The organism is Citrobacter sp. VF227 (assembly GCF_052950715.1).
This window is the reverse complement of record NZ_JBRFVF010000009.1, coordinates 57,672-115,342: the sequence shown is the minus strand read 5'-3', so window position 1 is coordinate 115,342 and position 57,671 is coordinate 57,672. Positions and strand designations below refer to the sequence as shown.

The window sequence follows — 57,671 nt, the reverse complement described above, 5'->3', positions numbered from 1 at the left end:
CAGCGGCTATGTGGCACTGGAAACCGTCCCGGAAGAGCTGGGATTTGCGGTGAACGTCGGCGAATTGCTGATGACTGAATGCGAAATGGTCAACGGTTTTGTCGCGCCGGAAAACGATTCCCCCCATTTTACCCGCGGCTACGGACTGGTGTTCGGCATGAGCGAGCGCAAAGCGATGGCGATGGCGTTGGTGGACCGCGCTCTACAGGCAGCCGATTACGATGAGACGGTCACGGGACCGGCGCAGGACGAAGAGTTCGTGCTGGCGCATGCGGATAACGTCGAGGCGGCGGGTTTTGTATCGCACCTCAAACTTCCCCATTACGTCGATTTCCAGGCCGAGCTGGAACTGCTCAAACGCCTGCAACAGGAGTCTACCCGTGACCACTAACCTCTCCGGCTATAACTTTGCGTATCTTGATGAGCAGACCAAGCGCATGATCCGCCGTGCAATTCTGAAAGCGGTGGCGATCCCCGGTTACCAGGTACCGTTCGGCGGTCGCGAAATGCCGATGCCTTACGGCTGGGGAACGGGCGGTATTCAGCTCACAGCCAGCGTGATTGGCGAACCAGACGTGCTGAAGGTGATTGACCAGGGCGCGGATGACACCACCAACGCCGTGTCGATTCGCAACTTCTTCAAACGCGTAACCGGGGTCAATACCACCGAGCGTACGGAAGACGCGACGCTGATCCAGACCCGCCATCGCATCCCGGAAACGCCGCTGGTGGAAGATCAAATCATTATCTTCCAGGTACCGATCCCCGAACCGCTGCGCTTTATCGAACCGCGCGAAACGGAAACCCGCACCATGCACGCGTTGGAAGAGTACGGCATCATGCAGGTGAAACTGTATGAAGATATTGCCCGCTTCGGTCATATCGCCACCACTTACGCCTATCCGGTGAAGGTCAATGACCGCTACGTCATGGACCCGTCGCCCATCCCGAAATTCGACAACCCGAAGATGGACATGATGCCGGCCCTGCAACTGTTTGGCGCAGGCCGCGAAAAGCGCATCTATGCCGTACCACCTTACACCCGCGTGGAAAGCCTCGATTTCGACGATCACCCGTTTACCGTACAGCGCTGGGATGAGCCCTGTGCCATTTGTGGCTCAACCCACAGCTATCTCGATGAAGTGGTGCTCGATGACACCGGCAAACGCATGTTTGTCTGCTCCGACACTGACTACTGCCGCCAACAGAGCGAGGCCCTCAGCAAATGACGCAACCGCTGCTTTCAGTCAACAACCTGACTCATCTCTACGCGCCGGGCAAAGGCTTCAGCGATGTCTCTTTTGACCTGTGGCCTGGCGAAGTGCTGGGTATCGTCGGCGAGTCCGGCTCGGGCAAAACCACACTGCTGAAATCGATCTCTTCACGGCTGACGCCACAGAGCGGTGAGATTTTGTATCAGAACCGCTCGCTGTACGGCATGAACGAGGCCGATCGTCGCCGTCTGCTGCGCACCGAATGGGGCGTGGTGCACCAGCATCCGCTGGATGGTCTGCGCCGTCAGGTCTCCGCCGGTGGCAACATCGGCGAGCGCCTGATGGCCACCGGCGCGCGTCACTATGGCGACATCCGCGCCACCGCACAGCGCTGGCTGGAGGAGGTGGAGATCCCCGCCTCGCGTATCGACGACCTGCCAACCACCTTTTCCGGTGGCATGCAGCAACGCCTGCAGATCGCCCGCAACCTCGTCACCCATCCCAAACTGGTATTTATGGACGAGCCCACCGGAGGGCTGGACGTTTCCGTACAAGCCAAGCTGCTGGACCTGCTGCGCGGCCTGGTGGTGGAACTGGATCTGGCGGTGGTGATTGTCACCCACGATCTGGGCGTGGCGCGTCTGCTGGCAGACCGTTTGCTGGTGATGAAACAGGGTCAGGTGGTGGAAAGTGGGTTAACCGACCGCGTGCTCGACGACCCGCACCATCCGTACACCCAGTTGCTGGTGTCGTCCGTACTGCAGAACTAAGAGGCTCAAATGATTCGCGTTGAAAACGTCAGTAAAACTTTTGTCCTGCATCAGCAAAACGGCGTACGTCTGCCGGTGCTACAAAACGCCACGCTGGAAGTAAAAAATGGCGAATGCGTAGTGCTGCACGGTCATTCCGGCAGCGGTAAATCTACGCTGCTGCGCTCGCTGTACGCCAACTACCTGCCGGATGAAGGACACATCCACATTCGTCACAGCGATGAATGGGTCGATCTGGTTCAGGCCCCGGCGCGCAAAGTGCTGGAAGTTCGCCGTTCAACCATCGGCTGGGTAAGCCAGTTTCTGCGCGTGATCCCAAGGATTTCCGCGCTGGATGTGGTGATGCAACCGCTGCTGGATCTGGGTGTACCTCGTGAGGCGTGCACCGCCAAAGCGGCCAATCTTCTTACCCGCCTGAACGTACCAGAACGGCTGTGGCATCTCGCACCGTCGACCTTTTCCGGTGGCGAACAGCAGCGCGTCAACATCGCCCGCGGGTTTATCGTCGATTACCCGATTCTGCTGCTCGATGAGCCTACAGCCTCGCTGGACGCCAAAAACAGCGCCGCCGTTGTCGCATTGATTGAAGAAGCGAAAGCGCGCGGCGCGGCAATTGTCGGCATATTTCACGATCAAACCGTGCGCGATCGCGTAGCAGATCGCCTGCACCTGATGGGAACAACAGCATGATTATCAATAATGTAAAGCTGGTGCTGGAAGATGACGTGGTGCAAGGATCGCTGGAAATTGAGGGCGGAATTATCCGCGCCTTTACTGAGAGTCAGAGCCGTTTACCAGAGGCGCTGGACGGCGAAGGCGGCTGGCTGCTGCCAGGACTTATCGAGCTGCATACCGACAATCTCGACAAGTTTTTCACCCCGCGCCCGAAGGTAGACTGGCCAGCCCACTCGGCGATGAGCAGCCACGACGCACTGATGGTCGCCAGCGGCATTACCACCGTGCTGGACGCGGTGGCGATTGGCGATGTGCGCGACGGCGGTGACCGCCTCGAAAATCTGGAGAAAATGATTAATGCAGTTGAAGAGACGCAAAAGCGCGGGGTTAATCGCGCAGAGCACCGTCTGCATCTGCGCTGCGAACTGCCGCATCACACTACCCTGCCGCTGTTTGAAAAGCTGGTCGGTCGTGAGCCGGTGACGCTGGTTTCATTGATGGATCACTCGCCGGGCCAGCGCCAGTTCGCTAACCGCGAAAAATATCGTGAGTATTATCAGGGGAAATATTCGCTCACCGACGAGCAGATGGCCCGCTATGAAGAAGAACAGTTGGCCCTCGCCGCACGCTGGTCGCAGCCCAACCGTACGGCCATTGCGCAGATGTGTCGCGAACGCCAGATTGCGCTGGCGAGCCATGACGACGCAACCTGCGATCATGTGCTGGAATCGCATCAACTTGGCAGCGTGATCGCCGAATTTCCTACCACATTTGCTGCTGCAGAGGCCTCGCGCCATCATGGCATGAACGTGCTGATGGGCGCGCCAAACATCGTGCGCGGTGGTTCTCACTCCGGCAACGTGGCGGCGCATAAACTGGCTGAACTGGGCTTGCTGGATATTCTCTCCTCCGACTACTATCCCGCCAGCCTTCTCGATGCGGCGTTTCGCGTGGCGAACGATGAGGCCAACCGTTTTACGCTGCAACAGGCCATTCGTCTGGTGACCCACAATCCGGCGCGGGCATTAAATCTCGACGATCGCGGCGTTATTGCCGAAGGGAAACGCGCGGATCTGGTGCTGGCGCATCGCAAAGGCGGCAACATCCATATCGACCACGTCTGGCGTCAGGGCAAAAGGGTATTCTGACTATGGCTAAACTGATCTGGCTGATGGGGCCGTCCGGCTCCGGTAAGGACAGTCTGCTGGCGGAACTCCGCCTACAGGAACCTGCACAACTGCTGGTGGCGCATCGCTACATCACCCGCGCCGCCAACGCAGGAAATGAAAATCATATTGCGCTGAGCGAACCAGAGTTTTTTACCCGCGCCGGGCAGAACCTGCTGGCGCTGAGCTGGCATGCCAACGGCTTCTACTACGGCGTAGGCGTGGAGATAGACCTCTGGCTGCACGCCGGGTTTGATGTGGTGGTCAACGGCTCACGTGCGCATCTGCCCCAAGCGCAAAGTCGCTATGGCGCTTCTTTACTCCCCATTTGCTTACAGGTTTCTCCGGCAATTCTCCGCCAGCGCCTGCAGGCACGTGGGCGGGAGAGCGAAACGGAAATCGCCGCCCGCCTTGAACGCGCGGCGCGCTATGCGCCGTATGACTGCCACGTCCTGAACAACGATGGTAGTTTGCTACAGTCTGTCGCTACACTACTCACACTGATGGGACGCAAGGAGAAGAAACATGTCTGTCTGTGAATTACGCCGCGCCACGCTCTACGATACCGATGCAGTTTACGCACTTGTCTGTGAGTTGAAGCAGGGTCAATTCGACCTGCAGGCTTTTAGCGCTGGTTACGCCGCTAATCTGCAGGATCCCAATATGCACTACCAGCTGGCGCTGCTTGACGGACAGGTCGTGGGGTTGATCGGCCTGCACCTGCAGTTTCATCTGCACCACGCCAACTGGATTGGCGAGATCCAGGAGCTGGTGGTGATGCCGCAGGCGCGAGGGCTAAGCGTTGGCAGCCAGTTACTGGCCTGGGCCGAAGCCACCGCGCGCGAAGCGGGCGCGGAAATAACCGAACTTTCCACCAGCACCCAACGCCTTGACGCGCACCGTTTTTATCAGCGCGAAGGCTATACCATGAGCCATTTTCGCTTCACCAAACCGTTGTAGGGGGAGCCATGAGTCTGACCATTACGCTGACGGGAACGGGCGGCGCGCAGCTGGTGCCGGCATTTGGCTGTGACTGCGCGGCCTGCCAACGAGCACGCTTACAGGCGCAATATCGTCGACGCCCTTGTAGCGGGGTGGTCAAATTCAACAATGCGGTGACGCTGCTGGATGCAGGGATCCCGCATCTGATGGACGACTGGTCAGCGGGCAGCTTCCAGCAGTTTCTGCTCACCCATTATCATATGGACCACGTGCAGGGGCTGTTTCCGCTGCGCTGGGGCGTAGGGGCGACCATCCCGGTATACGGCCCGCCGGATGAGCAGGGTTGCGACGATCTGTTTAAGCATTCCGGCCTCCTCGATTTTGGCCATACCGTTGCGCCGTTTGAGGTGTTCGACCTGCAAGGATTACAGGTAACGCCGCTGCCGCTCAATCATTCAAAGCTGACGTTTGGCTATCTGCTGGAGACCGCACACAGCCGCGTGGCATGGCTCACTGATACCGCCGGACTGCCCGACAAAACGCTGAGGTTTCTTCATAACAATCAGCCACAGGTGATTATCATCGATTGCAGTCACGCTCCGCGTAGCGAGCCACCGCGCAATCACTGTGATTTAAATACCGTTATCGCGTTGAACGACGTTATCCGCTGTCCACGGGTGATCCTGACGCATATCAGCCATCAGTTCGACCTGTGGATGATGGATAACCCGCTCCCCACAGGGTTTGAGGCCGGTTATGACGGAATGGAAATTATGCTGGAGTAGAGAGATTGCAATGCATACATGCACTGTACTCAAGTGCATGTATTAACATAAAATGGCGAGATGTTGAGCTGACAGCTAAATCCCTTACAGGGGATAAAATATTCTTACATTTAGATAGTTACAGTTAACGATCGTAATCTTCTTCCATTCTGCGTTCTTCGTCTTCTAACTGACGCCGTTCTTGATCAAGCTGGCGCTGACGGTCATCCAGTTGGCGACGCCGGTCTTCAAACTGACGTCGCCGGTCATCATACTGCCTGCGCCGATCGTCACTCATCTGGCGTTCCCAACCATTGTCGCGGGCGTCGTCGTAATCCCGCCCGTTATCGGGTTTGTATGCGTCGTTTATCGCCTGCTGAATATTGCCGATGGCATCATCGATAATATCGGCCTGCGCCGAAACGGTGGTAATCATTAGCAGACTGAAAAGAAAGAATGTCAGGGAGCGTTGCATAAAACCCGCCTCATCAAGAAACTCACCCCACGGTAATCAAAGCGTATTCGCGCGGGTAGCGGAGGAATCTCAATTACGTGCGAGTCGCAGCGCCTGCGCCAGCTCTCCTCGGGTAAAAGGTTTACGCAGTAGCGCCACGTCAGGCAGCGCCGGGTTATGCGCCGGGCGTAAATCCTGACCGCTAATCAGCAGAATTGTTAGCTGAGGGTAGTGCTTCAGCGCATAGTTGACTACATCCACACCGCTTAACCCTCCAGGCAGCATTACGTCGCTGATAAAAATATCAATCTCGGATGAAGCCGCCAGCATATGCAGCGCCTGCTCGCCGTTGGCGGCTTCCAGCGTTAGATACCCCAGCAGATGCAACTGCTCACACAGCGTCTGGCGCACGTCGGCCTCATCTTCGAGCACCAGTACCAGCTTTTCACCGCAGTTCGCCGCATGTTCCGCTATCGGCTCTGCCTGAATCTGTACCGGCACAACGGCGCGGGGAAGCTGTAACCGGACCGTGGTTCCCTGCCCCGGCGCGCTCTCAATTTCCACCCGACCACCAGACTGGCGCACAAAACCGTAGACCATCGACAGGCCTAATCCGCTGCCGCTGCCGGTCTGTTTGGTGGTGAAAAACGGCTCGAAGACCTGAGCTTTCACCTCCTGTGACATCCCGCTTCCCTGATCGGCAACCTCCAGCATCACCATATCCTGCTTACGTCCGTCGCTGCGCGTGACCCGTTGATTCCAGGTACGGATTTTTATCGTACCCACCTGCCCGTCCATGGCATCACGGGCGTTCATCACCAGGTTGATAATGGCATTTTCCAGTTGGCTAACGTCAATCCAGGCGGGCCAGGCCGGAGACTGGGCCTCAATTTCCAGCGTCAGCATGGAGGGGAGCGAATGGCGCATCAGTTCGCCGAGATTTTCCAGCAAGGTTTTCAGCTCAACGGCATGCGGATGCAACGACTGTTTGCGCGAAAAGGCCAGCAGCCGCTGGGTCAGCAGCGCCCCGCGCTCGGCGGCTTTCAGCGCCCGATTGACCCGTGGCGCGTCGGGAGAATCCGGGTCCACCAAATCCAGGCTGCCAATAATGACCGCCAACAGGTTATTAAAATCATGGGCTAATCCGCCCGTCAGTTGCCCCACCGCCTTCAGTTTCTGACTGTGCAACAGCGCTTCCTCCAGCCCCTGACGCTCGGTGCGGTCGATTTCCATCTGCGTGGTTTTTTCTTTCAGCAGCCGGGTAGTGTGTTCGAGCGACGCCGTATTGCGGGCAAAGACGCTAAAGGCGCGCGCCAGTTCGCCCAGCTCATCGCGCCGTTGCAGGGCCGGGACGCTGACGTCTGATTCCCCATGCGCCAGCCGGGTCATCGCCCGCGAAATAGCCGTCAGGTTAGAACCGAGATTGCGGTAGATATACCACCCGGCAAAACCGGTGATCACCACCGCCAGCAGCGCAAATGCCAAAATAAATAACGCGCCGGATTGCAGTTCCTGATGACTTTGCGCCACCCGCCGTTCGGAGATAGTCGCCACCTGCGAGACATACTGGTTGATATCGCTGTTGAGAATCGCCACCAGCGCTTTGATGTGGAACATATACCAGCTGATCGCCAGATCGCTCTGCTCCAGCGCGGACGAAAGCGGCCCCAGCTTATGCAGCTCCAGGTTGAAATCGCTGAGGATGTTGGTAATCAGAAGATTGCTGGTTTGCAGAGGCAGCGTGGGCATCACTTCGTCCAGTTGTTTGATCACCGAACGCGGCGTGGGGGTTTCAATGGCAGCCACAATTAAGCGGTCTATTTGTCCCAGCTGTACGTCATCCTGCGTGCCGATAAGCTTTTGCAGGTGACGTAAATAACTTTGATTCTGATACAGCGAACTGAGCAGCGCGTTACGTTCAAAGTGCCGCTGCTGTCCGCGCTGCAACATACCTTCCACGCTGCTTTGTAACTCCTGGCTGCGTTGGATAATTCGCTCGACCAGCACCGGCTCTTGCTGAGCCAGCGGCGCGGTGGCCAATTGTTCCAGCGACTGCTTCAGCGCCCGCTGCATCTCCTGCAGCCGCTCCGCTTCACCTTTGTATTCCAGCGCGCCGACCACTTGCGACAGTCGCACTGCCGCCGTCGCCACGTTTGCCGTATCGCGGGCCAGGTTCATGCTGCCGGTCATGTCGTCAACGGTTTGCTGCTGCACCTGTTCCTGGATCTGGCTGGCATGCTGAAACCCCAGCACCGCCACGCCGCTCACCATCAGCGTGACCGCCACCACCAGCAGATTAAAGAACAGCAATCGTCCACGCGCACTGGCGAAAAAGTGACGTCCCGGTTGCGGCATATCACGCTCCGTGAAGAAAAATCGCAATATGACAAATATGAACGGCTTCTGACATTTTGCATTTACATTCCTGTGATGGACTGCTGATATCGGCCACCCCACAGGAGATCCGCCATGAGCAGGACACCGGTTCTGGAGATGCGCAACATTGCCAAAGCGTTTGGCAAATTTTATGCGCTAAAAGGGGTCGATTTAACGGTTTGGCCCGGTGAGATTCATGCCCTGATGGGTGAGAACGGCGCAGGGAAAAGCACCCTGATGAAGATCCTCGCGGGCGCCTATACTGCCACCAGCGGGGAGATCCTGATTGACGGTCAGCCGTTCCACATTCGTGGGCCAAAAGATGCGCTTAGCGCAGGCATCACGCTGATTTACCAGGAGATGCAGCTCGCGCCAAACCTGACGGTGGCGGAAAATATCTTTCTTGGTAGCGAACTGTCGCGCGGCGGTCTGGTCCAGCGTAAAGAGATGGTGATACAGTCGCAGAAAGTCATCGACCGACTCGGCGCCCAGTTTAAGGCCAGCGATCGCGTGATGACGTTGACCATCGCCGAACAGCAGCAGGTAGAAATCGCTCGCGCCCTGCACCGTAACAGCCGCATTCTGGTGATGGATGAACCCACCGCCGCCCTCTCCTCACGTGAAACCCACCGCCTGTTTGAACTGATTATGCGCCTGCGCGATGAGGGGATGGCGATTATCTACATCAGCCACCGCATGGCGGAAGTGTACGAGCTCTCCGATCGCGTCAGCGTCCTGCGCGACGGGCAATACGTCGGCAGCCTGACCCGCGACAAACTCAACGCCTCGGAACTGGTGCGCATGATGGTAGGCCGTCCGTTAAGCGATCTGTTCAACAAAGAGCGCGATATTCCTTTAGGTAAAGCGCGCCTCAACGTCCACCACCTGACCGACGGCAATAAAGTCCAGCCGTGCAGCTTACTGGTACGCTCCGGGGAGATTGTCGGCCTTGCGGGTTTAGTCGGCGCCGGGCGTTCTGAACTGGCACAGTTGATTTTTGGCGTGCGTAAAGCCATCGGCGGCATGATTGAAGTGGACGGTGAACCGGTAGTGATCCACTCCCCGCGCGAGGCGATTGACCACGGCATCGGTTTTCTGACGGAAAACCGCAAAGAACAGGGACTCTTTCTGGAGCTGGCAGCGGCAGAGAACATCACCATGGCGACGCTGGAGCGCGACGCCACCTGGGGCATGCTCGATCGCAAAAAGGCGCAGGCAATTTCTGATGACGCCATCAAATTGCTCAATATTCGCGTCCCGCATGCGCAGGTCCGTGCGGGCGGGCTATCCGGCGGCAACCAGCAAAAGCTGTTGATTTCGCGCTGGGTCGCGATCGGCCCACGCATTTTGATCCTCGATGAACCGACGCGCGGTGTGGACGTCGGTGCCAAAAGCGAGATCTACCGGATCATGAATGATATGGCGCGCAAAGGCGTGGCGATCCTGATGATCTCCAGCGAACTGCCGGAAGTGGTCGGGATGAGCGATCGCGTGTATGTGATGCGTGAAGGCAGCATTGCCGGCGAGCTGAACGGACAAAGTATTACCCAGGAAAATATTATGACGCTGGCAACCGGCGTGAACGACTCCCATCATCAGGCGGTGTCCCATGAATAATCCAACCACTCCCCAGCAGGTGGCGAAATCCGCCTCCGCGAAAAAAATGCTGATGAGCGATCTGATGCAAACGGTCGGTATCTTGCCGATTCTTATCCTGATTGTGGCGGTATTTGGCTTTATCGCGCCAAACTTTTTTACCGAAAGCAACCTGCTGAATATTACCCGCCAGGCGTCGATCAACATCGTGCTGGCCGCTGGCATGACCTTCATTATTTTAACCGGTGGCATTGATCTTTCGGTTGGCTCCATTCTCGGCACTACCGCAGTCGCGGCGATGGTAGTTTCGCTGATCCCGGAATTTGCCATGCTGTCAGTCCCTGCTGCGCTGCTGCTCGGCATGCTGCTGGGGTTGTTTAACGGGGCGCTGGTCGCTTTTGCTGGCCTGCCGCCGTTTATCGTCACGCTTGGAACCTATACCGCGCTGCGCGGTGCGGCCTACCTGCTGGCCGACGGCACGACGGTGATTAACTCCAACATCAGCTTTGAGTGGATCGGCAACAACTATCTTGGTCCGGTTCCATGGCTGGTAGTGATTGCGCTGGCGGTGGTGGTGGTGTGCTGGTTCATTCTTAGGCGCACCACACTCGGCGTTCATATCTATGCGGTTGGCGGCAATATGCAGGCCGCGCGCCTAACCGGGATTAAAGTGTGGCTGGTGCTGATGTTCGTCTACGGCATGAGCGGTTTGCTCTCGGGTCTTGGCGGGGTGATGAGCGCCTCGCGGCTGTACAGCGCCAACGGCAACTTAGGCATGGGCTACGAACTGGACGCCATCGCCGCGGTGATCCTCGGCGGCACCAGCTTTGTTGGCGGGATCGGCACCATCACTGGCACGCTGGTGGGGGCGCTGATTATCGCCACGCTGAATAACGGCATGACGCTGATGGGCGTCTCCTATTTCTGGCAATTGGTGATCAAAGGGGCGGTGATCATCATAGCGGTGCTGATCGACAAATACCGTACCCGACACCATCAAAGTGCATAACAACAACATCTTACTTCGAGGAATACAGCATGAGATTGAAGCCCTTAGTCACCGCGCTCTGTGCTGGCGCACTGCTTGCTAGCGCTCCGTTTGTACAGGCAAAAGAACTGAAATCCATCGGTGTTACGGTGGGCGATCTGGCCAACCCGTTCTTCGTGCAGATAACCAAAGGCGCGGAGCTGGAAGCACGCAAACTGGCCGGTGATAACGTTAAAGTGACGCTGGTTTCCAGCGGCTACGATCTGGGCCAGCAGGTGTCGCAAATCGACAACTTTATTGCCGCCAAAGTCGACATGATTATCCTGAACGCCGCCGACTCCAAAGGCATCGGCCCGGCGGTAAAACGCGCGAAAGACGCCGGGATTGTGGTGGTCGCCGTTGACGTGGCGGCGGAAGGCGCAGACGCCACCATCACCTCCGATAACACCCAGGCGGGAGAAATGGCCTGTAAATATATTACCGACCGTCTGAAAGGCAAAGGCAACGTGGTCATTATCAACGGGCCACCGGTATCTGCCGTCCAGAACCGTGTGGAAGGCTGCCAGACCGAGTTTAAACGCCACCCTGACATCAAGGTGCTGTCATATAACCAAAACGCCAAAGGCAGTCGCGAAGGCGGGCTGGAGATCATGACCGCGTTGCTGGCGGCGAATCCGAAGATCGACGGCGTATTCGCCATTAACGATCCCACGGCGATCGGTGCCGATCTGGCGGCAAAGCAGGCGCAACGTAGCGAATTCTTTATTGTCGGCGTAGACGGCAGCCCGGACGGCGAAGAAGCCCTGAAGCGCGAAAACTCACTATTTGTGGCGACGCCAGCACAAGATCCGCAGGTGATGGCTGCCAAAGCGGTCGAAATCGGTTATGACATATTACAGGGGAAACCCGCCCCGAAAGAACCCGTGCTGATCCCAGTGACGATGATCGATAAAAACAACGTCGGCAGTTATAAGGGTTGGACGGTGAAATAAGTGCTGGGCCGCCTGATACCTCTCCCTACGGTAAAGACAGTAAAAGAAATTGAAGAATAAGCGCCCGTCAGGGCGCTTTCCTCATAAAAACTAAGAATAGTAAATACCCATTTCCTGCTCAATTTTATTACTCACGAATATAGAAAAAAACAATACCGCTATAAAAATAACCAATATACCAACCACAAAAGGAACAATAGAATACCAGGGATGAATGTTGAAGGTTTCCTCTGACACTAAACAGAGATACCCAGTACACCATAAAATAATTGAGCATGCGGATATGATTTTCCAATAATTCGAGAAGTCTGCTATGTCAGGAGCAGGTTTACGCCCTGGATATTTAGCCGTGATTATCCCGGACTGAATAATGTCTGCAGATTTACTGGCGAATAATTGGTGTCCTTGCCCGTATTTTGCAGCATCCGCAGCCAACGCTAATACGACCCAGCGCTGAACCTCAGAGCTTTTCCCAGTGACGGTTTCCAACTCATATCTGCTATAAGGAAGAATGCCCGTTTTTGCATTTTCTATTGCGCCAGACATTACGAATTTTGACTGTTTATCCAGCGAGCTAAACCATAATCTTTTAATTTTATCAATTACCACTTGCTGAGCAGAGAGATATATATTCACTATTTCATCGAGATAATACGGCGTGTTGTCCATCATGCGTAATAAATATAATGGTGTATCTTTACTTTCAAGTAATCTGTCATCGGTGAAAACAAATGCGTTTGCACTTTCAAAAAAATTAGAATCATTTTCGCTGTGCAATTCAACTGTAACAATTAGATTATTTTCAAACATATTAAAACCAATCCAGTCGTTGATTAAATAATAATCAGGGCATTCATGGAGGATTTTTATTTCCCCAATTTTATCTTTGGGTACGCTCAAGCTTTCAAGTACCGCTTTAAAGCTATTACCTATAGAGTCATCTGCTCCCTTAACATATAGCCAGGTCTTAAAGGGTGAATATTGTCTAACAAGAGAGTTTTTGAGTGGCTCGATCAACTGCCTTAGTACTTTATCAACTCTGACATCATCCATAGAATCAACTTCAATAGCAATTCTTAACGGCGTTGCGGCGCCTGTAGGTGCCTCATCCTCTAGTTTTTGCATCTTTAGTGCCAGCTCTGATACAGGAAGAATTGATGAGTAATCTAAAAGAGGTAACGCCTGTCTGGCCCAATTTTGCCATCGGTTCATACCATATTTTTCAAGGAAACCCGCATAACAAAATGGATAAGCTATATAACAGTAAACCATCCCTACAACGCACCAGATCACTAATACTAGTATCAACGGGGTTGATAATGTAATCGATATCAATTCATCAGTTACTTTTTCTCCCTGCTGCCAGTTTAATATACGGTATGTTATAAAAACCAAAAAAATAGCAAAGCTAATGGCCAGCATAGTAATCAGCGGAAATTTTCCTACATCCTGATACGGATTCTTGTTTGGTATCTTCCATTTATTCATTTGCTTGTCCCCGCCGTTGGCAGTGTGGTTTTTATTGCACAACCGCATGCAGCCCTACACCCATCCACAACAACGCCTCTGCCGTCCATTGTCCAGGTTGGTTCAAAATCAAGTATGGGAAAGGTCCCTTTATGCGCAATACAAAAAACAGTATCCCCCATTAAAGCCACCGGAATTCCCATAAACTTGCTACCAGAAGCTTTGTTCACATACCCACCGTTTTCCAGCGGGTCATTTAGTCTGATTACACCTTTCATATTATTTCCCTGCATCCATATCGCAGTACATCCGGGTCCAGCCCTTATAGCCCACCACCTCCGGTTCTTTGTCCGGCAGGTTTTGATAGTTGGCCTTATAGCCCTCCGTTAAATGGGCTAAGGATGCTTTCATAAACACCACCGTTCCCCAGGCGCGCCCAGGAGATTCAGGCCTCATATGGGCGCTCACATACTCACCACTGGATTTATGTTTGCCAGGCCTGTAGAGATAATACGTATCATCGAAGTATTGATAATCTATACCCGGACCACCCGGCTTTAAACGCGGGTCGTCAAAAGGGTATGAACTCATATACAAATGATTTTTCGAGGTGGTAATAAATGCCTGATTATTGACCACCACCACTCTTTTGATTTCTTTTCCTTCCGGTCTGTCGACCATATTCCCATCTGAATTTATCTCCTGCCCCTGGAAGGGAGACATATAAGATGCTACCTGCCACGTTTGCCCGTAGTCTTTAGATATTTTATATGCCCCAGGTTCCCATCGCGGTATCAGAATATACTTATCTGATGGGTGAATATATACACCGGAAAAGATCTGATACGTTGAATACACGCCATTTACTAATTCCTTATGTATATTCCTCCTGGTATCATGATACCAAAGCGCCCCTTCGCAATCGAAACCCTTTAGCTCCAGATACCGGTTATCATCGTAGCGATAAATTATCTGTGACGGCGTTTTTTTTGTACAGGCAGCGATAACGCATAGCGAGAATGCTCCGATTATTATTTTTAACGCACTTCCCTTTTTCATAATTCATCCTTAAACGTTAAGTGGGTCTGGCATATCCCATTGCAGATTGGAAGTCTCGGTATTGTATATTTCATTATGTCTGGCAGGTTTAACCGTTGTTGAATGATAATATTCGTTAACCACACCAAATTGCCCTTTTGGTAAAATATCATTTGGCCTGTTCATGAAATCTTTCGAATGGTCTTTGTTCAACTTTCCAGTACTATAATAATCAACTGCTTCCTGAAAACCATTAAGCTTCATACGCCAGTCCCCACGGCGAAGTAGTTTTACCCAGAACTCACCATTTTCGTAATCAAATGCCCCGCATATCCCCACCGCCAGATCGAAGGCCATCGCTTTCGCGGGGGCATCTTTCGACATAACAATAGAGGAATGCTGGCTGTAACCAACCTGTTCTGATTGCAGCCATTCTCTTTGCAGCTCATCCGGCGTTTTCTCATAAATAAGCTGCACGGTCTTATTGTATCCCCCGCCCAGGACAACGCCTTTGGTATAAGGCTTAGCATATTTTTTGGCGAACATCGCGAGTTCTGCAGGCGTTAATTCCTGACCCGGCTGTAAATAATCGAAACCTGCGCCGCTGAGATTTTTGAAATCTGTCTCAGTACGCGCAGTAACCGTGGCTTTTGCCGAAAATGAGATGTCCTGATCCGGTGAACCCGGCGCAATCGAATATTTATACTGACTTCCCGCGCCCTGTAACTGGTGTCTGAAGGTGACGGGGAGCTGCTCACCATTCACAACCACATCCGCAAACGTATATTGTCTGGTCGCCAGCGTATCCTGATCAAAACAATCCTTTTTTAACGCCGGCATTTCAAATGGCACGCTCAGTGGGCTGCCGCCTATTTCCGGACCATTTTCGCAGAAAACTCGCTGGCGCAGATTGTCTATGCCGCTGGCAATGTCATGGGGGACTCCCCGCCAGCCCAAACCCTGCACGTTAAGTAATGAAACCACGCTGTCATTAGGGCAAAAATAGTTATATACCTTGCCAAAGTTATTACGGGTATAAAGTTTATTCTTGCGCCATTGAGAATTGGTTTTACTCAGACAAATTGCGCCTTCTAATTCATCAATCTCGGCCTGCGTGTGAAATTCCCCCTTGCCATATCTGGCGTTGGTCGCCATCAAATGACAGAAATTTTTAAACGTCTGCTGGCGGGCGCGATCCGTCTGGTGATGTCCTGGCGTCATCCCTTCAGCAGCCGTTTTTTCCAGGGCGTAGGGAGAATGGTTGAGGATCACACAATCGGCGGGATCGGCACCTGCTGCTTTGACCAGCATATTGGCGAGCATGGTAATAATCGTTCCCTGGGAATGCGCAATGATATTAATGGGATCGAATTGCGTTGCCGGTTCACTTCGAATCATCAGGATTAAATCGGCCAGCCGCTGCGCGGCAAAAAACTGATAAATTCGGTGCGGGTTATCATAAATAGGGTGCGTAAAATCCCCGGAATTCAGATGAAATGAAACAAATCCTGCCGCAGCGTTCGCTTTGCCGCCGGAGCCAGGGCCTAGCATATCCGGAATAGTGGTTGTCGCATTGGCAAAGGTCCCCCCGCCTTTGGCGTACACATCGTCCAGCACGTTGCCGAAATTATCATTCTGAAATTTCAACGTGGTTTGAGGAATGTGTCCTAACTTTACCAGCGTTGCGTTGTCATCTTCCTGATAGGCGTTGTAAGGCAGTTTTGCGGCGTCTCCTGATTTAGCCCGCTCATCGCGATAACGCCGCTGATCGTCAATATACGTTGCATGGTCAACAGGTTTATATCCCCAGTAAAATGGGATCACCGGGCTGCGCCCGGGCATTTTCACCTGCTGCTGCTCGCCATCGCCCATATCCATTTTGTACTGATGCCATTCATGCGGATACATATCCGTGCGGCCCATACGTTCATTCAGGCCGGCAATAATCCCCTGCTCCTGATTTTGATATGCCTCGCCCACATCGTTGACGCCATGAACAAGGATCACAATGCAGGGCATAGGGTTTTTAACCGCCACTTCGCAGACGGCCATTTTTCCACCGGTGGATTTAGGCACGCCTTGTACACCTGTCGCCACGACTCGCGGATTAAAGGGACTATTACTCATTTGGCAAAATCTCCATTTTCATTTCATCCATTTCCGTCATATCCAGTAACGGCGTCATGCCCTCATCGTCGGTAACACCTTCAATGATTTCACCGGAGGCCTTAGTCAGTCTGAATTTTGTCTTTTTCAGAACATCGTCCGTATTTCCATAACCATGTAATTTAATGCGGCGGTGAAACTGGTCTTCCTGAAAAACGGGGGATTTATCTTTAACAGATTCCGGCCCGCTCCAGTCAAGCGTGGTGCCTTTCAACTGCACTTTGGCGGGAGAGAATATTTTTACTGAGCCATCTTCATTTATTCGAATGCCGCCCCCGCCACACAGCAACTGAATATTCTTTTTGGCGCTGATGGTCACATTGCCGCTCATACTTTGAATATGGAAATGCTTATCGGAAAGCAGGCCCATTTCGCCGCGCTGCGCCTGGACGGAAATATCATCTTTTGCGGCGATAATTTTGATCCCGATAGCTCTGCTGAAAAGCGATAAGCCCTGCCCGACTGCCATGGAGAGTTTCTTAAAAACGTTAAAACTGCCGTTGTTGGCCGCGTTCAGCGACAGATCTTTGTTTGCCGACAGCGCCATGGTTTCCGGTGTGAGCAGAGCCATACCGTGATCGGCATAGGCCACCAGCCCCGAGCGGGTGAGCTGTTGAAGCGAAGCGTTAAGCTGCTGCTGTTGCTCCATCTCAACGTTTAACGCTTGCGCCGTCAGGGCGCTTTGCTGAAGAGAAGTTGCCAGCACAAGGGCTGCCTGTAGCTGTTGAACAACTTCGTTCATGTCGAGCTGCTGACCGTGGGCTTTTGGCTGCGCCTCTGTCGTCAGCAATATTCCCTTTGCAGCCCTCAAAACTGCCCGATCATCGGTGCGCAGTTCTGCGCCTTCACCGCGCGGCTTACCACCTGCATCAACAAGATGGCCCATGTTCAGCTGCGTTTTAGCGTACTCGGTACTCAGCTTGACGTGTTCCTGCCCGCGCCGGTCTTCCATCCGCAGCTTATTGAGACCCGCAGTGCGGATGACATTGCGGGTATTATTGCGGCTGGTGACGGGGTCCGGCTTTGGCGCATGATGCAGGGCATGAGCAATGAAAGGTCTTTCCGGATCGCCACCTTCAAACGCAATGGCGACCTCCGCACCCTGAATGAGTGGAAAGTGATGACCATAAGTATCGCCGGCATAAACTCGCGCCAGACGAACTGGCATACTTTCATAGCCCTGCCTATGTTGGTCGAGGTCAAAATCAAACTTCACCCAATAGCGCCCCTGCAGATCGATGTGGGCATATTGGTCATTGTCTATTCGGGATGAAACAATTGCCGGAACCGTACCCGCGATACGCGGTCTGGGTAGCGGCTGGGGTCGAAAGCAAACGCGCTCATTGTAAGGAATACCGAAAAGTTGGGATTGCAGGGCTGCATCACGCCTGCCCGTCACTCGCATTGCCGTTACCACAAAGCCCGAAGTGAACGCCTGCGGAATGGTACCGTCGATTTTAAGCACCATACCTGGCACGATCGACGGACTGGTGGTCACGCCGCTTAAAACGGACTGATTATTAAGAATAATTTCGTGATGCAGTTTGGCGTAGAACCAGCTTGATTCGCCCGGTTGTTCCTCCGCAAATTTCGATCCCGGCTGGTGATGAATATCCGCGTAACGATAATCCACTCCATACGTCGTCGACGTTTGTTCAGCTCCCTCGGCATCAGCATTGAGTATTAACGAATTGGCAAGCCGGTAGTCAAAGTTCTTTGCTTTAACGGCTGCGGAAACAACGTTGTGCTTTGAGACCAGCTTATCGATCGCGTAATCATTGGCTGTCAGACCCGCATGTGATGCATGCATAATCTTTTGATCGAAGATGTACCGGCTTTGTGAGTCACTGAAGATAAGCACCATAATGTGCGGAACGGCATGATGATTTTCAATTCTGAACCAGATCCCAACTTCCGACAGGATGCGGCTGATAAACGCTAAATCTGATTCCTGCCACTGGACGATCATTTCCCGGTCAGGATAGGTACAAATAAGCTCATCAAAGTCGAACTCATAATCGGCAAAAAGATGCTCTTTGAGGATCTTCGTGACCAGTTTAGGAACGCTTGTATTCAAATAAATGGCCGAACGCTTTCGTCGCGAGAGTAATGCAAGCTTATGCTCCAGCTTGATTTCGTAAAGTGATTCATCCGCTGAGGTACTAATAAGTGAACATGATGTGATCATCCCTTCTATTTGCCGCTCATTGATCCACATAGCAGAACCCTGGATATATTTACTCCATCTATTATTAGGGGCTCTTATTTGTAACGAGGCTTCAATATTAAGAAGAGATTCAGGAGGGATATCTTTAAGCTTAGAGGTAAATGTGATTTTATAACTGTATGGTTTACTTAGATTTTCATTTCCATCGATTGATTCAACATCAAGCACACCTAAACTGACAGTTCCCCTGAGGGTTAATAAGTATTTATTTATACTATCATCTGAAACTATACCTTCAAGATTATAGAAACCAGAACCTTTTTTCATTATCGCATCCCTTGCAGAAAGGCAGTAATACATAAAGAATAAAGTTCATTCAGCATACCAACAATACTAATAAGAAGGCTATTTTTATCTTAAAATAAAACAAACTGTTATTATTAATAACAACAATATAATTATGATATATATATCAAATTAAATTACGAGGTTTTATATTCAATGGCAGCCAGTTTTAATAAGATTATTTATATTATGTATCATTCGTTTTCATCCTGAGGTAACATGCCAACGCGCATATCCCAATAGTTCCAGAAAACTGAGATGCGAATAAAAAAGCGAATACATTAACTCAATGATTTACAATAACATTTATAAAAACATTCTTTTTATTTATCATTTTATTGAATGAATCACATCACCCCATAAAAAAACACAATAAAATATAACCATTCCCTGTTCTGCTGTGAGGGAGAGGTAACCGGATGGTATCCCATTTCCATGGGAAAGCTTTTGATTTTCTCCCTCTTCCTTTGAGAGAGGGCCGCATAAAGGTCATCTTATCAGCCACAGGAGAATCAATGAAACGCTCCGCAATAAACGAAATCCTTGGGCACACGCGCCAGTTTTTTTCTCTGCACGACGTGCACCTGCCTCCTTTCGCCAGTTTCCCGCCCACCCAATGGCGCCAGCTCGACGCCAGTGCCTGGAGCGAAGTTTTCGACCTCAAGCTCGGTTGGGATGTCACCGCATTCGGCGGCAACAATTTCGCCGCACAAGGGTTAACGCTGTTCACCCTGCGTAACGGCTCGCCGAAAGGTATGCCTTACGAGAAATGCTACGCCGAGAAAATCATGCACGTTCGCGATGCGCAGGTCACGCCGATGCATTTTCACTGGCGCAAACGTGAAGACATTATCAATCGCGGCGGCGGTAATCTCATTGTAGAACTGTGGAATGCAGGGATCCGCGAGCAAACGGAAGACAGCGACGTTAGCGTGGTGATTGACGGTTGTCGACAAACGCATGCCGCAGGCAGTCAACTGCGCCTGACGCCGGGTGAAAGCATCTGCCTGCCGCCAGGCCTGTATCACAGCTTCTGGGCGGAAGAAGGTTTTGGTGACGTGCTGGTTGGCGAGGTCTCTTCTGTTAATGACGACGACCACGACAACCATTTTCTGCAACCGATTTCCCGCTACAACGACATTGAAGAAGACGAACCGGCGCTGCTGGTGCTGTGTAACGAATATCGCCTGTTCCGCTAACCAAGGAGCACATTATGCCGTTGATCTCACTCGCTGATGGCCTTGCCCATGCTCGCGAACACCGCTATGCCTTAGGGGCGTTTAACGTTCTGGATTCACATTTCCTGCGCGCGTTGTTTGCCGCGGCAAAGCAGGAACGTTCGCCATTTATTATCAACATTGCCGAGGTGCATTTTAAATATATCTCGCTGGATTCTCTGGTCGAAGCGGTCAAGTTCGAAGCCGCCAGACATGACATTCCTGTAGTGCTGAATCTTGACCACGGCCTGCACTTTGAGTCGGTGGTGCGAGCGTTACGCTTAGGTTTCAGCTCAGTGATGTTCGATGGCTCCACGCTGGAGTACGAAGAAAATATCCGTCAGACCCGCGAAGTGGTGAAGATGTGCCACGCCGTCGGCGTGTCGGTGGAAGCTGAGTTGGGCGCAGTCGGTGGTGATGAAGGCGGTGCGCTGTACGGTCATGCCGACGAATCACTGTTTACCGATCCGATGCTGGCGCGTGATTTCGTCGACAGAACCGGAATTGACGCGCTGGCTGTCGCCATTGGTAATGCGCACGGCAAATATAAAGGCGAACCCAAACTCGACTTCCCGCGTCTGGACACTATCCGCCAGCAGGCGGCGATCCCGTTGGTGCTGCACGGCGGTTCCGGCATCAGCGACGACGATTTCAAGCGCGCGATTGAACTCGGCATTCACAAAATCAACTTCTATACCGGCATGTCACAAGCGGCGCTGTCGGCAGTGGAGACGCGGATGGCGAATCGTCAGCCCTTGTACGACGAATTCGCCGAACTGCTGCTCGGCATTGAGGAAGCCATTACCGATACCGTTTCAGAACAGATGCGCATTTTTGGCAGCGCAGGACGGGTCTGATGGAACGCAAAGGCGTTATCGCCGCAGGCAACATGCTGGTCGATCATGTGCATCAAATTGTGCAGTGGCCGGAACGCGGCTGGCTGGCGGAGATCACCCGTAGCGAACGCGCCACCGGTGGTGCGCCGCTGAACGTACTACTGACGCTGGCAAAAATGCACGCCGGACTGCCGCTGCAGGCGGTGGGGTTAATCGGGCAGGACAGCGACGGCGACTACATTATGGCGATGCTGGAGCAGTATCACGTTAATCACCAACACGTGCAGCGCACGACATTCGCGCCCACGTCAATGTCGCAGGTGATGACCGATCCGAGCGGTCAGCGCACCTTTTTTCATTCTCCCGGCGCGAATCGCCTGCTGGATCTGCCCGCTTTTGAGCAACTGGATACCTCGATGAAAATCTTCCATCTTGGCTATCTGCTGCTGCTCGACAGCCTGGACATGCCAGATGAAGAGTACGGCACACGTAGCGCTCGGCTGCTGGCGCAAATGCGCGATAACGGTTTCGAAACATCGCTGGATTTGGTCTCACGCAAGGGCGACCCGCGCTACCAGCCGCTGGTGATGCCCGCCCTGCGCCATCTCGATTATCTGGTGATTAACGAGCTGGAAGCCGGAGAGTTCAGCGGGCTGGAGATCCGCCAGCCCAACGGCGAGCTGCATATCCCACATATCGCTACCGCCGCGCGCGAACTGCTCAATGCGGGCGTACGCCAGCGGGTGGTGATCCACTGTCCGGAAGGTGCCTGGGGTGAAGCGCCGGATCGGGCAGGCGTCTGGATCCCGTCACAGTATCTGGCGCAGGAGGAGATTGTCGGCAGCGTGGGGGCGGGAGATGCGTTTTGCGCCGGATTTTTGTATGGCTGTCATGAACGTTGGTCACTGGAAGAGAGCATCCGGCTAGCGCACGCCTGCGCGCGAGCCAGTTTGTTGTGTGCCAATGCGATAGACGGCGCAAAAACGCTGACAGAGTTAAAGGCCGCAATGACTGATGCCGGATAAGGCATTTACGCCGCCTTGTCGTGATGCTGCACGTCGGCGGCGAATACATAGCCCAGCCCGCGCAGGGTTTTGATCAGCATCGGCTGATGCGGGTTGTTCTCTATTTTTCGCCGCAGCCGCATGATTAACACGTCAATAGTACGGTCAAACACTTCAACACTGTCGCTACGCGTCAGTTCCAGCAATTGCTCACGACTAAGCACCCGACGGGCATTTTGCGCCAGCGCCAACAGCAGACTGTATTCACCCTGCGTCAGGTCCACCTTCAATTGCTGAGGATTACGAAGCTGGCAGCCCGCGGTATCAAGATGCCAGCCGTTAAAAGAAAGACCCGAGGTTTGTGAAGTGCCGCTTTCAGCCGTTAGCACGCCCACGCGTCTGAGCACCGCCTTCACCCGCGCCACCAGCACCCGGGCATTGAACGGTTTACCAATGTAATCGTCAGCGCCCATTTCCAGCCCGACCACCACATCCGATTCACTACCAAGCCCGGTCAGCATCACCACCGGCAGCCCGGGTCTCATTTTTTGCACCTGCTGCAGCACCATCAGGCCGTTGATGTCGGGCAACATCATATCCAGCAATACCAGCGCGATCTCCGGCTGAGTCTCAATGCAGCGCAGCGCCTCCTGCCCGGTATGACAAGCAGTCACCGCAAAGACGTGTTCGCTCAGCACATCCTGCAAAAGCGAACAGACCGCAACGTCATCATCCACAACCAGTATGGCTGGCTTCATTATCTTTCCCCATTTCTGGCCAACTTAAATGAGTGTGATTGATTCTGCCCAGAGTGACAGCGATAAGGCACAAGGATGTGTAGGAAACATAACCTCGGTCACACTGCCGGGGCGTCACGTATTGGAGATTCGACACGTCAAATATGACGACAGCCTGTTTTTCGTCAGGGTTTTGACCAAAAATCACCCGTAATATCAGGGAATGCCCACAATAAAAAAGTGGCATAGAAGATGCATACTAAGGGCGACAGCGCGTATGCGCGATTTGATTAACTGGAGCGAGACCGATGAAAAAAGTCGTCACGGTTTGCCCATATTGCGCATCAGGTTGCAAAATCAACCTGGTGGTCGATAACGGCAAAATCGTCCGGGCTGAAGCGGCGCAGGGGAAAACCAACCAGGGTACCCTGTGTCTGAAGGGCTACTATGGCTGGGATTTTATCAATGATACCCAGATCCTGACCCCTCGCCTGAAAACCCCAATGATCCGTCGCCAGCGTGGCGGCAAACTGGAATCTGTTTCCTGGGATGAAGCCCTTGATTACGTCGCCACTCGTCTGAGCGCCATCAAAGCGAAGTATGGCCCGGACGCTATTCAGACGACCGGTTCATCTCGCGGTACAGGTAACGAAACCAACTATGTAATGCAAAAATTCGCGCGCGCCGTTATTGGTACCAATAACGTCGACTGCTGCGCTCGCGTCTGACACGGCCCATCGGTTGCAGGTCTGCACCAATCGGTCGGTAACGGCGCAATGAGTAATGCTATCAATGAAATTGATAACACAGATTTAGTGTTCATCTTCGGGTATAACCCGGCGGATTCCCACCCGATCGTGGCGAATCACGTGATTAACGCTAAACGTAACGGGGCGAAAATCATCGTCTGCGATCCGCGCAAAATTGAAACCGCGCGTATTGCCGACATGCACATCGCGTTGAAAAACGGCTCGAACATCGCGCTGCTCAACGCTATGGGTCATGTCATCATCGAAGAAAAACTGTACGACCAGGCGTTTGTCGCTTCCCGTACAGAAGGCTTCGAAGAGTACAGCAAAATTGTCGAAGGCTACACGCCGGAGTCCGTCGAAGATATCACTGGCGTTAGCGCGCAGGATATTCGTCAGGCTGCACGTATGTATGCCACGGCGAAAAGCGCGGCCATCCTGTGGGGCATGGGTGTCACCCAGTTCTATCAGGGCGTGGAAACCGTGCGTTCACTGACTAGCCTCGCCATGCTGACCGGCAACCTCGGTAAGCCAAGCGTGGGCGTTAACCCAGTTCGTGGCCAGAACAACGTTCAGGGCGCATGCGATATGGGCGCGCTACCGGATACCTATCCGGGCTATCAGTACGTTAAGTTCCCGGAAAACCGCGAGAAGTTCGCTAAAGCCTGGGGCGTGGAAAGTCTGCCTGCACACACTGGCTATCGCATCAGCGAACTGCCGCACCGTGCGGCGCATGGCGAAGTCCGTGCAGCGTACATCATGGGTGAAGATCCATTACAGACCGATGCTGAACTCTCCGCAGTACGCAAAGGCTTTGAGGATCTGGAACTGGTCATCGTGCAGGATATCTTCATGACCAAAACCGCCGCTGCCGCAGACGTTATTTTACCGTCTACGTCATGGGGCGAGCATGAAGGCGTCTTCTCAGCGGCTGACCGTGGCTTCCAGCGCTTCTTTAAAGCCGTTGAGCCTAAGTGGGATCTGAAAACGGACTGGCAGATTATCAGTGAAATCGCCACCCGTATGGGCTACCCGATGCACTACAACAACACCCAGGAAATCTGGGATGAGTTGCGTCATCTGTGCCCGGATTTCTACGGTGCAACGTATGAGAAAATGGGTGAACTGGGTTATATCCAGTGGCCTTGTCGCGACACCTCTGATGCCGACCAGGGGACGTCTTACCTCTTTAAAGAGAAGTTCGACACCCCGAACGGCCTGGCGCAGTTCTTCACCTGCGACTGGGTAGCGCCAATCGACAAACTCACCCCAGAGTACCCAATGGTACTGTCTACGGTGCGTGAAGTCGGCCACTACTCTTGTCGTTCGATGACCGGTAACTGTGCGGCGCTGGCCGCGCTGGCGGATGAGCCGGGTTATGCCCAGATCAATACTGCCGACGCAGAACGCCTGGGCATTCAGGACGAAGATTTGGTGTGGGTTAACTCACGTAAAGGTCGGGTCATTACCCGTGCGGCGGTCAGCGATCGTCCGAACAAAGGCGCGATTTACATGACCTACCAATGGTGGATTGGGGCATGTAATGAGCTGGTAACCGAGAATTTAAGCCCGATTACCAAAACGCCGGAGTACAAGTACTGTGCCGTTAACGTTGAACGCATTACCGATCAGCGCGCCGCCGAACAGTATGTGATTGATGAGTACACCAAGCTGAAAGCCAGCCTGCGCGAAAGCGCGATGGGTTAGTCCGTTTACGTACCTGTTCTACAACAGCCTCCGCCCGGAGGCTGTTTTTTTATCCATACGATCTCTTTATACTGTTCATTCCGTACCCTAAATAAAACTCAAAATGAAACAACTCATTGCATTGATGTTCTTTATGACATTCTTTGCCCATGCCAGTGATACTGAGCCAGGAAGCCAGTACTTACAGGCCGCTGAGGCAGGGGACCGTCGCGCACAGTATTTTCTTGCCGATACCTGGTTCAGTTCGGGCGATTTGAGCAAAGCCGAGTATTGGGCGCAAAAAGCCGCAGACAATGGCGATGCCGACGCCTGCGCGCTACTGGCGCAAATCAAAATTACGAATCCGGTCAGTCTGGATTACCCCCAGGCCAAAACGCTGGCGGAAAAGGCAGCCAAAGCGGGCAGTAAAGCAGGTGAACTCACCCTGGCGCGGATTCTGGTCAACACTCAGGCAGGCCGCACCGATTACCCCAAAGCCATCACTTTGCTGCAAAACGCCTCTGAAGATCTGGAAAATGACTCCGCCGTCGACGCGCAAATGCTGCTCGGGCTGATTTACGCCAATGGCGTGGGGATCCCCGCAGACGATGAAAAAGCGACGTGGTATTTCAAACGCAGCTCCGCCATCTCCCGCACCGGTTATTCAGAGTACTGGGCCGGAATGATGTTCTTAAACGGCGAGCAGGGTTTTATTGTGAAGAATAAACAGAAAGCGCTGCACTGGCTGAATCTGAGCTGTATGGAAGGATTTGATACCGGCTGTGAAGAGTTTGAAAAGCTGACCAATGGTTGATGCTGGTTGCCGGATGGCGCTACGCTTATCCGGCCTACAAAGGATGTGTAGGCCGGATAAGACGCGTGAGCGTCGCTGTCAGGCGACCATCACCAATTACTGCGCGGTCTTATCAAATTTACCCAGCATCTCGCGCTCGTAGGCCAGCGCCTTTTTGCGGTCAAATTTGTGCTCCCACTTGGCGATAACCAGCACCGCCAGCGCATTCCCAACTACGTTCAGCGCGGTACGCGCCATGTCGAGGATACGGTCAACACCGGCGATAAACGCCAGACCTTCCAGTGGGATCCCGACGCTGCCCAGCGTTGCCAGCAGTACCACAAAAGAGACGCCCGGCACGCCCGCAATCCCTTTCGACGTGACCATTAGCGTCAGTACTAATACGATTTCCTGCCACAGCGACAGGTCGATACCGTACAGCTGCGCAATGAAAATAGCGGCAATACTCTGGTACAGCGTTGAACCATCAAGGTTAAATGAGTAACCAGTTGGTACAACAAAGCTGGTGATTGAAGCTGGTGCGCCGTAGGCTTCCATCTTCTCGATAATACGCGGCAGTACGCTCTCGGAACTGGCGGTAGAGTAGGCCAGAATCAGCTCATCTTTCAGAATGCGGATCAGGATCCAGATGCTCAAACCACAAATACGCGCCACAATCCCCAACACCACCAGTGCGAAGAACAGAATGGCGAAATGCACTAACAGCACCAGCTTCGCCAGCGGCCACAGTGAGGCAAAACCAAAGTTCGCGACGGTCACAGCAATCAGCGCAAAAACACCGACTGGCGCATAGCGCATCACCATGTGGGTCACTTTAAACATGGTTTCGGAAATCGAGCGGAACACGGTCACCAGCGGCTCGCGGTGGGTTGCTGGTAGGGAAGACAAGCCTAAACCAAACAGCACCGAGAAGAAGATAATCGGCAACATATCGCCTTTCGCCATCGACGCAACGATGTTAGTCGGCACCAGCGACACAATCGTGCCCATCAAGCCATGCGCGTGGCTCTGCACTTCTGCGGTCGTATTTTGATATTTCGAAATATCCACGGTCGCCAGTTGCGACATATCAATCCCGGAACCCGGCTGGAACACATTCGCCAGCGTAATACCAAGAATAATCGCTACGGTGGTGATCACTTCGAAATAGAGAATGGTTTTGGCGCCAATACGGCCCAGTTGTTTTGCATCACCCACCCCGGCAATTCCAACCACCAGCGTGGAGATAACAATCGGCACGACAATCATTTTAATCAGATGGATAAAGATATCGCCCGCCGGTGACAGCAGGTTCACCACCAGCCATTCGCGGCTGTCACTATGGTAATGCAGGTAACTCCCTAGCAGAATGCCCAGCACCATAGCGATTAGAATCTGCCATGCCAGGCTGACTTTCAAATTTTTCATAACAACGGACTTCCTCGATGGAGCGCTATTCCACCTATAAAGAATGGGAATAGTACATACTGAAAGGGTATGATTTGTGTTGCGTTCGTTTATGGAGTTTTTTAACGCTTATACCCTAAATAATTCGAGTTGCAGGAAGGCGGCGACGCAGCGAATTCCCAGGAGCTTACGCCAGTAAGTGACTGGGGTGAGCGAGGAAAGCCAACACACCTGCAACTTGAAGTATGACGGGTATATTATCATTATCATCTGCATGGCATTCAGCGCAACCCTCTAAGAACAGGGACTTTAGCTGAATTTATGCATAAAAATGCAATTTTATCGCACTAATTATGAATAACTTTTTGTTATAAAAGAATTTTAATATGTTCAAAAATGAAGAAGTCATGGCATGAGTTTTTTTTGTCCGTTTGTTCGTTCGCCTGTTTTTTAAACAGGCCAAATGATACAAATCACAAAAAAAATAAAATTATTTTTGCCGATTCTGCAGTAATTTCGCCATATTAATCGAGTCAATCAGTTGCGCCCGGTTGACTCTCGGCGAGTTTAAATCGAGTACCTTTTGCCACTGCAAAATGGCCTGCGAATAGTCGGCCTGCATAAACGCATCTGAGGCTAGCAGCATCAGCGCTGTCACCTCAGCCGGGTCCAGCGCCAGAGCCTTATCAATCATTTCGCGAGTGGGCGGCGTCATATGTTGTCCGGCCTGGTAATACAATACCGTTGCCATCGCTGAATAAATCTCAGCATTTTCACCACCGACACGCAGCGCCTGCTCGTAGGCCAGCAGCGCATTATGATACGCGTTTTGCCAAAGATAATACTCGCCGAGTTGCGCCCATTTCACACTATCACGTGGATTGGCACGAATTTGCGATTGTAAGGAAAGCAGCTGTTTTTCCTGAACGTTTTCATCGGAGAACGCATGTAATGGATCTGCCAGTCGGGCCTGTTCCTGCCGTACCGCCTGCCATTTTGACGTCAACAGATAACCACCGATGCAGGCCACAACCATCACCACCACCACAGCAGTCAGCCGCTTCACGGGCATTGGTCGTAACGACGCTGTAGAATATACGGGTTGGCTCATGACACTTCGTCCTCTGCGCGCTGACGCCTTCTCACCCGCCAGACCACCCCCCCTACAAGTAACAGCAGCAGGCACGGCAACGCCCACAGCAGCAGCGTTTGCTCATTCAACGGCGGGTTATACCGCACGAAATCGCCGTAACGATCGGTCATCCACGTGGTTATCTCGGCTTCACTTTTCCCTTCCGCCACCATGCTGTAAACCTGATGGCGCATGCTGACCGCTACCGGCGCATTGGATTCCAGCAAGTTTTGGTTTTGGCACTGCGGGCAGCGCAGCTGACTGGCAATCGACAGCGCTTTCTCCTGCTGTTGTGGGTTGGCAAAAGTCCATGTGTCCACAACCTGGGCATGCGTAGCGAAAGTGATAAAAAACAGAACGATAAAACCGCAGATATTACGCATCACGTTTCCTCCCTCGCCATCCACTCAGCAGCGCGCCAAAGACCATTAATAGCCCTCCGCCCCAAATCCAACGTACGCCGGTCTGCACGTACAAGCGCATGGCATAACGGTCCGGTCCTGTTTTTTCGCCCATCACCGCGTACCAGTCATGTAACAGATTCCAGCGGATCCCCGGCTCCATCATCTGTTGACGGCGCGCGGCATAGAAGCGCCTTTCAGGCTGCAGGCTGCCAATGCGTTTTTCATCCTGCCACAGCGTGATCTGCGCTTTTTCACTGGTGTAGTTACCTTTTGCTTCCAGGTCCAGACGCTCAAAACGGAAAATGTAGCCTGCCAGTTCCACCTGCTGCCCCGGGCTCAGGTTCAGGCTTATCTCCTGACGACTCCCGCTGGAAAAGACAATCCCGACGGCAAACACCAAAACCCCGGCATGCGCCAGCAGCGCCGGAAGCTGAGCACGTACAGGTACTTTGCGACTTCTGAACGTTGCCATCACGATAACCAGCAGCATCAGCAGCCCAAAGGGTAGCGTCGCACGATTAAAGTACGGTGCGCCCACAGAGAGCCGTCCCCAACCGAACAGTCCGTAAATCATCGGGTAGAGCGTGCCAATCAGCACAATCATCAGCACCGCGCAAAAAAGCAGTAGCGCAACCAGAATCAGCATCTCGCGCGACCAGCCGCCAAAATGCGCACGTTGACGAATATTCTGCCCGCGCCAGGCATACAGCCCGAGCGACGCCAGGCTCAATACGGTAAACAGCGCAAACAGCGGCGCGGCGCGGACGTTATCCAGCGCGAAGGCATGTACTGAAACGAGAATGCCGGAACGCACAATCAACGTCCCCAGCAGCGATAAAATCAGCGTGACAATCGCCAGCAGCAGCGACCAATGGCGGAAGATCCCGCGCTGGCGCGTGATGTATAAGCTATGCAGCAGCGCGCTGGCGGAAAGCCAGGGCAATAAGGAAGCGTTTTCTACCGGGTCCCAGAACCACCAGCCCCCCCAGCCCAGCTCGCAGTACGCCCACCAGGAGCCGAGAATAATCCCCAGCGTCAGAGCGCACCAACCGGGCAGCGCCCAGCGCCAGCACACCCAGGCGCTTTGTGCATTAAAGTCACCGCGCAGCAGCGAAGCCAGCGCCACGCCTGCCGCCACCATTAAACCACCATAACCCAGGTACAGCAGCGGCGGATGGAGGATTAACCCGAGATGTTGCAACATCGGATTAAGGTCACGCCCTTCAATAGCTGGCGGGAAGATGCGCACAAACGGATCGGACCATACCACCACAAACAACAGCAGCAGGGCCGTTATCATTGAGAGGACGCTGAGCGTCAGCGGAAACAGCGCATCGGTGTCACGTCGATAGCAAAAAGCGAACAGCGCGCTCCAGCCGGAAAGAAACAGCACCCACAGCAGCAGCGACCCTTCATGCCCGCCCCACACCGCGGCCAGTTTTAACCCCCACGGCAGCAGACTGTAGCTATGCTGCGCAACATAGACTACCGAAAAGTCACTGGTCAGAAAGCAGAATACCAGAATGGCAAAGGCCAGCATCAGCAGCGAAAATTGCGTCCACACGCCCACACTTGCCAGGCGCATCAGGCCTTGCCAGCGCTGGCGGACACCCACCAACACGGCAAGCGGGGTCAATACGTTGACCCCGAGGCTTAATAACAGTGCCAGAAAACCGGCTTCAGGAAGGAGAACGTCCAGAAATCACCTTACGCAACGGTTAGCTGACCCGCATAGAGAATAAAAAAGCGCAGCAGCAGTACGCCGGTCAGGCTGGCGCCGCATACTGCCAGCACGCCATGAAACGTCGAACTGCGATTGGCCCAGGGTTTTAGCAGCATCGGCAGTATCAACCCAAGCCCGGCCACGCCCAGCCAGAACCACCAGGTCCAGAATCCGCCGCCCAGTGCCGCCGCCAGCGCGCGCATTTTGCCGTCATCGCCCAGCGCCAGGCCGACGAAGAACGCCGCCAGCAGGAAGATCTCCAGCCATACCACCGGGACTTCCATGCGATGCACAAAGTGCGCTTCAGTACTGTGCGGATTGCTACGATGACGTAACGCCATGGCGATCAGCGCCACCGCCGCGCCGGAGGAGATCCCGGAAAACAGGAACAGCACCGGCAGGATCGGATTATTCAGGAACGGGTAGGATTTCAGCGCCGACAGCAGGAACCCGGTATACGCCCCGAGCAGGACCGCCAGTACCAGCATCAGCGTCTCAAGCGCGCGATGGAACGGCGTGATTAGTGTCAGGAGTTTTGACACAATCGTCAGTCGCGGCACGAACCGCTGCTGCAGTGCAATCACCTCTTTTTCAAAGATTTTTGCCAGCCACAGCACTAACACCACCATGTATAACTGAAACAGCATGACCCCCATCGACATCACCGAAGTGAAGCTGTAGTGGAACATCAGTTTCCAGAAAGTCCATGGGCGCGTCAGGTGGAACACCAGAATCAGCAAACCGAAGATAATCGCCCCGGGCCCTAACACCAGCGTGGTGCGCAACAGCGTGCTGTCTGAACCGCCCGCCTCCGGATGGAAACGACGTAGCAAAATTGCCAGCGTGACCAGTCCGGCGGAGATGCCTATCAGGAACAGATAGATGGCAATAGGCCAGTCCCACACCAGTGATTCGAAATGAAATGCAGAAGCGGATGTCATTGGCTCACCTCCCCAAATTTAAAGGGAACGCGGTAGACCTTCGGTTTTGTGCCCAACGTCAGCTTGTAACGGTAGGTAGTTTTCTGCTGCAACAAGCGGGAGATATCGCTGTTGGGATCGTCCAGATTACCAAACGTCAGCGCCTTCGTCGGACATGACTCAACGCAGGCGGGCTGTTTGCCCGCTTTCAGGTTGGTTTTCCGGCAGAAATCGCATTTATCCGCCGTTTTACTCACCGGATGGATAAAGCGCACGCGATAAGGACACGCGGCGATACAGTACTGGCAGCCAACGCAAAGATCCGGGTTCACATCCACAATGCCGTTGGCGGCATCGCGATACGATGCCCCCGTCGGGCAGACGTCAACGCAGGGAGCGTGATCGCAATGCTGGCACGAGTGACGGAAGAAGCGATACTTCACATCAGGAAATGTCCCTTGCGGCTCGCTGCGAATAATCGTCAGACGCGATACGCCTTCCGGCACGTTGTTTACTTCCCGACAAGCATCCATGCAGGCCGTACAGCCAATGCATAAAGACTCATCATGAACCATACCGTAACGTACGCCGTTGATGTTCAGCGTCTTCGCCACAACGCGTCCCGCCGTCCCGCTCACTGCCACCAGCGCGCCGACGCCGGTGATAAACTGGCGACGAGAGCAACTCATGGATGCTCCTTAAGCAACGGAACCGACGCCGGGTTAAAGTTCGGATTGTTACGCTGATCGCTGTGGCAATCGACGCAAATCTTGATCCGTCCTTTATCGCTTAGCGTCTGCATCGTGTCTTGCTTCGGATGCAGCGAGTGACAGCTGGCACACGCCACTTTGGTTACGTGGACATCGTGCGGCCAGAACGCTTTTTGCAACTGCTCAGGCAGGTGACAGGACATACAGACGCTGTTTTGCTGCTCCACGTTGTACATCGGCTCATTAAAACGCATCACATCCTTCACCCCTTCACGGTGGTTCGGTGACGGCTGGCCGTGACAGTTAGTGCAAGTGACCGGCAGTTTGTTATTCGGGTTGATAACGTCTGCATGCTTACCATGCATGCCTTCGGTATCGGGCTTATGACAATCCAGACAGGCGGCATCCGGATTACGCTGTTGGGTAACCGTCCAGCGTTGATCCGACTCCTGCGGCGTTGGCGTGGCTGTGATTCCACTCAGGCTCCAGAACAAGCCTGACGCCAGCACCCCAGCAGTTAATAACGAACGTAATACGCTCATATTCACTCCGTTGAGTTATCCGCCCCTTGCGGGGCGAAATGGGGTTATTGGCTTAACAGACCGTTTTTACGCGCCTGATCTTCCCACTGCGGAATCACCGTTTTGATGAAGTCCTGTTTCTCAGCATTGATTTGCTGCATATTCAGACCAATCGCTGCCTGGGCTTTCTCTTTAGTAGAGATATCCGGTAACGGGATTTCATGCGTGATGCCTTTAGTTGCCAGCAAACGGACCAGTTTGGTACGCGCATCGGCAGCTTTATCCATTGCGCTACCCAGCATCCGCAAACCTTCTTCCGGGGCGTGCATGTGAATACCGTGTGAGGCGATAGCCAGGTCCCAACGCCATTGCGCGTGACGGATATCTTCCAGAATCGGTTTCATTTCCGCTTCGGTCGCACCCGCATCCCATGCGGCTTTCGCTTCAAAGTGCGCACGAACAAGCTGGTCTTCAACTTTGATTTTCAGGTCATGAATGGCCTGTTTACGCTCGGCGACCACTTTTTGCAGGGACGCTTTGTCCTGGGTGTGGCAGTTCGCACAGGTCTGAGCGAAATTATCAAACGGATTACCAATCTTATGGTCGGTGTAAATCTTGCCTTCCGCGTTCTGCACTTTCGGCATGTGGCAGTCGATACAGGTCACATTGTTCTTGCCGTGAATGCCTGCGCTCCAGGTTTCATACTCCGGGTGCTGCGCTTTCAGCATTGGCGTTTTAGATAGGGAGTTGGTCCAGTCAGAGAAGGCGATGGTATCGTAGTATTTCTCCATGTTCTCGACTTTCATGCCGTCGTCCCACGGGAACTTAACGGCTTTGTTTTTACCGTCGAAGTAGTATTCCACGTGGCACTGGCCGCAGACCATGGATTGCTGATCGAAGCGACCGGCTTTCTCAAACGGTTTGCCGATTGCTTCCATCGCGCGTTCTGCATAAGGGCGCGACAGCGTCAGTTCTGGCTTGCCTTTGGCAAAGTCTGGTGACGCGGTGTTATGGCAATCGCCGCAGCCAAGATTGTTAACAATTTCAGGACCGCCGCGCGCCCATTTACCGTGGAAGTAGCCATCTTCACCGTCTTTCTGGATCAGACGCGCCACGTCCGGGCTTTTACAGCTCCAACAGGCCATCGGCAACGGACCATCTTCTGCCGTTTTGGGTGCGCCTGTACGTAAGGTTTCACGGACATCGGTCACGGCATACGCGTGTCCACGCGGTTTGTTGTAATCGCGCGAGAAGGGATATCCCGCCCACAGGATCACCAGACGCGGATCTTCTGCCAGCGCATCTTCACGGGCTGATTGCTCAGACGTGGCTTTCCAGGAGAGATATTGATCGGGATGCTGAGGCGCGAAGACTTCATTCTTCGCTTCAACGGTGACGTTTTTTGCGGGTACGGGGGTTTGTTCAGCGTGAACTGCAGAGATAAATAATAAAGGTACTAACAGGCTGAAGAAACGGCGTACGCGTGATTTTATCCTTGCCATAGGGGTCTCATCCAGATGACGCCATTATCTGCAATGGCGGTTCTTTTATTGTTTTCCATAACAGCAACCACACGAATACTGTCATGACATTGCTCCACCCTATTTGTAACAAGAAACCACACTGAAAATGTTGTCTTTAATCAATTGTAAGTGTATATAAAATACCACTTTAGAGTTAGTAACCCCCTCTGGTTGCACCCTCTTTTGTCTAATTCAGAGACAGATCACCTTTTCAACAATCCTTTAGATAACTACATGTTATCGCGAGATTTAGTCAATTTTTGCTAGTTCTCTTCAAAATTCAGTTTGTCGCTAATTTGCACAATTCGTTTATTGCGTGATCTGCCGCGCAAATACTAAACAAAACTCTCAAAGCCCCTACATTTAACGTTTATGAGACATATTATTAACATCCTACAAGGAGAACAAAAGCCATGAGCCAAATACATAAACACGCTATTCCCGCAAACATTGCGGATCGTTGCCTGATAAATCCGGAGCAGTACGCAGAGAAATACCAGCAATCCGTTAACGAGCCCGACACATTTTGGGGCGAACAGGGAAAAATTATTGATTGGATCAAGCCATACAGCCAGGTGAAGAACACTTCCTTTGCACCCGGCAACGTGTCGATTAAATGGTACGAAGACGGCACCCTGAATCTGGCCGCAAACTGCCTTGACCGCCATCTGCAGGAAAACGGCGATCGTACCGCCATCATCTGGGAAGGCGATGATGCTACCCAGAGTAAAAACATTACCTATCGCGAACTGCATCGCGATGTCTGCCGTTTTGCTAATACATTGCTGGATTTAGGCATTAAAAAAGGCGATGTGGTGGCGATCTATATGCCAATGGTTCCGGAAGCTGCGGTAGCCATGCTGGCTTGCGCCCGTATTGGCGCAGTGCATTCGGTCATCTTCGGCGGGTTCTCGCCGGAAGCCGTCGCTGGACGTATCATCGATTCCAATTCGCGCCTGGTGATCACCGCCGATGAAGGCGTGCGCGCTGGACGCAGCATCCCGCTGAAAAAGAACGTCGATGATGCGCTGAAAAACCCGAACGTGAAGACCGTGGAGCATGTGGTCGTCCTCAAACGTACCGGTGGAAAAACGGAATGGCAGGAAGGCCGTGACCTGTGGTGGTCCGATCTTATTGAAAAAGCCAGCCCGGACCATCAGCCAGAAGAAATGAACGCGGAAGATCCGCTGTTTATCCTGTATACCTCCGGTTCAACCGGCAAGCCGAAAGGCGTGCTGCATACCACCGGCGGATATCTGGTCTACGCCGCCACCACCTTTAAGTATGTATTTGACTACCATCAGGGCGATATCTACTGGTGTACCGCGGACGTGGGTTGGGTAACCGGGCACAGCTATTTGTTGTACGGTCCGCTGGCCTGCGGCGCAACCACGCTGATGTTCGAAGGCGTACCAAACTGGCCAACCCCGGCGCGTATGTCGCAGGTTGTGGACAAGCACCAGGTCAATATTCTGTATACCGCACCGACCGCCATCCGCGCCCTGATGGCCGAAGGCGATAAAGCAATTGAAGGTACTGACCGTTCATCGCTGCGTATCCTGGGTTCCGTTGGCGAGCCGATCAACCCGGAAGCATGGGAGTGGTACTGGAAGAAGATCGGCAACGAAAAATGTCCGGTCGTTGATACCTGGTGGCAGACCGAAACCGGGGGATTCATGATCACCCCACTGCCAGGCGCTACCGAGCTGAAAGCCGGTTCCGCCACCCGTCCATTCTTTGGCGTACAGCCTGCAATTGTCGATAACGAAGGTAACCCGCTGGAAGGCGCGACCGAAGGCAACCTGGTGATTACCGACTCATGGCCGGGTCAGGCGAGAACGCTGTTTGGCGATCACGAACGCTTTGAGCAAACCTACTTCTCTACCTTCAAAAATATGTACTTCAGCGGCGACGGCGCGCGTCGTGACGAAGACGGCTATTACTGGATCACCGGACGTGTGGACGATGTGCTAAACGTCTCCGGTCACCGTCTGGGAACGGCTGAAATCGAATCGGCGCTGGTGGCACATCCGAAGATTGCCGAGGCCGCAGTGGTCGGTATCCCACATAATATTAAAGGCCAGGCGATCTACGCCTACATCACGCTGAATCACGGCGAAGAGCCGTCACCTGAGCTGTACGCCGAAGTTCGCAACTGGGTACGTAAAGAAATTGGCCCGCTGGCAACCCCAGACGTACTGCACTGGACCGACTCACTGCCGAAAACCCGCTCAGGCAAAATCATGCGCCGTATTTTGCGAAAAATCGCGGCGGGCGATACCAGCAATCTGGGCGATACCTCAACCCTCGCCGATCCTGGCGTGGTAGAGAAACTGCTCGAAGAGAAGCAGGCCATCGCAATGCCATCATAACGATAACCATGAAATGCCCGATGGCGCGCTGCTTATCGGGCCTACAAATCCTATCCCTACCCCTCCCCTGACCGGGAGGGAAATATAAAAACCCTCCCCCAAAGGATTTCGTGTTTCAGGAAGGCGACCAGCAAGCATATCCCCAGGAGCATAGATGACTATGTGGCTGGGGTAGGCAAGTGCGGCCAACGAACCTGTAGCACGAAAGACGCAGGGGGACCTCTGGAGATTCTGTGATGAATGACCAAATTTATCAGCGGATAGAAGACAGTGCGCATTTCAGGGAATTAGTTGAAAAACGGCAACGGTTTGCCACCATTCTGTCCATCATCATGCTGGCAGTTTATATCAGCTTTATTTTACTGATTGCCTTTGCGCCTGGCTGGCTGGGTACACCGCTCCACGCGGGAACCAGCGTCACCCGGGGTATTCCGATTGGGGTCGGAGTGATCCTTATCTCCTTCATCCTGACCGGGATCTATATCTGGCGGGCAAACAGTGAATTCGATCGCCTGAACAATGCGGTTCTGCACGAGGTTAAAGCATCATGAAGAGAGTCCTGACGGCGCTTGCCGCCACGCTGCCCTTCGCTGCAAACGCGGCGGATGCTATTAGCGGTGCAGTTCAACGCCAGCCAACCAACTGGCAGGCGATTGTCATGTTCCTGATTTTCGTCATCTTTACGCTCGGTATCACCTACTGGGCGTCTAAGCGGGTACGTTCACGTAATGACTACTACACCGCCGGTGGTAACATCACCGGTTTCCAGAACGGGCTGGCGATTGCGGGCGACTATATGTCGGCGGCATCGTTTCTCGGGATTTCCGCGCTGGTGTTTACCTCTGGGTATGACGGGCTGATCTACTCGCTCGGCTTCCTGGTCGGCTGGCCAATTATCCTGTTCCTGATTGCGGAGCGTTTGCGTAACCTCGGTCGTTACACCTTTGCAGACGTTGCTTCTTATCGTCTGAAGCAGGGGCCAATCCGTATTCTGTCGGCCTGCGGTTCCCTGGTGGTGGTCGCACTGTATTTGATCGCCCAGATGGTTGGCGCAGGTAAGCTGATTGAGTTGCTGTTTGGTCTGAACTATCACATCGCCGTCGTACTGGTTGGTGTGCTGATGATGATGTATGTGCTGTTCGGCGGCATGCTGGCAACCACGTGGGTACAGATCATTAAAGCTGTTCTGCTGCTGTTCGGCGCCAGCTTCATGGCCTTTATGGTGATGAAGCACGTTGGCTTCAGCTTCAATAACCTGTTCACCGAAGCGATGGCGGTACACCCGAAAGGCTCCGCGATTATGAGTCCTGGCGGATTGGTTAAAGATCCAATATCCGCCTTGTCGTTAGGTCTCGGTCTGATGTTTGGTACGGCAGGTTTACCGCACATACTGATGCGTTTCTTCACGGTCAGCGATGCCCGTGAAGCGCGTAAGAGCGTGTTCTATGCCACCGGCTTTATGGGTTATTTCTACATCCTGACCTTTATCATCGGCTTTGGCGCGATCATGCTGGTAGGTGCTAACCCAGAGTACAAAGATGCTGCAGGCGCATTGATCGGTGGTAACAACATGGCTGCGGTTCACCTGGCGAATGCGGTGGGCGGTAACCTGTTCCTCGGCTTCATCTCTGCAGTGGCGTTTGCCACCATCCTGGCGGTGGTTGCCGGCCTGACCCTGGCGGGCGCTTCGGCTGTTTCTCACGACCTGTACGCCAACGTATTCCGCAAAGGCGCAACCGAGCGTGAAGAACTGAAGGTGTCAAAAATTACCGTACTGGTGCTGGGCGTGATAGCCATCCTGCTCGGCGTGCTGTTTGAGAATCAGAATATCGCCTTTATGGTAGGCCTGGCGTTCGCCATCGCGGCAAGCTGCAACTTCCCGATCATCCTGCTTTCCATGTACTGGTCAAAACTGACCACCCGTGGCGCCATGGTCGGCGGCTGGTTAGGTCTGCTGACGGCTGTGGTGCTGATGATTCTCGGCCCAACCATTTGGGTCCAAATCCTCGGTCACGAAAAAGCTATTTTCCCGTATGAATATCCGGCGCTGTTCTCCATCAGCGTAGCGTTCCTCGGGATCTGGTTCTTCTCTGCTACCGATAACTCAGAAGAAGGCAACCGCGAACGCGAGCAGTTCCGTGCTCAGTTCATCCGTTCCCAGACCGGGTACGGCGTAGAACAAGGTCGCGCACACTAGTCCCACCTCCTCTTCCCCGGTTATTTTGACCGGGGAAGAATTTCTGTCAATTATGTGGGATTCTCATCCGTTATAAAGCGGCGAGCAGGAACAGCGATAAGCAACAGGAAAACAATCGCACACACAATATTTAGCCACTGCCAGCCCTTCCAGAAAGCCAGCAACCCGGCTCCCCAGTGAATAATCGCAATGATCACTGGAAATGGCATCAACTCCCGATACCGTTTTGTGATGACTAAAAAACCACAGTAATAGCTTAAAATAATCCCCAGCCAATTGATAAAAATAGCGAAGTTGCTAAAAGGATTCGCAACTAAAAACCATGTTGTAAATAATGAAATAACGGTAATCAATACAAAATAAAGAAAAAACTTCAACCGTCCCAGAACACCTTTTCTCCAGCCCAGAAATAAATCATTGAGTATATTCACTTGATATCCTTATTCTCTGTTTCTCACGTAATATATTGTTTTTATCCAGCGGTAAAACTGCGCACCAGGCGGAGTTTTCCATCAATCAATTCAAAATCATATATCGACGCACCATCACAATACTCTGAAAGGCCAGGCAGTTGTGCATTCGCCTCGGTACCCTGAGAAAGTCTTAAAATACCCTCTTCAAATTCCCCGTCGGCAACCGTATCGCAGGTTCCTTCCACCGTGTGACGCTGACCGTTTTCTTCATAATAAAATTGGCCGTCTTCATCAGCGGGATAATATTTTCGCTGCTGCTCCTGAGCAGATAGCGCATTAATTCTGTGTTCTTTTATCGTCAACGTGTCAGGGTTAACATCAAGGTCGTTCAGCCTCTGCAACCCCTCAATAATCTGCAATGCATGTTTATCAAACTCCGCTTCGGTAAGCGGTTCCGTCTCGATATCTTGTGATTCATCGTAGGGAATAAAATCTAAAAGGCTGCCCGGCAATGGGAATACAAAATACGTTTTCAACGCCGCAACGTTTTTCTCACGCAACGCCTGCTGGAACTGCTGAAACTGAAGCAGCGCGCTCTTCTTCTGTTCAGGTGTGGTAAGAGTGCCAGCAGCTTTCACGTCATCAAGGATGAGCAGAACAGGGGTAAAGTGGCGACCAATCTGGGCGTACATCGTTTTCCCGCTCAGGATGACCTCTTTTCCTAAAAGGGGAGCCAGATCGGCATAATCAATATGACGTTTGCCAGCAAGAATAAGCTGTACTTCCGGCACGACATCATTTTCAGGTGCAAAATCACACTCAAACGGCTGATCGAGCTTTAAATAGTCATAAGTTACCGCTTCGTCACCATCCTTGATGCTTTCGTAGTTTGGGGGGCCGGGAAAAGTCTGTTGGATTAATGTCCCTTGCAGGGTCACCTGTTGGTCTTCATCGGGGCAATATGCCAATGCGATATGACTAAACAGGCCGACCAGTAGCCACATATATTTCACGCTGAGTATCCTTACACTGCGATAAAAAAGGACCGTCAGTGTAAGAGACATAAACCTGAAAAAATATCGTCCACCGAAAAATCAGAACATGACCATCGCCACCAGCGGCGCAACCAATACCATCACCACGCCGGAAAGCATCATCACCAGACTGGCAACTACACCCTCCTGCTGACCGAGTTCATAAGAGCGCGCCGTACCTGCCCCGTGCGACGCCGCGCCAAATCCTGCGCCTTTCGCCATCCCTTCACGAATGGAAAGGCGTAAAAACAGCACATCACCGACCGCCATGCCGAATACGCCGGTCACCACCACGAACAAGGCCACCAGGTCCGGCTGCCCGCCCAACGGCTCTGCCGCCGCCAGCGCAAATGGCGTGGTGACAGAGCGCACCGCCAGACTGCGCTGGATCTCATCAGGCAACATAAACAAACGCGCCAACCACACGGAGCTGGTGACAGCCACCAGCGTTGCCGTCACCACGCCCGCCGTCAGCGACATCCAGTGCCGCTTAATCACCGCAAGGTTGTCATACACCGGAACGGCAAACGCAATGGTTGCCGGGCCCAACAGCCACAGCAGCCAGTGCGATTCACCAATATAGTTTTGCCAGGAGATGTGTCCGAATACCAACATCAGCACCAGCAATGCTGGCGTGAGGACCAGCGGCATCAGCGGTAATTTGCGAAAACGGCGATACAGGCGCTTGTTGGCAAAATAGATGCCCAACGTAATCACCAGACACAGGACGCTTAGCTGAAAATTACTCACGGTTTAACCTGCTCATTTCATAGCGATACACTTTATCGACCACCCACGCCGTGGCGCCGAGCACCATCAGCGTACTTAGCGCAATAACGGCGAATATGCGCCAGCCATCGACCAGCAACAGCTGCGTATAGTTGACGACGGCCACCACCGCCGGAACAAAAAACAGCAACATTTCAGCCAGTAACCAGCGAGCGCCTGCGCGAATCCAGTTCAGCGGGATAACCCGGCAGACAATTAACGCCAGCATCAGTACCATCCCGACCAGGTTGGCAGGAAGCGGCAAATGCAGCCAGGAGACAAGATATTGAGCAAATACAAAGAGACCTGCGTACAGCAGAACCTGAACGGGGATCTGAAGTCGTTGAATGACAGCAGGCGTCACGCGGCTTATCGCCACAGCCATGAGGGTATGTCCTTAAAAAATAGAGAGCGCCAGTATAGAGAGCCCCCGTCCCGGACTGAAATGAATTAAACTCATTGCAGGCATAGTCTTAAGGAATAATCATGGATATCAGAACGCTGCGATATTTTGTTGAGGTGGTTCGTCAGCAGAGCTTTACTCGCGCAGCGGAGAAGCTTTTTGTCACTCAACCCACTATCAGCAAGATGTTGAAGAATCTTGAAGACGAGCTTAACTGCACGCTGCTAATCCGCGACGGTCGGCGGCTTTTGTTGACTGATACCGGACAAGTGGTTTTCGAGCGCGGTCTGGCGATCCTCGCCGAGTTTCGCCAGCTTGAAGCGGAACTCAGCGACATTAACCATCTCAACAAGGGGCTATTGCGCCTCGGTATCCCGCCGATGGTCGGCATGTTGATGGCAGGGCCTATCAGCCTTTTTCGCCAGCGCTATCCCGGCGTTGAGCTAAAGGTCTCTGAATTTGGCGGCTTAACCGTCCAGCAGGCGGTGATGAATGGCGATCTGGATGTCGCGATGACCGCGCTGCCGGTTGAGGAAGAAAGCGGTCTGGCGACCTTACCGCTTTTCAGTCATCCGCTCTGTGTGCTGGTCCCTCGCTCCGGTCAGTGGACAACGTGCGAATCTATTTCCCCCGAGGCGTTAGCGGAGCATCCGTTACTTATCTATAACGAAGATTTCGCGTTGAGTCGCCAGTTGCTTGAACTGTTTAGCCAGCACAACGTCAAGCCCCGCATTGCAGTACGCAGCGGGCAGTGGGATTTCCTGGCGGCGATGGTACAAGCCGGCGTCGGAATCGCCATTTTGCCGGAGCCAATCTGCCAGCGTCTGGATAAGCAAACTTTGCGCTGGATCCCTCTGGAGAGTGATTTACGCTGGCAGTTGGGTATGATTTGGCGCGAGGGCGTATATCTGTCGCACAGCGCCCAGGCATGGCTGAAATGTTGCGAAGGTTTTTGGCTAACGCAAGCGTCGTAAAATGCCGGATGCGGCTAACGCCATATCAGACCTACAAAATCCCGTAGGCCTGATAAGCGTAGTGCCATCAGGCACTACCGTTACTGGTTCTCAATCAACAGCGCTTCCAGCAAGTCCAGGTCGTGCAGTAGTTTTTGCAGCGTTTCATTACTGATTTCACGTGTGGCACGCAGGTGATAAAGCTCTGCGCGTTCTGAGCGCAGTGCCGCCAGACGGAAACGCCGTTCGAGGTTTTCTTCCTGCATCGAGCTTTCCACATCGTTGCGTCCGTCGGCGCGTCGACGCAGATTACCGATGACACGTGAACTCACCTCGGTGAGCAACTGATTATCGATGTTCTCTTCGCTGTCCGCGGCCAGGCGCTCCTCCATTTTCTGGATGGCGACAATCGCGACTTCCGCCGTGGCAGCCCGGGCAATACGTTCCTCTTTTTGCTGCTGCGAGTGATCTGCGACTTCCAGATGCTGTAGCAGAATCGGCAGCATTACTACGCCAACAAACAGCGAGAACAGGATCACGCCCGCAGCAAGGAAAATCAGCTCATATCGGGCCGGGAAGCCGCTACCATCCGGTAACAACAGCGGAATGGAGAGCACACCCGCAAGAGTTATTGCCCCTCGCACGCCCGCAAAGGAGGCAATCAGGATTTCACGCGTCGTCCAGGAGCCGAATTCCATTGGCTTTTTCTTCAGGAAGCGCAGACTGAACTTCTTCATGGTCCACAGCCAGCCAAAACGTACCAGCATCAGCGCCACGTAAATCAGCACGATATCGGTAAACAGCATCCAGATTTCAACGTTCGGATCGACCTCTGCTGCCGCCAAAGAAGACTCCAGAATCCCCGGCAACTGCAGCCCTAACAGCAGGAAAACCATGCCGTTAAACACAAATTCCAGCATCGCCCAGGTGCTGTTAGCACGTAAGCGCATCGCCAACGGCGCGCGGCGCATCACCCCGGAACGGGTGATTGTCATCCCGGCAGCGACCGCCGCGAGGATGCCTGAGACACCAATGTGTTCCGCAATCAGGTAAGACGCAAACGGCAGCAGAAACAGCAGAACGATTTGCGTTGCCGGCTCATCGCCACCCCAGCGGCTGAGAAAACGCAGGGAGCGCCCGTACAGCCAACTGACGACAAAACCGGCCAGGATACCGCCAATTGCTACTTTGAAGAATTCAAGCGTTGCGCCGCCAACGGTAAATACCATCGTACCCATCGCCACGGCGACGGCAAATTTTAGTGACACCAGGCCGGAGGCGTCGTTCATCAACGCTTCGCCCTGCAGGATCCCCATGATTTTCTTCGGGATGCGTCCCTCCCCCACAATGCCGGAAAGGGCAACGGCGTCGGTTGGCGACAGGACGGCAGCCAGCGCAAAGGCCGGGATGAGAGGGATCCCCGGCACCAGCCAGTAAATCATAAAGCCAATCCCGACCACCGTGACCAGCACTAACGCCAGCGCAAGACCAAAGATCTCTCGCCCATGTTCGAGAAACTCACGCGTTGGCGTCTTCCAGCCATCGGCAAAGAGCAGCGGCGGGATGAACAGAACCAAAAATAGCTCAGGATCGAATTCCACATGCAAACCAAACGTCGGCCACGCCAGCAAGGCGCCGATGGCGATCTGCATAAGGGGTAGAGGGAGTTGGAAGGGCAATACGCGAGTAAATACCCCCGACAGCGAGACCACAAGGGTCATGATGAGTATGGTGAAAAAGATTTCCATGCGTTCCCTGTTTGCGATGTTTCTTATGATTCGTGATGAGAGGCGTCGTGCCTCAATTCTATCTAATTGAGAGTAACGCAAAAGACAACAAGTGTGTTCTGAAAATAAAAACGGGCGGCCAAAGCCACCCGTTTTCAGGATCTTTATCGAATAAGAATCAGATAGCCCAACCGCCCGCGTAGAAGGCCACCAGCGCGATAGCGATAACCACCGTGCCGATGTTCAGCTTGCGCCATTCGCCAGAGACAAGACGGCCAATCACCAGGGTAGCAAAGCCAATCATAATGCCGGTTACGATGTTACAGGTCAGCACGATAAATACGGCCGTTACCAGACCCGCCATTGCGTCGACAAAGTCAGCAAAGTCGATTTTTGCCACATTGCTCAGCATCAACAGGCCTACATACATCAGCGCAGGCGCCGTGGCGTACACCGGTACAAGATACGAGAGCGGAGAGAGGAACAGGATCAGCAGGAACAAGACGCCAACGGTGATCGCCGTCAGGCCAGTTTTACCGCCCGCTGCCGTACCCGCTGCGGATTCAATGTAGACCGCCGCAGGTGCAGCGCCCACCAGACCAGAGAACACGCTGCTCAGGGAGTCAGTGGTCAGCGCTTTGCCGCCGTCGATAATCTGTCCGTCTTTATCCAGCAAATTCGCCTGTCCGGCTACGGCACGGATAGTTCCGGTCGCATCGAAGACGGCGGTCATGACCAGCGCCAGCACGCTCGGCAGAACGATAGGATTCAGTGCGCCCATAATATCCAGGCTGCCGATCAGCGAGTTGCCGTTTTCGTCGCTCAGAGACGGCATGGCAAAAATACCGGAGAAATGCACAGCCGGATCGAAAATCAGGCCAACAATAGAAATACCGATAATAGTCAGCAGGATGCCGCCCGGTACTTTCAGTTTTTCGAGGCCAATAATCACCGCCAGACCAACCAGCGACATTATCACCGGGAAGGTATCGAAGTCGCCCAGTGCAACCGGCAGGCCGTCCAGCGGGTTCTTAATCACCAGACCAACGCCGTTTGCCGCAATCAGCAGCAGGAACAGGCCGATACCGATTCCCGTGCCGTGCGCAACACCCTGCGGCAAATTGCGCAGGATCCAGCTACGAATACCGGTCGCGGAAATGATGGTAAACAGGACCCCCATCAGGAACACCGCGCCCAGCGCAACGGGCACGCTGATATGTTGCCCCAATACCAGGCTGAATGCGGTAAACGCCGTCAGAGAAATGGCGCAACCAATTGCCAGCGGCAGGTTGGCCCACAAGCCCATCACAATAGAACCGACGCCCGCGACCAGACAGGTTGCCACAAATACAGCGGCAGGCGGGAATCCGGCTTTACCCAGCATCCCTGGAACCACGATAACGGAGTAAACCATGGCGAGGAACGTCGTTAATCCGGCAACGACTTCCTGACGAACGGTACTGCCGCGAAGCGAAATTTTAAACCAGGCGTCGAGTGAACCGCCGGTACGCGCTGAAGGCGTAGACATAGAAAACATCCCCTGAGAGTTTATTTTTTCGTCATTATGCGTGCTGGACAATCCACTGCCTGTTAAACGTTTTCTCCATGTGCCAGGTTTGCGTCAATAGGGGTGTCGCAAAAAAGCAAACGTTTAGCTCCGCGCATAAAAAACGGGTGGTAAAAAAAAGCAAACGATTATCCAGCGATCATACGCTGGTTTTCAACTGAACTTTGCCGCTTTTTACTCATTTCTTCTTATAACGCGCAATAAATAATCAGCCGATGCGCAAACGTTATCGTCAATGCGCAATCTGGCAACAATTTTCGCGGCGTGATTACAACATGAGTGTTCCTTTTTCACGCAAACTCGCGCAAAAAAACAGGTGAAGATGCGGGAATTTTTTTTGGCTAAAAAATAACCATTTCACTGGCAAATGGTGAGAGGTGGCTTACACTTACCTTATCAACACAAACCGGAACCTCCCCTAATGTGCTCGACTGAGGGGTGTTGATGTCGGGGGAAACCCTCCCGTGAACCAGCGGGATAGAGTGAAAGACAAAGACCGGAACCAAACTAAAGCGCCCTCTGTGGCGCTTTAGTTTTATACCAATCAATCGTCTTCCAGCAGCCGCGCCCCGGTTCCTTGCTCGCCCAGCTGATCGCCTGGGTTACGCAACGGGCAATCGCTGCGCGACAAGCAGCCGCAACCAATACACCCATCAAGCTCATCGCGCAGTGACACCAAAGTATGAATGCGTCGATCCAGCTCTTCACGCCATTGCGAAGAGAGTTGTTTCCACTCTTTAGCGCTAAGTGAATGTCCTTCAGGTAATACGCCCAGCGCGTCGCCGATCGTTGCCAGCGGGATCCCAATACGTTGAGCAATCTTGATAATCGCCACGTAACGCAACACATCACGTTTGTACCGACGCTGGTTACCGCTGTTGCGCATACTGCTGATTAACCCTTTGCTTTCATAGAAATGCAGGGTCGATACCGCCACACCGCTACGCTTTGCGACTTCACCTGGTGTGAGCAGCGCTTTTATTCGGGGTAATTTCTTTTCCATAAATTGCTTTACCTCAAGTTAACTTGAGGAATTATACTCACTCGCAGGCAAAACGACGAATCGAATACTGAAAAAGAGGCAGCCCTATGTCCCATCAGCAGATTATTCAGACCCTTATTGAATGGATTGATGAACATATTGATCAGCCGCTGAACATTGAGGCGGTTGCGAAAAAATCAGGTTACTCGAAGTGGTATTTACAGAGAATGTTCCGCACGGTGACGCGCCAGACGCTGGGCGACTACATCCGCCAACGCCGACTTCTGCTGGCGGCGGTTGAACTGAGGACGACTGAGCGACCTATTTTCGACATTGCGATGGATCTTGGTTATGTATCGCAACAAACCTTCTCTCGCGTGTTTCGTCGTGAGTTTGATCGTACTCCAAGCGATTACCGCCACCGCCTGTAAGATTATTGCCCGCTCTGCGTCAGTATGGCGGGCGACCGTTGTATCCAGCGTATGAACTCCTGCAGCGGCAGCGCTTTCGCAAAATACCAGCCCTGACAATACTGTACGCCGCGTTCCCGCAGCCACTCGACTTGCTCTGTCGTTTCAACCCCTTCAGCGATCGTCTTCAGATGTAAGCTTTGTGCCATCTCAATGATATGTTCGGCAATCATGTGGCTGGTACTGTTAGTGGACAGAGTACTAATAAATGATTTATCGATCTTCAGGATATCGACATTCAGCGCGGACAAATTATGTAGATTGGAATACCCCGTGCCAAAATCATCAAACGCCACTTCATAACCCGCCTGGCGGAACGCCTGGATTACCGGCGTCATTTTATCTACATCAACAAACCCGCGCTCCGTTACCTCAACTTTAATTTGTCGGGCCGCCACGGAGTACTCACGGTTTTTGTCAGTAATCAGGGCAATGAGTCGGGATGAATGAAAATCAGACGCGGAGAGATTTATCGAGATATAAAGCTGGGGATGTGCCGACAGAAAATACCCCAAATCGTTGAACACCTCTTCAACCACGTAATCCGTGATCCGCTCCATCATTCCCTCTTTTTCAGCCAGAGGAATAAACTCGCTCGGACTCATCACCTCACCTTTACAGTCCGGCCAGCGCAGCAAAGCCTCGGCCCCTACGCACTGACCGTTTGTGATATCAATGATCGGCTGGTAGTACAGGCACAGGTGACGTTTTTTGATTGCGCGTTTTAATAAACGACGGGGAGAGAGGTATTCCTGACGCGTACGCCACCACATTAACAGCATCAGGATGCTGCAGATAATCCCGAAAGGAACCGTTAATGCAGCCTCGTGATAAAAAATCGAATTTATGCGTTTATCCGAGGTCGACACAATAATCGCGATTGGCCGTTTTTCTGAACGCACAATAGTATAGAAGCGATCCGCCAACGGGAAGGTAGAGGCTTCGCCGCCCACCAGCGGCGAGAATTGATCAATGTGCGCCCCTTCGCTGGCAGAGAAAAAGGAATCCGTTACCGTGTCATACACGCCCCAGGACAGGTCAGGGTCATCTGACATGACTTCGCTGTAAGATAACGGATTGATGACGACAACGTAGTTTCCTCGTTGCATATACGTCATTCGGTAGCCAGCAAAAAACGGGGTATCGCGATAGTAATAGATCGAGATGTCCGGCGTACGTTTATAGTCTGCGGTCGGCATAATATAGGTAGTGGATGGCACCATCGACGTAGAGCACAAAAAATGATCGCCCTGGGCATAAATTAGCTCGCTGATATATAAACGACCGCGAATTATATTCAGCATACTTTTCTGATGTGTTGGGGTACACATCTCACCTTGATACAACTGGGCCATATCACGTGCTAAATCGGCTTGTTGGATCACTAATTCTGTTTTATTTAAGACCAGTTGAGCAAAAGAGTGAAGTTCATTACGGGTTTCGGACATCGCCCGGATTTGAGCAAACCATAATGCCAGCACCACGGGGAGCAATACCACCATGAATGTTCCCAGCAACTTCAGCATCTTGCGTCGCGCACTGTGATTCATGTCAGCCTTATGTCCCTGTTTTGTCTATGCCAGTACCTGTCACGGCAGTGATGCTATAAACACCAGCTAGTTAACTTGCATGAATCTATCAGTATTAGCAACAGACGTCTCTATGTAAAAGTCTGATAATAGTTGGGGATGATATTATTTTTCCGTAATGCAAACTTAAAGTTACGCTTATTTCACAATGTTATTATCCCGAGAACGTTAATTTTTTATGAGCACTATCCTGGTTGCATTTAAGAAATTCATTAAATTTTTTTAACAATTAATTTAAGATGAATTAAACTAGTGGCGTAAATGCACCTTTAAGATTGATTATTTAGTATCAGTAGCCTTTTCAAAAATAACCATACATTAATAATGGTTATAATCCAGCAAAAATAACGTCCAGCACTGGTGAACAAACGAACACTTGTGATATAGTTCACAAAAATCATGTAACAGAAACAATGTTTCATTCATGTTATTGCCCGTCGATAGCCAGAGTACTACACCCTCGGTGAACACCCCCGCGCTGTCCTGGGCATCCAGACTTTCTGAGGACGTTTTTCATGGCAACAATAACAACTGGCGTGGTTCTTCTGCGGTGGCAATTACTCAGTGCAGTGCTGATGTTTTTAGCCAGTACGCTCAATATCCGTTTTCGTAAATCAGACTATATTGGCCTGGCCGTCATTAGCAGCGGTTTAGGGTTGGTTTTTGCCTGCTGGTTTGCGACCGGATTGCTCGGCATAACCCTGGTGGATATTTCCACGATCTGGAAGAATATTGAAACCGTGATGGTCGAAATGATGAGCCACACACCGCCAGAATGGCCGATGGTGTTGAACTGATAACAACAGTGTGTCCGACCAGAATATACCCGGTCGGACACCGTTTTAAGCGATAACGATTCTACTGACGTTCCGGTAACCGCTTACCACTCCATACGGAACCCTGCGTTCACCTGCCAGTTCATATCAATGTCGCCTCCAGCTGACCTTTCCAGGTCAACGTACAGTCGAGAATTATTGTTCTGAGTGAGATGGATATTGGTTCCAATACCGTAGTTGATCCACGAGTCACTTCCTCCCTCGCGGACCGTCATGGACGCGTCTTTACCCCACACAGTGACATCACGATCGCCAGCAAACTCATGCAGCAGATCCAGCTTCACATAAATGTCGCTGTCCGGGCGTTCTTCAAATCGATAACCTCCTCGCAATCCGACACGACCGATCACGCTATCGATATCATTCTGACGAACCCGTAGCCCGCTGCTGGTGGTATAACGAGCTTCATCCAACCGGGTATACACGAGCTGTGCTTGCGGTTCGATGAAAGAGGATTCTCCCAGACTAAACTCACGACCATATTCTGCGCTGGCGCTAATTGACCACGTACTGCTATCCGCCACCCCCATATTGCCGTACACATTTCGGTAGTTAAAATCACTCTCATGGCGGCTATATTTCAGTACCAGATCCAGGTAGTCTTGTTTCTCCGGACGGTTCCATGCAGCATAAAGTGAACCACCGTAGCTCTTGTTATCGCCCGTGCCATAAGTAAAGTCAGCGTTACCTCTCATGTAATGCGCCGCAATACCTCGCGTCCAGACTGATTGTTCACTTTCTTCTTTATTGTCATAACCCAGTTGCCAGAAGCTGTACAAGTTTTTGAAGTAGCTGCCATTATCGCTTTCCATTTCGCCGCCTTTATAACGTATCCACAGACCATTTTGCTGTTGGTTCTGGCGTAATTCCCCTAAACGTTTATTCAGGCTGTCGATTTCGAGACGGGCGGTGGCCACCGCGTAGTTTAACCCGGCATTAGCAATCGCGGTGTTGCTACCCGCACTGGCTTTTGTTGAAACCCCCGTAATATACCAGTTTGTGCCATACTGGCTTCCCGGATCACCTTCCCGAATATCAGAACGCAGTAGCGGTTTATAGTCGTATACATACTCGTTAGTGATATCGATTTTATCGTAAGCTTCGAACATCACATTGCTGGCGGCATCGGCAACCCAGATATCTTCTTGCAGATCGCTAAGCTTATTAATATTTAACGCCTCAATAGCATGAGTTCCCCCCGTGCTACTCTTAACGACTTCGATAAAGTCGCTCCCATTACGCCGCTGCTCATCGGTTTTATTTGTATTTACATCAATCAGGAAAATACCGTTGTTGCCTTTCAGATCGTGAATCTTCACGGTTTCGTTGATGCTCTGATTGGTATGCAGGTTAAAACCGTGCAGGTTTATCGTCCCGCCGTCTTGCAAGGTGATGGCGCTGATCTGAGCGTCTTTGCCATCCGGGATCCAGTAAGCATTATTCATCAGCGTCAGATTCAAATCTCCGGCCCATTTACCACTAGCGATGTCCAGAACATTCGCCTCATGTCCATGCCAAAATGATTCCGCACCATTGAGCGTAATATTCATCTGGCTGGTATGAGCATATATTCTATCTCCGAAGTCGATATTTCCTAACAAATTAACCTTGTTCTCACCTGACTGATTAATATTTACGACACCACCATCTTTAGCACTAACCGCATCACTTTTTGATGAGCCATCAGGATAACCACTATTGTTCTCCAGCAGTTCTTTGAAATTGCTGGCGTAAGTATTAATGTAAACATCGCCACTGTTTGCCGTAATAGTAGAACCTACACCACGCGCATAGATTCAATTATTTGCCAGCGTAGCTTAATTTTCATTCGCCGTAACCACCAATAAATATTACCGAATATTAGCGTAGATTAGTTCGTATTAAATGAATCATAAAGCTGCGATGATAAACCAGAAAATACCGAATAATTAATTCTGAATAAGAAATATAAAAAAACCCCGTCGCAACGGGGTTTTCATAAATTAGAACGTTAATGCGTTCAGCTATCTTAGAACGGGATATCGTCGTCGAAGTCCATCGGCGGTTCGTTAGACGGCGCTGCCGGAGCGGACTGCTGCGGACGAGACTGCGCGCCGCCGCTGAACTGATTGCCGCCCTGCGGCTGCTGAGGCTGACCCCAACCCCCTTGCTGCTGACCGCCACCTGCCGGAGCACCACCGCCCTGACGACCACCCAGCATTTGCATGGTGCCGCCAACGTTAACAACAACTTCAGTGGTGTACTTTTCTACGCCGGACTGATCGGTCCATTTGCGGGTACGCAGCTGACCTTCGATATAGACCTGGGAGCCTTTACGCAGATATTCACTGGCCACTTCCGCCAGTTTGCCAAACAGCACAACGCGGTGCCATTCAGTCTGCTCTTTCATTTCGCCGGTCGCTTTATCACGCCAGGATTCGGAAGTAGCCAGCGTAATGTTGGCAACTGCGCCACCATTCGGCATATAGCGTACTTCCGGGTCCTGGCCCAGATTACCGACGAGAATCACCTTGTTTACGCCTCTGCTGGCCATGATCGTGTCTCCTGAAAAACGTTACTGAATAAGTGTAAGCGCGGGATTGTAGCATTTCCAATAGCGCTTTTACTACGTTGCGAGATCGATTCCAGTAAACAATCCCCGTCAAACATTGTTGCACAGGAACATGCGTTTTGCATTCCAATACTGTATATCCATTCAGGTCAAGTTGTGTCATAATTAACCGTTTGTGATCGCCGGTAGCACCATGCAGCCAGGCAAAAAAAGCGTTTAATCCGGGAAAGATGAATGGATAAGATCGAAGTTCGGGGCGCCCGCACCCATAATCTCAAAAACATCAACCTCGTCATCCCGCGCGACAAGCTGATTGTCGTCACTGGGCTTTCGGGCTCAGGCAAATCTTCGCTTGCTTTCGACACCCTGTATGCCGAAGGGCAACGTCGTTACGTTGAATCCCTTTCAGCTTACGCGCGTCAGTTTCTGTCACTGATGGAAAAACCGGATGTCGACCACATTGAGGGGCTGTCTCCTGCCATCTCAATTGAACAAAAATCGACATCTCATAACCCGCGATCCACGGTAGGTACGATTACCGAAATTCACGACTATCTGCGCCTGCTGTTTGCCCGCGTTGGCGAGCCGCGCTGCCCGGATCACGACGTTCCCCTGGCGGCGCAGACCGTTAGCCAGATGGTGGACAACGTGCTGTCGCAGCCGGAAGGCAAACGTCTGATGTTACTGGCGCCGGTAATTAAGGAGCGTAAAGGCGAGCACACCAAAACACTGGAAAACCTGGCGGGCCAGGGCTATATCCGCGCCCGTATCGACGGCGAAGTGTGTGACCTTTCCGATCCGCCCAAGCTGGAGCTGCAAAAGAAACACACCATTGAAGTGGTGATTGACCGCTTTAAAGTCCGCGATGACCTCACTCAGCGACTGGCTGAATCCTTTGAAACCGCGCTGGAACTGTCCGGTGGTACGGCGGTGGTCGCCGATATGGACGACCCGAAAGCGGAAGAGCTACTGTTCTCCGCCAACTTTGCCTGCCCGATTTGCGGCTACAGTATGCGCGAACTGGAACCCCGCCTGTTCTCGTTCAACAACCCGGCGGGTGCGTGCCCAACCTGTGACGGTCTCGGCGTGCAGCAGTATTTCGATCCTGACCGGGTGATCCAAAACCCGGAACTGTCGCTGGCCGGTGGCGCCATCCGCGGTTGGGATCGTCGTAACTTCTATTACTTCCAGATGCTTAAGTCGCTGGCGGAGCACTATAAGTTCGACGTCGAAGCCCCATGGGCCAGCCTGAACCCTGCTGTGCATAAAGTGGTGCTGTATGGTTCGGGTAAAGAAAATATCGAATTCAAATACATGAACGATCGCGGCGATACGTCCGTACGTCGTCACCCGTTCGAAGGCGTATTACACAATATGGAGCGCCGTTATAAAGAGACGGAATCCAGCGCGGTACGCGAAGAATTAGCCAAATTCATCAGTAACCGGCCGTGCGCCAGCTGTGAAGGGACGCGTTTACGCCGGGAAGCCCGCCACGTATTTGTCGAAAATACGCCACTGCCCGCGATTTCCGACATGAGCATCGGTCATGCGATGGATTTCTTCAACAACCTGAAACTTGCAGGTCAGCGGGCGAAGATTGCAGAGAAAATCCTTAAAGAGATTGGCGATCGTCTGAAGTTCCTGGTCAACGTCGGCCTCAACTATCTGACGCTGTCGCGTTCAGCCGAAACGCTCTCCGGCGGCGAAGCCCAGCGTATTCGTCTGGCAAGTCAGATCGGCGCAGGACTGGTCGGCGTAATGTACGTGCTGGATGAGCCGTCTATTGGTCTGCATCAGCGCGATAATGAACGACTGCTGGGTACGCTTATCCATCTGCGTAACCTGGGTAATACCGTGATTGTGGTCGAACACGATGAAGATGCGATTCGCGCCGCTGACCACGTTATCGACATCGGTCCCGGCGCGGGCGTTCACGGCGGCCAGGTGGTTGCCGAAGGAACGCTAAAAGATATTATGGCGGTGCCTGAGTCGCTGACCGGCCAGTACATGAGCGGTAAGCGCAAAATTGAAGTACCGAAACAGCGCGTGGCAGCTGATCCGGAAAAAGTGCTGAAGCTCACCGGCGCACGCGGTAACAACCTGAAAGATGTCACCCTGACGCTGCCGGTTGGTTTATTTACCTGCATTACCGGGGTTTCCGGCTCAGGTAAATCGACGCTGATCAACGATACGCTGTTCCCCATTGCGCAGACGGCGCTGAACGGTGCGACGCTGGCGGAACCTGCGCCGTATCGCGATGTTCAGGGTCTGGAACATTTCGACAAAGTCATCGATATTGACCAAAGCCCAATTGGCCGTACCCCGCGATCTAACCCGGCAACCTACACCGGGGTATTTACGCCAGTGCGCGAACTGTTTGCCGGCGTGCCGGAGTCCCGTGCACGCGGTTACACGCCGGGTCGTTTCAGCTTTAACGTCCGCGGTGGACGCTGCGAAGCCTGTCAGGGCGATGGCGTGATCAAAGTGGAAATGCACTTCCTGCCAGATATCTACGTGCCGTGCGATCAGTGCAAAGGTAAGCGCTATAACCGCGAAACGCTGGAGATTAAGTACAAGGGCAAGACTATCCACGAAGTGCTGGATATGACGATTGAAGAAGCACGTGAGTTCTTCGATGCCGTTCCGGCGCTGGCGCGTAAGCTGCAAACGCTGATGGACGTTGGTCTGACGTACATCCGCCTCGGCCAGTCTGCCACCACGCTCTCGGGCGGTGAAGCGCAGCGCGTGAAGCTGGCGCGTGAGTTGTCCAAACGCGGTACCGGACAGACGCTGTATATTCTCGATGAGCCAACCACTGGCCTGCATTTTGCGGATATTCAGCAACTGCTGGACGTGCTGCATCAGCTTCGGGATCAGGGCAACACCATCGTGGTGATTGAGCACAATCTGGACGTGATTAAAACCGCAGACTGGATTGTCGATCTCGGTCCGGAAGGCGGCAGCGGCGGCGGGGAAATTTTAGTCTCCGGCACACCGGAGACGGTCGCTGAATGTGAAGCCTCACACACGGCTCGTTTCCTCAAACCGCTGTTGTAAGTATCCCCGTACCGCTTCCTGGCGCAACAGGAAGCGGTAAATTATTGCACCAGCAACTTACGTTTATCTTCCGGCAGCGTATTTACAGCCTGTTGCCAGGAGGCATCTACCAGATAGTAGATCTGTGAATCTGGCAGCGAGCCATCAAGATACACCGTGCTCCAGTGCGCTTTATTGAGATGACGGCTGGGACGCACGTCTTTATGTTGCTGACGCAGCAATTCTGCGAGTTCAGGGCTGGTTTTCAGAGAAACCGCCGGGCGACCTTCGACCTCTTTGACCATTGCAAAGAGTACATCTTCAACTTTGATTTGCGTGGCTTTCCAGTCACTGTGCACGCTCTGCTCCGCACCCGTTTTTGCCATGCAGTATTGCAGCAACTCCGAATTCGTCATCTTTATTCCCCTTACCAGCATATTGCCTAATGAGAACATCTTTATTCAGTGTGCAGCAAGTCCGCAAAAGGTAAAAGCCAGTAGCGTAAATTTGTTTAAAAAATCAGCATTCCGTCTTCTCAATACTCCGAGTTGACGATCACCTCTTCACCAAACGCGCCAGCCTGCGGCAGCGGTTTATAAGTGGAGTTAGAGGCGCGCAAAATACGAATACCGCGAATACCCACGTCGCGAGCGGCGGTGATGTCATTGTCGGAGTCACCGTAGAACATGCGGATGCTTTTATCCTGCAGCCACTGTGTTTTAGTGTTCTGACCGGGTTTATCACCGGCAAAAATGACCGGATTCATATTACCGGCCGGAATGTGAAAGTTATCGGCCAGCGTTTTCGATACCGTTTCGGTCTTGGTCTGACTACGCCCGGTCACGAAAAAGATGCGGTCGCCACGACGCACATGCATATCAATCAACTGACGCGCCACTTCTTTTGGAATACTAAATTCATCCCAGCCATTGTTCATTTTTTCCCAGAAGGCCGGATTCTTCAGGTAATCCTCACTGTCCGGGGAATACGTTTTTTTACCGCGCCAGAAGCCCGGGCTGGAAAAGAGGACGGTGTCATCAATATCAAACCCGACGGCCATCGGCGGGCGCCCGGTCAAACTGTTTTCGATTTGTGCCACGGAGACCCAATGAATGGGAGCCTGCTCAGCGAGTTTTGCAACGTTGGTGCCGGGGTTAAGCTGAGAGGGAGAGGAAACTAACGCCTGAACGGGCTGATTTAACGTGAACAATAAACAAACGGCACTTAGTGCCAGGGTAAACTTGCGCATATTTTTCCCTAAGTAGTCAGTTAGTTATCATTTTTTTATTAACAACTGGTCAAAAAACTATCTGACATTACCCCTTGGGGGAAGGGAAAGGAAGGATTTTCTCTGGTTTTGTCCAGGAAAAGGAGCATGATCACATTGGAAAACAGGCCTGATCTCGCGACGCGTATCAGGCCTGTACACCCGGTTACATGACGGCGGCAAATGCCTTCGCCACGCGCTGCACATTACTGTGATTCAACCCGGCCACGCACATACGACCGCTGGCTATCAGGTATACCCCAAACTCATCGCGTAGGCGATCGACCTGAGCGGCGCTGAGCCCGGTATAACTGAACATACCGCGCTGTTGCAGCAGGTAATCAAAGTTACGGCCCGGGATCTCCGCATTCAATACGTTAACCAGCTCCTGGCGCATCGCCAGAATACGGGTACGCATCTCTTCGACTTCCGCCAGCCAGCTGGCTTTCAGCGTGTCATCCCCCAACACCGCAGCAACCACCTGCGCACCAAAATTTGGCGGACTGGAGTAGTTCCGGCGCACCGTCGCTTTTAGCTGCCCCAGAACGCGGCTGGCGGCATCGGCGTCTTCACACACCACTGACAGCCCACCGACGCGTTCACCGTACAAGGAAAAGATCTTCGAGAATGAATTGCTGACCAGGGCAGGCAATCCGGCGCTGGCAATGGCGCGGATCGCGTAGGCATCATCTTCCATTCCACCGCCGAAGCCCTGGTAAGCAATATCCAGGAATGGGATGAGATCACGTGCTTTCAGGATCTCAATGACGCCATCCCACTGCGTTGGAGTTAAATCCGCCCCTGTCGGGTTATGGCAGCACGGATGCAGTAGCACGATGCTACGCGCGGGTAAGGTATTCAGCGCTGCCAGCAGGTCGTTGAAACGCACGCCATTGGTCGTGTTGTCATACCAGGGGTAAGTACTTACATTGAATCCAGCACCTTCAAAAATCGCGATGTGGTTTTCCCAGGTCGGATCGCTAACCCACACGCCAGAATCAGGGAAATAGCGCTTCAGGAAGTC

Annotated in this window: 50 protein-coding genes and 2 pseudogenes (2 of these 52 cut by a window edge); 23 read left to right on the top strand and 29 right to left on the bottom strand. The window is 52.7% G+C overall.

The window, feature by feature from the left end:
* The 8 genes in view from ACU8YC_RS21075 to phnP are tightly spaced (at most 46 nt apart) and all read left to right on the top strand, a layout consistent with a single transcriptional unit that may run on beyond the window.
* Positions 1-391, top strand: partial view of a carbon-phosphorus lyase complex subunit PhnI gene (locus ACU8YC_RS21075; protein WP_187253963.1) — the end only. Its footprint begins 677 nt before the window's first position; 391 of the gene's 1,068 nt are visible here — the last part of the coding sequence; the start codon falls outside the window, past its left edge; its stop codon occupies positions 389-391.
* Between the two features lie 46 nt (positions 392-437).
* Positions 438-1,229, top strand: coding sequence for an alpha-D-ribose 1-methylphosphonate 5-phosphate C-P-lyase PhnJ (phnJ, locus tag ACU8YC_RS21070; RefSeq protein ID WP_247605068.1), 792 nt, complete (start codon positions 438-440; stop codon positions 1,227-1,229).
* Positions 1,226-1,984, top strand: coding sequence for a phosphonate C-P lyase system protein PhnK (gene phnK, locus ACU8YC_RS21065; protein WP_003844769.1), 759 nt, complete (start codon positions 1,226-1,228; stop codon positions 1,982-1,984). The genes phnJ and phnK overlap by 4 nt, the downstream gene beginning before the upstream one ends.
* Positions 1,985-1,993: 9 nt before the next feature.
* On the top strand, positions 1,994-2,674 hold the full coding sequence (gene phnL, locus ACU8YC_RS21060) for a phosphonate C-P lyase system protein PhnL (protein ID WP_151218033.1): 681 nt from the start codon (positions 1,994-1,996) through the stop codon (positions 2,672-2,674).
* On the top strand, positions 2,671-3,807 hold the full coding sequence (phnM, locus tag ACU8YC_RS21055) for an alpha-D-ribose 1-methylphosphonate 5-triphosphate diphosphatase (protein ID WP_446895703.1): 1,137 nt from the start codon (positions 2,671-2,673) through the stop codon (positions 3,805-3,807). The genes phnL and phnM overlap by 4 nt, the downstream gene beginning before the upstream one ends.
* Positions 3,808-3,809: 2 nt before the next feature.
* A complete protein-coding gene (phnN, locus tag ACU8YC_RS21050; RefSeq protein WP_151218035.1) occupies positions 3,810-4,364 on the top strand; it encodes a ribose 1,5-bisphosphokinase in 555 nt (184 codons plus the stop codon).
* Positions 4,351-4,785 (top strand): aminoalkylphosphonate N-acetyltransferase, encoded by a 435-nt coding sequence (gene phnO / locus ACU8YC_RS21045; protein WP_151218036.1) that lies wholly within the window; start codon positions 4,351-4,353, stop codon positions 4,783-4,785. The genes phnN and phnO overlap by 14 nt, the downstream gene beginning before the upstream one ends.
* A gap of 8 nt (positions 4,786-4,793) precedes the next feature.
* Positions 4,794-5,552: a phosphonate metabolism protein PhnP gene (gene phnP / locus ACU8YC_RS21040; RefSeq protein WP_151218037.1), complete on the top strand. Its 759-nt coding sequence runs from the start codon at positions 4,794-4,796 to the stop codon at positions 5,550-5,552.
* 124 nt (positions 5,553-5,676) lie between these two features.
* Here phnP and yjdP read toward each other — a convergent pair whose 3' ends face one another.
* Together yjdP and ACU8YC_RS21030 are read right to left on the bottom strand one after the other, a co-directional pair.
* The gene (gene yjdP, locus ACU8YC_RS21035; RefSeq protein ID WP_151218038.1) at positions 5,677-6,006 is read right to left on the bottom strand and encodes a DDRRRQL repeat protein YjdP; all 330 of its coding nucleotides are present in this window, start codon (positions 6,004-6,006) and stop codon (positions 5,677-5,679) included.
* Positions 6,007-6,075: 69 nt separating this feature from the next.
* Complete coding sequence (locus ACU8YC_RS21030; protein WP_187260077.1) at positions 6,076-8,340, bottom strand: ATP-binding protein; 2,265 nt, start codon at positions 8,338-8,340, stop codon at positions 6,076-6,078.
* 114 nt (positions 8,341-8,454) lie between these two features.
* On the opposite strand from ACU8YC_RS21030, the gene ACU8YC_RS21025 reads away from it, so the two are divergent.
* From ACU8YC_RS21025 to ACU8YC_RS21015, 3 genes are read left to right on the top strand one after another with little or no spacing between them, the layout of a single operon-like run.
* Entirely contained in the window at positions 8,455-9,978 is a 1,524-nt protein-coding gene (locus ACU8YC_RS21025) for a sugar ABC transporter ATP-binding protein (protein ID WP_151218040.1), read from the top strand.
* Positions 9,971-10,966 (top strand): ABC transporter permease subunit, encoded by a 996-nt coding sequence (locus ACU8YC_RS21020; RefSeq protein WP_187253967.1) that lies wholly within the window; start codon positions 9,971-9,973, stop codon positions 10,964-10,966. The genes ACU8YC_RS21025 and ACU8YC_RS21020 overlap by 8 nt, the downstream gene beginning before the upstream one ends.
* A gap of 29 nt (positions 10,967-10,995) precedes the next feature.
* Positions 10,996-11,937, top strand: a complete 942-nt coding sequence (locus tag ACU8YC_RS21015; RefSeq protein WP_048213896.1) for an ABC transporter substrate-binding protein — start codon at positions 10,996-10,998, stop codon at positions 11,935-11,937.
* A gap of 90 nt (positions 11,938-12,027) precedes the next feature.
* Here ACU8YC_RS21015 and ACU8YC_RS21010 read toward each other — a convergent pair whose 3' ends face one another.
* The 5 genes from ACU8YC_RS21010 to ACU8YC_RS20990 are packed head-to-tail and all read right to left on the bottom strand — an operon-like array spanning position 12,028 to position 19,102.
* Positions 12,028-13,425: a hypothetical protein gene (locus tag ACU8YC_RS21010; RefSeq protein ID WP_446895702.1), complete on the bottom strand. Its 1,398-nt coding sequence runs from the start codon at positions 13,423-13,425 to the stop codon at positions 12,028-12,030.
* Positions 13,422-13,682: a PAAR domain-containing protein gene (locus ACU8YC_RS21005; protein WP_040234038.1), complete on the bottom strand. Its 261-nt coding sequence runs from the start codon at positions 13,680-13,682 to the stop codon at positions 13,422-13,424. The genes ACU8YC_RS21010 and ACU8YC_RS21005 overlap by 4 nt, the downstream gene beginning before the upstream one ends.
* 1 nt (position 13,683) lies before the next feature.
* Entirely contained in the window at positions 13,684-14,463 is a 780-nt protein-coding gene (locus ACU8YC_RS21000) for a T6SS immunity protein Tli3 family protein (protein ID WP_370607828.1), read from the bottom strand.
* Positions 14,464-14,472: 9 nt separating this feature from the next.
* Positions 14,473-16,569, bottom strand: a complete 2,097-nt coding sequence (locus tag ACU8YC_RS20995) for a T6SS effector phospholipase Tle3 domain-containing protein (RefSeq protein ID WP_446895701.1) — start codon at positions 16,567-16,569, stop codon at positions 14,473-14,475.
* Positions 16,562-19,102 carry a type VI secretion system Vgr family protein gene (locus ACU8YC_RS20990; RefSeq protein WP_446895700.1) on the bottom strand — a complete coding sequence of 847 codons (2,541 nt, stop codon included), beginning with the start codon at positions 19,100-19,102 and terminating at the stop codon, positions 16,562-16,564. Before ACU8YC_RS20990 ends, ACU8YC_RS20995 begins: the two co-directional genes overlap by 8 nt.
* A gap of 533 nt (positions 19,103-19,635) precedes the next feature.
* On the opposite strand from ACU8YC_RS20990, the gene ACU8YC_RS20985 reads away from it, so the two are divergent.
* Genes ACU8YC_RS20985 through ACU8YC_RS20975 form a run of 3 tightly spaced genes read left to right on the top strand, consistent with a single transcriptional unit; the run spans position 19,636 to position 22,198 of the window.
* Positions 19,636-20,319 carry a D-lyxose/D-mannose isomerase gene (locus ACU8YC_RS20985; protein WP_187260071.1) on the top strand — a complete coding sequence of 228 codons (684 nt, stop codon included), beginning with the start codon at positions 19,636-19,638 and terminating at the stop codon, positions 20,317-20,319.
* A gap of 14 nt (positions 20,320-20,333) precedes the next feature.
* The gene (locus ACU8YC_RS20980; RefSeq protein WP_151218044.1) at positions 20,334-21,194 is read left to right on the top strand and encodes a ketose 1,6-bisphosphate aldolase; all 861 of its coding nucleotides are present in this window, start codon (positions 20,334-20,336) and stop codon (positions 21,192-21,194) included.
* Positions 21,191-22,198, top strand: a complete 1,008-nt coding sequence (locus ACU8YC_RS20975; RefSeq protein ID WP_187253999.1) for a carbohydrate kinase family protein — start codon at positions 21,191-21,193, stop codon at positions 22,196-22,198. Before ACU8YC_RS20980 ends, ACU8YC_RS20975 begins: the two co-directional genes overlap by 4 nt.
* 5 nt (positions 22,199-22,203) lie before the next feature.
* Here the strand turns inward: ACU8YC_RS20975 and ACU8YC_RS20970 are convergent, their stop codons facing one another.
* Positions 22,204-22,935 (bottom strand): response regulator, encoded by a 732-nt coding sequence (locus ACU8YC_RS20970; RefSeq protein ID WP_151218046.1) that lies wholly within the window; start codon positions 22,933-22,935, stop codon positions 22,204-22,206.
* A 287-nt stretch (positions 22,936-23,222) separates the two neighbouring features.
* Between ACU8YC_RS20970 and fdhF the strand changes: the two genes are divergently transcribed.
* The gene (gene fdhF, locus ACU8YC_RS20965; RefSeq protein WP_151218047.1) at positions 23,223-25,370 is read left to right on the top strand and encodes a formate dehydrogenase subunit alpha; all 2,148 of its coding nucleotides are present in this window, start codon (positions 23,223-23,225) and stop codon (positions 25,368-25,370) included.
* 103 nt (positions 25,371-25,473) lie between these two features.
* The gene (yjcO, locus tag ACU8YC_RS20960) at positions 25,474-26,163 is read left to right on the top strand and encodes a Sel1 family TPR-like repeat protein YjcO (protein ID WP_151218048.1); all 690 of its coding nucleotides are present in this window, start codon (positions 25,474-25,476) and stop codon (positions 26,161-26,163) included.
* A gap of 96 nt (positions 26,164-26,259) precedes the next feature.
* Here the strand turns inward: yjcO and gltP are convergent, their stop codons facing one another.
* The 8 genes and pseudogenes from gltP to nrfA all read right to left on the bottom strand — a co-directional run bounded on the left by gltP (position 26,260) and on the right by nrfA (position 34,461).
* Positions 26,260-27,570 (bottom strand): glutamate/aspartate:proton symporter GltP, encoded by a 1,311-nt coding sequence (gene gltP / locus ACU8YC_RS20955; protein WP_187253972.1) that lies wholly within the window; start codon positions 27,568-27,570, stop codon positions 26,260-26,262.
* A 469-nt stretch (positions 27,571-28,039) separates the two neighbouring features.
* The gene (gene nrfG, locus ACU8YC_RS20950; RefSeq protein ID WP_151224613.1) at positions 28,040-28,660 is read right to left on the bottom strand and encodes a heme lyase NrfEFG subunit NrfG; all 621 of its coding nucleotides are present in this window, start codon (positions 28,658-28,660) and stop codon (positions 28,040-28,042) included.
* Positions 28,657-29,031, bottom strand: a pseudogene (gene nrfF, locus ACU8YC_RS20945) (heme lyase NrfEFG subunit NrfF); the annotation flags it as partial. The gene nrfG and the pseudogene nrfF, both read right to left, overlap by 4 nt.
* Before the next feature lie 25 nt (positions 29,032-29,056).
* Complete coding sequence (locus tag ACU8YC_RS20940) at positions 29,057-30,784, bottom strand: heme lyase CcmF/NrfE family subunit (protein ID WP_420869121.1); 1,728 nt, start codon at positions 30,782-30,784, stop codon at positions 29,057-29,059.
* Positions 30,785-30,792: 8 nt separating this feature from the next.
* Positions 30,793-31,749, bottom strand: coding sequence for a cytochrome c nitrite reductase subunit NrfD (nrfD, locus tag ACU8YC_RS20935; RefSeq protein ID WP_151218050.1), 957 nt, complete (start codon positions 31,747-31,749; stop codon positions 30,793-30,795).
* Complete coding sequence (gene nrfC / locus ACU8YC_RS20930) at positions 31,746-32,417, bottom strand: cytochrome c nitrite reductase Fe-S protein (RefSeq protein WP_446895699.1); 672 nt, start codon at positions 32,415-32,417, stop codon at positions 31,746-31,748. Before nrfC ends, nrfD begins: the two co-directional genes overlap by 4 nt.
* Positions 32,414-32,980 (bottom strand): cytochrome c nitrite reductase pentaheme subunit, encoded by a 567-nt coding sequence (gene nrfB / locus ACU8YC_RS20925; protein ID WP_151218052.1) that lies wholly within the window; start codon positions 32,978-32,980, stop codon positions 32,414-32,416. Before nrfB ends, nrfC begins: the two co-directional genes overlap by 4 nt.
* 44 nt (positions 32,981-33,024) lie before the next feature.
* Complete coding sequence (nrfA, locus tag ACU8YC_RS20920) at positions 33,025-34,461, bottom strand: ammonia-forming nitrite reductase cytochrome c552 subunit (protein WP_151218053.1); 1,437 nt, start codon at positions 34,459-34,461, stop codon at positions 33,025-33,027.
* A gap of 434 nt (positions 34,462-34,895) precedes the next feature.
* On the opposite strand from nrfA, the gene acs reads away from it, so the two are divergent.
* From acs to actP, 3 genes are all read left to right on the top strand, one after another.
* Complete coding sequence (acs, locus tag ACU8YC_RS20915; RefSeq protein ID WP_151218054.1) at positions 34,896-36,854, top strand: acetate--CoA ligase; 1,959 nt, start codon at positions 34,896-34,898, stop codon at positions 36,852-36,854.
* A gap of 236 nt (positions 36,855-37,090) precedes the next feature.
* Positions 37,091-37,405 carry a DUF485 domain-containing protein gene (locus ACU8YC_RS20910; RefSeq protein WP_151218055.1) on the top strand — a complete coding sequence of 105 codons (315 nt, stop codon included), beginning with the start codon at positions 37,091-37,093 and terminating at the stop codon, positions 37,403-37,405.
* Entirely contained in the window at positions 37,402-39,051 is a 1,650-nt protein-coding gene (gene actP, locus ACU8YC_RS20905) for a cation/acetate symporter ActP (protein WP_151218056.1), read from the top strand. The genes ACU8YC_RS20910 and actP overlap by 4 nt, the downstream gene beginning before the upstream one ends.
* A gap of 50 nt (positions 39,052-39,101) precedes the next feature.
* Here the strand turns inward: actP and ACU8YC_RS20900 are convergent, their stop codons facing one another.
* From ACU8YC_RS20900 to ACU8YC_RS20885, 4 genes are all read right to left on the bottom strand, one after another.
* Positions 39,102-39,482: a hypothetical protein gene (locus ACU8YC_RS20900; protein ID WP_151218057.1), complete on the bottom strand. Its 381-nt coding sequence runs from the start codon at positions 39,480-39,482 to the stop codon at positions 39,102-39,104.
* Positions 39,483-39,523: 41 nt separating this feature from the next.
* A complete protein-coding gene (locus ACU8YC_RS20895; protein ID WP_446895707.1) occupies positions 39,524-40,468 on the bottom strand; it encodes a DUF4431 domain-containing protein in 945 nt (314 codons plus the stop codon).
* A gap of 90 nt (positions 40,469-40,558) precedes the next feature.
* Entirely contained in the window at positions 40,559-41,248 is a 690-nt protein-coding gene (locus tag ACU8YC_RS20890; RefSeq protein WP_151224611.1) for an LrgB family protein, read from the bottom strand.
* The gene (locus tag ACU8YC_RS20885; RefSeq protein ID WP_005132599.1) at positions 41,241-41,651 is read right to left on the bottom strand and encodes a CidA/LrgA family protein; all 411 of its coding nucleotides are present in this window, start codon (positions 41,649-41,651) and stop codon (positions 41,241-41,243) included. Before ACU8YC_RS20885 ends, ACU8YC_RS20890 begins: the two co-directional genes overlap by 8 nt.
* A gap of 101 nt (positions 41,652-41,752) precedes the next feature.
* Here ACU8YC_RS20885 and ACU8YC_RS20880 point away from each other — a divergent pair, with 101 nt between their 5' ends.
* Positions 41,753-42,643: a LysR family transcriptional regulator gene (locus ACU8YC_RS20880; RefSeq protein WP_151218060.1), complete on the top strand. Its 891-nt coding sequence runs from the start codon at positions 41,753-41,755 to the stop codon at positions 42,641-42,643.
* Between the two features lie 80 nt (positions 42,644-42,723).
* Here ACU8YC_RS20880 and ACU8YC_RS20875 read toward each other — a convergent pair whose 3' ends face one another.
* The 3 genes from ACU8YC_RS20875 to soxR form a co-directional block, all read right to left on the bottom strand.
* The gene (locus tag ACU8YC_RS20875; RefSeq protein WP_079938973.1) at positions 42,724-44,370 is read right to left on the bottom strand and encodes a Na+/H+ antiporter; all 1,647 of its coding nucleotides are present in this window, start codon (positions 44,368-44,370) and stop codon (positions 42,724-42,726) included.
* Between the two features lie 157 nt (positions 44,371-44,527).
* Positions 44,528-45,877 (bottom strand): guanine/hypoxanthine transporter GhxP, encoded by a 1,350-nt coding sequence (gene ghxP, locus ACU8YC_RS20870; protein ID WP_003031735.1) that lies wholly within the window; start codon positions 45,875-45,877, stop codon positions 44,528-44,530.
* 583 nt (positions 45,878-46,460) lie between these two features.
* Entirely contained in the window at positions 46,461-46,919 is a 459-nt protein-coding gene (gene soxR, locus ACU8YC_RS20865; RefSeq protein ID WP_003031733.1) for a redox-sensitive transcriptional activator SoxR, read from the bottom strand.
* A gap of 86 nt (positions 46,920-47,005) precedes the next feature.
* On the opposite strand from soxR, the gene soxS reads away from it, so the two are divergent.
* On the top strand, positions 47,006-47,329 hold the full coding sequence (soxS, locus tag ACU8YC_RS20860) for a superoxide response transcriptional regulator SoxS (protein WP_003031731.1): 324 nt from the start codon (positions 47,006-47,008) through the stop codon (positions 47,327-47,329).
* 2 nt (positions 47,330-47,331) lie between these two features.
* Here soxS and ACU8YC_RS20855 read toward each other — a convergent pair whose 3' ends face one another.
* Positions 47,332-48,918: an EAL domain-containing protein gene (locus ACU8YC_RS20855; protein WP_414078468.1), complete on the bottom strand. Its 1,587-nt coding sequence runs from the start codon at positions 48,916-48,918 to the stop codon at positions 47,332-47,334.
* A gap of 554 nt (positions 48,919-49,472) precedes the next feature.
* Between ACU8YC_RS20855 and ACU8YC_RS20850 the strand changes: the two genes are divergently transcribed.
* Positions 49,473-49,754 (top strand): YjcB family protein, encoded by a 282-nt coding sequence (locus ACU8YC_RS20850; RefSeq protein ID WP_151218062.1) that lies wholly within the window; start codon positions 49,473-49,475, stop codon positions 49,752-49,754.
* Between the two features lie 83 nt (positions 49,755-49,837).
* On the opposite strand, the pseudogene ACU8YC_RS20845 reads toward ACU8YC_RS20850, so the two are convergent.
* Together ACU8YC_RS20845 and ssb1 are read right to left on the bottom strand one after the other, a co-directional pair.
* Positions 49,838-51,610: pseudogene (locus ACU8YC_RS20845) on the bottom strand (autotransporter outer membrane beta-barrel domain-containing protein); the annotation flags it as partial.
* A gap of 191 nt (positions 51,611-51,801) precedes the next feature.
* Positions 51,802-52,326 (bottom strand): single-stranded DNA-binding protein SSB1, encoded by a 525-nt coding sequence (gene ssb1, locus ACU8YC_RS20840; protein ID WP_003826621.1) that lies wholly within the window; start codon positions 52,324-52,326, stop codon positions 51,802-51,804.
* A 252-nt stretch (positions 52,327-52,578) separates the two neighbouring features.
* Here ssb1 and uvrA point away from each other — a divergent pair, with 252 nt between their 5' ends.
* The gene (gene uvrA, locus ACU8YC_RS20835) at positions 52,579-55,401 is read left to right on the top strand and encodes an excinuclease ABC subunit UvrA (protein ID WP_016155358.1); all 2,823 of its coding nucleotides are present in this window, start codon (positions 52,579-52,581) and stop codon (positions 55,399-55,401) included.
* 41 nt (positions 55,402-55,442) lie between these two features.
* Here the strand turns inward: uvrA and ACU8YC_RS20830 are convergent, their stop codons facing one another.
* The 3 genes from ACU8YC_RS20830 to tyrB all read right to left on the bottom strand — a co-directional run.
* Positions 55,443-55,796 (bottom strand): MmcQ/YjbR family DNA-binding protein, encoded by a 354-nt coding sequence (locus ACU8YC_RS20830; RefSeq protein ID WP_151218063.1) that lies wholly within the window; start codon positions 55,794-55,796, stop codon positions 55,443-55,445.
* Between the two features lie 119 nt (positions 55,797-55,915).
* Positions 55,916-56,629: an acid phosphatase AphA gene (gene aphA / locus ACU8YC_RS20825; protein ID WP_151218064.1), complete on the bottom strand. Its 714-nt coding sequence runs from the start codon at positions 56,627-56,629 to the stop codon at positions 55,916-55,918.
* 184 nt (positions 56,630-56,813) lie between these two features.
* Positions 56,814-57,671 carry the 3' portion of an aromatic amino acid transaminase gene (gene tyrB / locus ACU8YC_RS20820; protein ID WP_151218065.1) on the bottom strand. The gene runs 336 nt beyond the window's last position, so the window shows 858 of its 1,194 coding nt (coding positions 337-1,194); its start codon lies off the right edge, out of view — the gene reads right to left on this strand; it ends in the stop codon at positions 56,814-56,816.

What these genes read in the sequence shown, in the direction of transcription:
- phnJ (WP_247605068.1), top strand. Translation starts at nt 438, where the DNA reads ATGATCCGCCGTGCAATTCTGAAAGCGGTGGCGATCCCCGGTTACCAG.
- phnK (WP_003844769.1), top strand. Translation starts at nt 1,226, where the DNA reads ATGACGCAACCGCTGCTTTCAGTCAACAACCTGACTCATCTCTACGCG.
- phnL (WP_151218033.1), top strand. Translation starts at nt 1,994, where the DNA reads ATGATTCGCGTTGAAAACGTCAGTAAAACTTTTGTCCTGCATCAGCAA.
- phnM (WP_446895703.1), top strand. Translation starts at nt 2,671, where the DNA reads ATGATTATCAATAATGTAAAGCTGGTGCTGGAAGATGACGTGGTGCAA.
- phnN (WP_151218035.1), top strand. Translation starts at nt 3,810, where the DNA reads ATGGCTAAACTGATCTGGCTGATGGGGCCGTCCGGCTCCGGTAAGGAC.
- phnO (WP_151218036.1), top strand. Translation starts at nt 4,351, where the DNA reads ATGTCTGTCTGTGAATTACGCCGCGCCACGCTCTACGATACCGATGCA.
- phnP (WP_151218037.1), top strand. Translation starts at nt 4,794, where the DNA reads ATGAGTCTGACCATTACGCTGACGGGAACGGGCGGCGCGCAGCTGGTG.
- yjdP (WP_151218038.1), bottom strand. Translation starts at nt 6,006, where the DNA reads ATGCAACGCTCCCTGACATTCTTTCTTTTCAGTCTGCTAATGATTACC.
- ACU8YC_RS21030 (WP_187260077.1), bottom strand. Translation starts at nt 8,340, where the DNA reads ATGCCGCAACCGGGACGTCACTTTTTCGCCAGTGCGCGTGGACGATTG.
- ACU8YC_RS21025 (WP_151218040.1), top strand. Translation starts at nt 8,455, where the DNA reads ATGAGCAGGACACCGGTTCTGGAGATGCGCAACATTGCCAAAGCGTTT.
- ACU8YC_RS21020 (WP_187253967.1), top strand. Translation starts at nt 9,971, where the DNA reads ATGAATAATCCAACCACTCCCCAGCAGGTGGCGAAATCCGCCTCCGCG.
- ACU8YC_RS21015 (WP_048213896.1), top strand. Translation starts at nt 10,996, where the DNA reads ATGAGATTGAAGCCCTTAGTCACCGCGCTCTGTGCTGGCGCACTGCTT.
- ACU8YC_RS21010 (WP_446895702.1), bottom strand. Translation starts at nt 13,425, where the DNA reads ATGAATAAATGGAAGATACCAAACAAGAATCCGTATCAGGATGTAGGA.
- ACU8YC_RS21005 (WP_040234038.1), bottom strand. Translation starts at nt 13,682, where the DNA reads ATGAAAGGTGTAATCAGACTAAATGACCCGCTGGAAAACGGTGGGTAT.
- ACU8YC_RS21000 (WP_370607828.1), bottom strand. Translation starts at nt 14,463, where the DNA reads ATGAAAAAGGGAAGTGCGTTAAAAATAATAATCGGAGCATTCTCGCTA.
- ACU8YC_RS20995 (WP_446895701.1), bottom strand. Translation starts at nt 16,569, where the DNA reads ATGAGTAATAGTCCCTTTAATCCGCGAGTCGTGGCGACAGGTGTACAA.
- ACU8YC_RS20990 (WP_446895700.1), bottom strand. Translation starts at nt 19,102, where the DNA reads ATGAAAAAAGGTTCTGGTTTCTATAATCTTGAAGGTATAGTTTCAGAT.
- ACU8YC_RS20985 (WP_187260071.1), top strand. Translation starts at nt 19,636, where the DNA reads ATGAAACGCTCCGCAATAAACGAAATCCTTGGGCACACGCGCCAGTTT.
- ACU8YC_RS20980 (WP_151218044.1), top strand. Translation starts at nt 20,334, where the DNA reads ATGCCGTTGATCTCACTCGCTGATGGCCTTGCCCATGCTCGCGAACAC.
- ACU8YC_RS20970 (WP_151218046.1), bottom strand. Translation starts at nt 22,935, where the DNA reads ATGAAGCCAGCCATACTGGTTGTGGATGATGACGTTGCGGTCTGTTCG.
- yjcO (WP_151218048.1), top strand. Translation starts at nt 25,474, where the DNA reads ATGAAACAACTCATTGCATTGATGTTCTTTATGACATTCTTTGCCCAT.
- gltP (WP_187253972.1), bottom strand. Translation starts at nt 27,570, where the DNA reads ATGAAAAATTTGAAAGTCAGCCTGGCATGGCAGATTCTAATCGCTATG.
- nrfG (WP_151224613.1), bottom strand. Translation starts at nt 28,660, where the DNA reads ATGAGCCAACCCGTATATTCTACAGCGTCGTTACGACCAATGCCCGTG.
- nrfD (WP_151218050.1), bottom strand. Translation starts at nt 31,749, where the DNA reads ATGACATCCGCTTCTGCATTTCATTTCGAATCACTGGTGTGGGACTGG.
- nrfC (WP_446895699.1), bottom strand. Translation starts at nt 32,417, where the DNA reads ATGAGTTGCTCTCGTCGCCAGTTTATCACCGGCGTCGGCGCGCTGGTG.
- nrfB (WP_151218052.1), bottom strand. Translation starts at nt 32,980, where the DNA reads ATGAGCGTATTACGTTCGTTATTAACTGCTGGGGTGCTGGCGTCAGGC.
- nrfA (WP_151218053.1), bottom strand. Translation starts at nt 34,461, where the DNA reads ATGGCAAGGATAAAATCACGCGTACGCCGTTTCTTCAGCCTGTTAGTA.
- acs (WP_151218054.1), top strand. Translation starts at nt 34,896, where the DNA reads ATGAGCCAAATACATAAACACGCTATTCCCGCAAACATTGCGGATCGT.
- ACU8YC_RS20910 (WP_151218055.1), top strand. Translation starts at nt 37,091, where the DNA reads ATGAATGACCAAATTTATCAGCGGATAGAAGACAGTGCGCATTTCAGG.
- actP (WP_151218056.1), top strand. Translation starts at nt 37,402, where the DNA reads ATGAAGAGAGTCCTGACGGCGCTTGCCGCCACGCTGCCCTTCGCTGCA.
- ACU8YC_RS20895 (WP_446895707.1), bottom strand. Translation starts at nt 40,468, where the DNA reads ATGTGGCTACTGGTCGGCCTGTTTAGTCATATCGCATTGGCATATTGC.
- ACU8YC_RS20885 (WP_005132599.1), bottom strand. Translation starts at nt 41,651, where the DNA reads ATGGCTGTGGCGATAAGCCGCGTGACGCCTGCTGTCATTCAACGACTT.
- ACU8YC_RS20880 (WP_151218060.1), top strand. Translation starts at nt 41,753, where the DNA reads ATGGATATCAGAACGCTGCGATATTTTGTTGAGGTGGTTCGTCAGCAG.
- ACU8YC_RS20875 (WP_079938973.1), bottom strand. Translation starts at nt 44,370, where the DNA reads ATGGAAATCTTTTTCACCATACTCATCATGACCCTTGTGGTCTCGCTG.
- ghxP (WP_003031735.1), bottom strand. Translation starts at nt 45,877, where the DNA reads ATGTCTACGCCTTCAGCGCGTACCGGCGGTTCACTCGACGCCTGGTTT.
- soxR (WP_003031733.1), bottom strand. Translation starts at nt 46,919, where the DNA reads ATGGAAAAGAAATTACCCCGAATAAAAGCGCTGCTCACACCAGGTGAA.
- soxS (WP_003031731.1), top strand. Translation starts at nt 47,006, where the DNA reads ATGTCCCATCAGCAGATTATTCAGACCCTTATTGAATGGATTGATGAA.
- ACU8YC_RS20855 (WP_414078468.1), bottom strand. Translation starts at nt 48,918, where the DNA reads ATGAATCACAGTGCGCGACGCAAGATGCTGAAGTTGCTGGGAACATTC.
- ACU8YC_RS20850 (WP_151218062.1), top strand. Translation starts at nt 49,473, where the DNA reads ATGGCAACAATAACAACTGGCGTGGTTCTTCTGCGGTGGCAATTACTC.
- ssb1 (WP_003826621.1), bottom strand. Translation starts at nt 52,326, where the DNA reads ATGGCCAGCAGAGGCGTAAACAAGGTGATTCTCGTCGGTAATCTGGGC.
- uvrA (WP_016155358.1), top strand. Translation starts at nt 52,579, where the DNA reads ATGGATAAGATCGAAGTTCGGGGCGCCCGCACCCATAATCTCAAAAAC.
- ACU8YC_RS20830 (WP_151218063.1), bottom strand. Translation starts at nt 55,796, where the DNA reads ATGACGAATTCGGAGTTGCTGCAATACTGCATGGCAAAAACGGGTGCG.
- aphA (WP_151218064.1), bottom strand. Translation starts at nt 56,629, where the DNA reads ATGCGCAAGTTTACCCTGGCACTAAGTGCCGTTTGTTTATTGTTCACG.